Origin of the sequence: Streptomyces sp. AB3(2024), assembly GCF_041862025.1 — a bacterium.
In the GTDB taxonomy this organism is placed as follows: Bacteria; Actinomycetota; Actinomycetes; order Streptomycetales; family Streptomycetaceae; genus Streptomyces.
Genome location: NZ_JBGWAB010000029.1, coordinates 1 through 57,671 on the forward strand (window position 1 = coordinate 1; position 57,671 = coordinate 57,671).

Annotated in this window: 46 protein-coding genes (1 of these 46 running past the window's edge); 15 read left to right on the top strand and 31 right to left on the bottom strand. The window is 73.2% G+C overall.

Annotation, left to right across the window (positions count from 1 at the left end; all coding sequences use genetic code 11):
- Positions 1-255: 255 nt before the first annotated feature.
- From ACEPPI_RS14725 to ACEPPI_RS14750, 6 genes are all read right to left on the bottom strand, one after another.
- Entirely contained in the window at positions 256-1,191 is a 936-nt protein-coding gene (locus ACEPPI_RS14725) for a cation diffusion facilitator family transporter (RefSeq protein ID WP_373915669.1), read from the bottom strand.
- A 74-nt stretch (positions 1,192-1,265) separates the two neighbouring features.
- Positions 1,266-2,423 (bottom strand): mannose-6-phosphate isomerase, class I, encoded by a 1,158-nt coding sequence (gene manA, locus ACEPPI_RS14730; RefSeq protein ID WP_373915670.1) that lies wholly within the window; start codon positions 2,421-2,423, stop codon positions 1,266-1,268.
- 45 nt (positions 2,424-2,468) lie between these two features.
- Entirely contained in the window at positions 2,469-3,602 is a 1,134-nt protein-coding gene (locus tag ACEPPI_RS14735; protein WP_373915671.1) for an SIS domain-containing protein, read from the bottom strand.
- A gap of 70 nt (positions 3,603-3,672) precedes the next feature.
- A complete protein-coding gene (locus ACEPPI_RS14740; protein WP_266839393.1) occupies positions 3,673-3,858 on the bottom strand; it encodes a Trm112 family protein in 186 nt (61 codons plus the stop codon).
- A gap of 295 nt (positions 3,859-4,153) precedes the next feature.
- A complete protein-coding gene (locus tag ACEPPI_RS14745; protein ID WP_373915672.1) occupies positions 4,154-5,524 on the bottom strand; it encodes a phosphomannomutase/phosphoglucomutase in 1,371 nt (456 codons plus the stop codon).
- A 78-nt stretch (positions 5,525-5,602) separates the two neighbouring features.
- Positions 5,603-5,977 (bottom strand): DUF3499 domain-containing protein, encoded by a 375-nt coding sequence (locus ACEPPI_RS14750; RefSeq protein WP_030231678.1) that lies wholly within the window; start codon positions 5,975-5,977, stop codon positions 5,603-5,605.
- Between the two features lie 216 nt (positions 5,978-6,193).
- On the opposite strand from ACEPPI_RS14750, the gene ACEPPI_RS14755 reads away from it, so the two are divergent.
- Positions 6,194-6,670, top strand: coding sequence for a metallopeptidase family protein (locus tag ACEPPI_RS14755; protein WP_373915673.1), 477 nt, complete (start codon positions 6,194-6,196; stop codon positions 6,668-6,670).
- Positions 6,671-6,690: 20 nt separating this feature from the next.
- Here the strand turns inward: ACEPPI_RS14755 and ACEPPI_RS14760 are convergent, their stop codons facing one another.
- The 3 genes from ACEPPI_RS14760 to ACEPPI_RS14770 all read right to left on the bottom strand — a co-directional run bounded on the left by ACEPPI_RS14760 (position 6,691) and on the right by ACEPPI_RS14770 (position 12,437).
- Positions 6,691-8,172 carry a DUF5719 family protein gene (locus tag ACEPPI_RS14760; RefSeq protein WP_373915674.1) on the bottom strand — a complete coding sequence of 494 codons (1,482 nt, stop codon included), beginning with the start codon at positions 8,170-8,172 and terminating at the stop codon, positions 6,691-6,693.
- Entirely contained in the window at positions 8,169-11,831 is a 3,663-nt protein-coding gene (locus ACEPPI_RS14765; protein ID WP_373915675.1) for a glycosyltransferase family 2 protein, read from the bottom strand. Before ACEPPI_RS14765 ends, ACEPPI_RS14760 begins: the two co-directional genes overlap by 4 nt.
- Before the next feature lie 342 nt (positions 11,832-12,173).
- On the bottom strand, positions 12,174-12,437 hold the full coding sequence (locus ACEPPI_RS14770) for a WhiB family transcriptional regulator (RefSeq protein WP_003983763.1): 264 nt from the start codon (positions 12,435-12,437) through the stop codon (positions 12,174-12,176).
- A gap of 643 nt (positions 12,438-13,080) precedes the next feature.
- On the opposite strand from ACEPPI_RS14770, the gene ACEPPI_RS14775 reads away from it, so the two are divergent.
- The 3 genes from ACEPPI_RS14775 to ACEPPI_RS14785 all read left to right on the top strand — a co-directional run bounded on the left by ACEPPI_RS14775 (position 13,081) and on the right by ACEPPI_RS14785 (position 15,970).
- A complete protein-coding gene (locus tag ACEPPI_RS14775) occupies positions 13,081-13,644 on the top strand; it encodes a cysteine dioxygenase (RefSeq protein ID WP_373915676.1) in 564 nt (187 codons plus the stop codon).
- A gap of 68 nt (positions 13,645-13,712) precedes the next feature.
- Positions 13,713-14,672 (top strand): 2-phospho-L-lactate transferase, encoded by a 960-nt coding sequence (cofD, locus tag ACEPPI_RS14780; RefSeq protein ID WP_373915677.1) that lies wholly within the window; start codon positions 13,713-13,715, stop codon positions 14,670-14,672.
- Entirely contained in the window at positions 14,669-15,970 is a 1,302-nt protein-coding gene (locus ACEPPI_RS14785) for a coenzyme F420-0:L-glutamate ligase (protein ID WP_373915678.1), read from the top strand. Before cofD ends, ACEPPI_RS14785 begins: the two co-directional genes overlap by 4 nt.
- 28 nt (positions 15,971-15,998) lie before the next feature.
- Here the strand turns inward: ACEPPI_RS14785 and ACEPPI_RS14790 are convergent, their stop codons facing one another.
- Positions 15,999-16,988: a DNA-3-methyladenine glycosylase gene (locus ACEPPI_RS14790; protein ID WP_373915679.1), complete on the bottom strand. Its 990-nt coding sequence runs from the start codon at positions 16,986-16,988 to the stop codon at positions 15,999-16,001.
- Between the two features lie 187 nt (positions 16,989-17,175).
- On the bottom strand, positions 17,176-18,591 hold the full coding sequence (locus ACEPPI_RS14795) for a peptidoglycan recognition protein (protein ID WP_373915680.1): 1,416 nt from the start codon (positions 18,589-18,591) through the stop codon (positions 17,176-17,178).
- Between the two features lie 140 nt (positions 18,592-18,731).
- Here ACEPPI_RS14795 and ACEPPI_RS14800 point away from each other — a divergent pair, with 140 nt between their 5' ends.
- From ACEPPI_RS14800 to ACEPPI_RS14815, 4 genes are all read left to right on the top strand, one after another.
- Positions 18,732-19,481 (top strand): TIGR03089 family protein, encoded by a 750-nt coding sequence (locus tag ACEPPI_RS14800; RefSeq protein ID WP_373915681.1) that lies wholly within the window; start codon positions 18,732-18,734, stop codon positions 19,479-19,481.
- A gap of 145 nt (positions 19,482-19,626) precedes the next feature.
- On the top strand, positions 19,627-20,922 hold the full coding sequence (locus ACEPPI_RS14805) for an LCP family protein (RefSeq protein ID WP_373915682.1): 1,296 nt from the start codon (positions 19,627-19,629) through the stop codon (positions 20,920-20,922).
- 222 nt (positions 20,923-21,144) lie between these two features.
- Positions 21,145-22,875, top strand: coding sequence for an LCP family protein (locus tag ACEPPI_RS14810; protein ID WP_373915683.1), 1,731 nt, complete (start codon positions 21,145-21,147; stop codon positions 22,873-22,875).
- 109 nt (positions 22,876-22,984) lie between these two features.
- Complete coding sequence (locus ACEPPI_RS14815) at positions 22,985-24,697, top strand: LCP family protein (RefSeq protein WP_373915684.1); 1,713 nt, start codon at positions 22,985-22,987, stop codon at positions 24,695-24,697.
- Between the two features lie 92 nt (positions 24,698-24,789).
- On the opposite strand, the gene ACEPPI_RS14820 is transcribed toward ACEPPI_RS14815, so the two are convergent.
- Positions 24,790-25,815 (bottom strand): glycosyltransferase family 2 protein, encoded by a 1,026-nt coding sequence (locus ACEPPI_RS14820; protein ID WP_373915685.1) that lies wholly within the window; start codon positions 25,813-25,815, stop codon positions 24,790-24,792.
- A 283-nt stretch (positions 25,816-26,098) separates the two neighbouring features.
- On the opposite strand from ACEPPI_RS14820, the gene ACEPPI_RS14825 reads away from it, so the two are divergent.
- A complete protein-coding gene (locus ACEPPI_RS14825; protein ID WP_373915708.1) occupies positions 26,099-27,478 on the top strand; it encodes an LCP family protein in 1,380 nt (459 codons plus the stop codon).
- Positions 27,479-27,490: 12 nt separating this feature from the next.
- Here ACEPPI_RS14825 and ACEPPI_RS14830 read toward each other — a convergent pair whose 3' ends face one another.
- Entirely contained in the window at positions 27,491-28,984 is a 1,494-nt protein-coding gene (locus ACEPPI_RS14830) for a glycosyltransferase family 39 protein (protein ID WP_373915686.1), read from the bottom strand.
- Positions 28,985-29,184: 200 nt separating this feature from the next.
- Positions 29,185-29,721, bottom strand: a complete 537-nt coding sequence (locus ACEPPI_RS14835) for an acyl-CoA thioesterase (protein ID WP_373915687.1) — start codon at positions 29,719-29,721, stop codon at positions 29,185-29,187.
- 106 nt (positions 29,722-29,827) lie between these two features.
- On the opposite strand from ACEPPI_RS14835, the gene ACEPPI_RS14840 reads away from it, so the two are divergent.
- A complete protein-coding gene (locus ACEPPI_RS14840) occupies positions 29,828-31,195 on the top strand; it encodes an LCP family protein (protein ID WP_373915688.1) in 1,368 nt (455 codons plus the stop codon).
- Between the two features lie 177 nt (positions 31,196-31,372).
- Positions 31,373-32,542, top strand: a complete 1,170-nt coding sequence (locus ACEPPI_RS14845; protein WP_373915689.1) for an acyltransferase family protein — start codon at positions 31,373-31,375, stop codon at positions 32,540-32,542.
- 108 nt (positions 32,543-32,650) lie between these two features.
- Here the strand turns inward: ACEPPI_RS14845 and ACEPPI_RS14850 are convergent, their stop codons facing one another.
- The 3 genes from ACEPPI_RS14850 to ACEPPI_RS14860 form a co-directional block, all read right to left on the bottom strand.
- The gene (locus ACEPPI_RS14850; protein WP_373915709.1) at positions 32,651-33,457 is read right to left on the bottom strand and encodes a polyprenol monophosphomannose synthase; all 807 of its coding nucleotides are present in this window, start codon (positions 33,455-33,457) and stop codon (positions 32,651-32,653) included.
- 23 nt (positions 33,458-33,480) lie between these two features.
- Positions 33,481-34,563, bottom strand: a complete 1,083-nt coding sequence (locus ACEPPI_RS14855) for an NDP-sugar synthase (protein WP_266839409.1) — start codon at positions 34,561-34,563, stop codon at positions 33,481-33,483.
- Positions 34,564-35,012: 449 nt separating this feature from the next.
- Positions 35,013-36,185 carry an acyl-CoA dehydrogenase gene (locus ACEPPI_RS14860; RefSeq protein ID WP_030011045.1) on the bottom strand — a complete coding sequence of 391 codons (1,173 nt, stop codon included), beginning with the start codon at positions 36,183-36,185 and terminating at the stop codon, positions 35,013-35,015.
- Between the two features lie 193 nt (positions 36,186-36,378).
- On the opposite strand from ACEPPI_RS14860, the gene ACEPPI_RS14865 reads away from it, so the two are divergent.
- Both ACEPPI_RS14865 and ACEPPI_RS14870 read left to right on the top strand, forming a co-directional pair.
- A complete protein-coding gene (locus ACEPPI_RS14865) occupies positions 36,379-37,722 on the top strand; it encodes a UDP-glucose/GDP-mannose dehydrogenase family protein (RefSeq protein WP_373915690.1) in 1,344 nt (447 codons plus the stop codon).
- A gap of 275 nt (positions 37,723-37,997) precedes the next feature.
- Positions 37,998-39,299, top strand: coding sequence for a glycosyltransferase 87 family protein (locus ACEPPI_RS14870; protein ID WP_373915691.1), 1,302 nt, complete (start codon positions 37,998-38,000; stop codon positions 39,297-39,299).
- Here ACEPPI_RS14870 and ACEPPI_RS14875 read toward each other — a convergent pair.
- The 4 genes from ACEPPI_RS14875 to ACEPPI_RS14890 form a co-directional block, all read right to left on the bottom strand.
- A complete protein-coding gene (locus ACEPPI_RS14875) occupies positions 39,296-40,417 on the bottom strand; it encodes a membrane dipeptidase (RefSeq protein WP_373915692.1) in 1,122 nt (373 codons plus the stop codon). The two genes, ACEPPI_RS14870 and ACEPPI_RS14875, sit on opposite strands and share 4 nt — an antisense overlap.
- A 166-nt stretch (positions 40,418-40,583) precedes the next feature.
- Positions 40,584-41,762 carry a dipeptidase gene (locus ACEPPI_RS14880; protein WP_373915693.1) on the bottom strand — a complete coding sequence of 393 codons (1,179 nt, stop codon included), beginning with the start codon at positions 41,760-41,762 and terminating at the stop codon, positions 40,584-40,586.
- Positions 41,759-42,295 (bottom strand): 5-(carboxyamino)imidazole ribonucleotide mutase, encoded by a 537-nt coding sequence (purE, locus tag ACEPPI_RS14885; RefSeq protein ID WP_266839418.1) that lies wholly within the window; start codon positions 42,293-42,295, stop codon positions 41,759-41,761. Before purE ends, ACEPPI_RS14880 begins: the two co-directional genes overlap by 4 nt.
- A complete protein-coding gene (locus ACEPPI_RS14890; RefSeq protein WP_373915694.1) occupies positions 42,292-43,431 on the bottom strand; it encodes a 5-(carboxyamino)imidazole ribonucleotide synthase in 1,140 nt (379 codons plus the stop codon). Before ACEPPI_RS14890 ends, purE begins: the two co-directional genes overlap by 4 nt.
- Before the next feature lie 199 nt (positions 43,432-43,630).
- Between ACEPPI_RS14890 and ACEPPI_RS14895 the strand changes: the two genes are divergently transcribed.
- On the top strand, positions 43,631-44,167 hold the full coding sequence (locus tag ACEPPI_RS14895; RefSeq protein ID WP_373915695.1) for a GtrA family protein: 537 nt from the start codon (positions 43,631-43,633) through the stop codon (positions 44,165-44,167).
- A gap of 57 nt (positions 44,168-44,224) precedes the next feature.
- On the opposite strand, the gene ACEPPI_RS14900 is transcribed toward ACEPPI_RS14895, so the two are convergent.
- Together ACEPPI_RS14900 and ACEPPI_RS14905 are read right to left on the bottom strand one after the other, a co-directional pair.
- Positions 44,225-45,493 (bottom strand): ATP-binding protein, encoded by a 1,269-nt coding sequence (locus tag ACEPPI_RS14900; protein WP_373915696.1) that lies wholly within the window; start codon positions 45,491-45,493, stop codon positions 44,225-44,227.
- Positions 45,494-45,521: 28 nt separating this feature from the next.
- Positions 45,522-46,199 (bottom strand): response regulator transcription factor, encoded by a 678-nt coding sequence (locus tag ACEPPI_RS14905; protein WP_030231763.1) that lies wholly within the window; start codon positions 46,197-46,199, stop codon positions 45,522-45,524.
- Between the two features lie 469 nt (positions 46,200-46,668).
- Here ACEPPI_RS14905 and ACEPPI_RS14910 point away from each other — a divergent pair, with 469 nt between their 5' ends.
- Entirely contained in the window at positions 46,669-48,186 is a 1,518-nt protein-coding gene (locus tag ACEPPI_RS14910) for a peptide MFS transporter (protein WP_373915697.1), read from the top strand.
- An 82-nt stretch (positions 48,187-48,268) separates the two neighbouring features.
- Here ACEPPI_RS14910 and ACEPPI_RS14915 read toward each other — a convergent pair whose 3' ends face one another.
- The 8 genes from ACEPPI_RS14915 to hutU all read right to left on the bottom strand — a co-directional run.
- Positions 48,269-49,630 (bottom strand): hypothetical protein, encoded by a 1,362-nt coding sequence (locus tag ACEPPI_RS14915; RefSeq protein ID WP_373915698.1) that lies wholly within the window; start codon positions 49,628-49,630, stop codon positions 48,269-48,271.
- Positions 49,627-50,766, bottom strand: coding sequence for a hypothetical protein (locus ACEPPI_RS14920; RefSeq protein ID WP_373915710.1), 1,140 nt, complete (start codon positions 50,764-50,766; stop codon positions 49,627-49,629). The genes ACEPPI_RS14915 and ACEPPI_RS14920 overlap by 4 nt, the downstream gene beginning before the upstream one ends.
- Before the next feature lie 71 nt (positions 50,767-50,837).
- Positions 50,838-51,833, bottom strand: coding sequence for a hypothetical protein (locus ACEPPI_RS14925; protein ID WP_373915699.1), 996 nt, complete (start codon positions 51,831-51,833; stop codon positions 50,838-50,840).
- A gap of 17 nt (positions 51,834-51,850) precedes the next feature.
- A complete protein-coding gene (locus tag ACEPPI_RS14930) occupies positions 51,851-52,531 on the bottom strand; it encodes an LPXTG cell wall anchor domain-containing protein (protein WP_373915700.1) in 681 nt (226 codons plus the stop codon).
- Between the two features lie 178 nt (positions 52,532-52,709).
- On the bottom strand, positions 52,710-53,888 hold the full coding sequence (hutI, locus tag ACEPPI_RS14935) for an imidazolonepropionase (protein WP_373915701.1): 1,179 nt from the start codon (positions 53,886-53,888) through the stop codon (positions 52,710-52,712).
- A 246-nt stretch (positions 53,889-54,134) separates the two neighbouring features.
- Entirely contained in the window at positions 54,135-55,475 is a 1,341-nt protein-coding gene (locus ACEPPI_RS14940; protein WP_373915702.1) for a formimidoylglutamate deiminase, read from the bottom strand.
- Positions 55,466-56,740: an allantoate amidohydrolase gene (locus ACEPPI_RS14945; protein ID WP_373915711.1), complete on the bottom strand. Its 1,275-nt coding sequence runs from the start codon at positions 56,738-56,740 to the stop codon at positions 55,466-55,468. Before ACEPPI_RS14945 ends, ACEPPI_RS14940 begins: the two co-directional genes overlap by 10 nt.
- On the bottom strand, positions 56,740-57,671 hold the 3' portion of the coding sequence (gene hutU, locus ACEPPI_RS14950; protein ID WP_373915703.1) for a urocanate hydratase. It continues 730 nt past the right edge of the window; only the last 932 of its 1,662 coding nucleotides appear in the window; the start codon falls outside the window, past its right edge; the stop codon is at positions 56,740-56,742. The genes ACEPPI_RS14945 and hutU overlap by 1 nt, the downstream gene beginning before the upstream one ends.

The window sequence follows — 57,671 nt, forward strand, 5'->3', positions numbered from 1 at the left end:
GGGCAGCCGCGGTGCCCGCCGCGATCCCCCCTCCGGCGGCGGCGCAGCCGGGACCGGGCGGGGGCGGCGGTGAGGGGGCCGGCAAGCAGGCGCCCGTCGTCGCGCAGCCGGGTCCGGAGGACGCGCAGGCGCCGGTCGGGCCCGGTGGGCGCGCGGACGTGCCCTCGTAGGACCGCAGGACGACCCCCCGCAAGGACATGCGGAGGCCCCCGCGGCTCGGTGAGCTGCGGGGGCCTCCCTGTGTCCGGACCCGGGTCAGTTCCCGTCGGCCTTGGCGGCCTCGGGCTGGTAGATGTCCGGCTCCAGGTAGATCACGCGGGCGATCGGGACGGCCGCGCGGATGCGGGCCTCGGCGGCGTTGATGGCGTTGGCCACCTCGGCCGCGGTGTCGTCGTGCTGGACGGCGATCTTGGCGGCGACGAGGAGTTCCTCGGGGCCGAGGTGCAGGGTCCGCATGTGGATCACGCGGGTGACGGTGTCCCCGTCGACGAGGGCGGCCTTGATCTTCTCGACCTCTTCGGTGCCCGCGGCCTCGCCGAGGAGCAGGGACTTGGTCTCCAGGGCGAGCACGATGGCGATGACGATCAGCAGTACGCCGATGCACACGGTGCCGACGCCGTCCCAGACGCCGTTGCCGGTGAGCAGGGCGAGGCCCACGCCGACGAGGGCGAGGACGAGGCCGATGAGCGCGCCGAAGTCCTCCAGGAGCACCACCGGCAGTTCGGGGGCCTTGGCGCGCTTGATGAACTGGGCCCAGGTCTGGTTGCCGCGGATCTCGTTGGACTCCTTGATCGCGGTGCGGAAGGAGAAGCTCTCGGCGACGATCGCGAAGACGAGGACGCCGACGGGCCAGTACCAGGCCTTGATCGGGTGCGGGTCGTGGATCTTCTCGTAGCCCTCGTAGAGGGCGAACATGCCACCGACGGTGAACAGGACGATGGAGACGAGGAAGGCGTAGATGTAGCGTTCCCGCCCGTACCCGAAGGGGTGCTGGGGGGTCGCCTCGCGCTTGGCCTTCTTCCCGCCGAGGAGCAGCAGGGCCTGGTTCCCGGAGTCGGCCAGCGAGTGGACGCTTTCGGCGAGCATCGACGAGGACGTGCTGATGAGGAATGCCACGAACTTGGCTACAGCGATGGCGAGGTTGGCGGCGAGTGCCGCCACGATCGCCCTGGTACCGCCCGACGCGCTCATGGGTGCCGATGTCCCTTCCTAGCCACTGACTACGGCCGCACATTGTTGCAGCTGCCTGTGCGGCCGACGCTACGTCAGAGGACCAGAGTGGCGCGGAAGACCGTACCAGAACCGGACAGTTCGACCTTTTCGCCTGCGGGGACGAAGACCGATTCACCGGGGGCGAGGGTCAGTTCGCCGGCCGCCGGGGCCCCGGCGGTGCAGAGCAGGACCTGGGGGGCGGCGTCCGGGAGGGTGTGGGGGGCGCCGCCGGGGGCCAGGACGAAGCGGGAGAGGCGGAACTCGTCGACGGGGGTCTCGTAGACCTCCTCGGCGCCGCCTTCGGGACGCAGGACGCCCGGGGCGCTGGGCTCGAAGACGACGACCTTGAGCAGCTCGGGGACGTCGACGTGCTTGGGGGTGAGGCCGCAGCGCAGCACGTTGTCCGAGTTGGCCATGAGCTCGACGCCGAGGCCGTCGAGGTAGGCGTGCGGGATTCCGGCGCCGAGGAACATGGCCTCGCCGGGCTGGAGCCGGACGTGGTTGAGGAGCATGGCCGCGATCACGCCGGGGTCGCCGGGGTAGTCGTGGACGAGGCCGGCGTACGGCGCGTAGGGGCCGCCGAGGCGCTCGGCGGCGGCCGCGGTCTCGGCGACGGTGCGGGCCGTCTCCTCGCGGTCGGCGGCGAGGACGGCGGTGAGGACCTCGCGCAGGGCCGCCTCTTCGGGGTGGGCGCGCAGGAGGTCGACGTACGGCTTCAGGGAGTCGACGCCGAGGCCTTCGAGGAGGTCGGCGGCCTCCCGCGGCGGCCGGAAGCCGCACAGGCCGTCGAAGGGGGTGAGGGCGCAGATCAGCTCGGGCTTGTGGTTCGCGTCCTTGTAGTTGCGGTGGCCCGCGTCGATCGGGACGCCCCGGCGCTCCTCGTCCTCGAAGCCGGCCCGTGCCTGGGCGAGGTCGGGGTGGACCTGGAGGGAGAGGGGGGCCCCGGCGGCGAGGATCTTCAGGAGGAACGGCAGGGCGGGGCCGAACTTCGCGACGGCGGCGGAGCCGAGTTCGCCCTCGGGGTCGGCGGCGATGACGGCCGACAGGGTGGTCCAGCCCGCTCCGCGGTCGAGGCGGGAGGGGGCGCCGGGGTGGGCGCCCATCCACATCTCGGCCTGGGGCTCACCGGTGGGCTCGACCCCGAGGAGGGCCGGGATCGCGGTGGTGGATCCCCACGCGTAGGGGCGGATCGTGTTCGTCAGGCGGTCCATCGTCGTCTTCCTGGATCTGGTGCGGTGCGGGCACGGGTGTGTGCCTCAGCTGTGTCCCCGGGACGCCAGCGCCAGGTAGGCGGTGGCGAAGTCGGTGACGGCGAGGAGCTCGGCGAGCCGTTCCAGCTCGGTGCCCTCCTCGGGTTCGAGCTCGCTGATGGCCGTGTCGTGGCTGAGGGCGAGCTCGCGGGCGGCGGGAGCGGCGGAGAGGCCTCCGGTGGGCCGGTCGCGCAGCAGGACGACGCGGGCGCGCAGGGTCTGGGGCTCCTCCACGCGGTCGCGGAAGAAGTCCTCGGGGTCGGCTCCGGCGGCGAAGGCCCCGGCGAGCAGGACCCCGTGGGCGGGCAGGGCCTCGGGGAGGTCGGCCGCGAGCGCGGGGCGGCCGGCCAGTTCGGCGAGGGTGGCGGCGAAGCGGCGGCCGGCGGGACCGGCTCCGGCGCCCTCGCTCCAGATGAGCGGCAGGGAGTCGGCGAGCTCTGCGGCTAGGGTCTTGGCCGGGTTGGAGTAGGTGGCGATGGCGGGGCCGCAGCGCTCGGCGGTGCGGTCGAGCCGGTCGGCGACGAGCTGGAGGGTGTCCGGGGCGGCGGAGACCAGCCCGACCTTGTCCAGGAGGACCAGCAGCGGGGTCAGCAGGGCCCACAGGGCGCCGGGGCCGGCCGCGGCGGACTCGTCGTACTCCTGGTACGGGGCCTTGGCCATCGGTACGAGGACCCCGTGCGCGCCGTCCACCGCCTCGCTCAGCGGGGAGCGCTCGGGGGCGACGGCGACCACGGAGCTGCCGCGCCGGTAGGCCTGCTCGGCGAGGACGGCGAGGCTGGGTTCGGTGCCGTCGGTGGTGACGATGAGGAGCAGGTCCACCGGTCCCGCCCAGCCGGGCAGCGCCCAGCGCAGGGCCCCGGCGGCGTGCGCGACGCCGGTCGGGTGCAGCCGGATCACCGGGGCGGAGGCTCCGGCGAGGGCGCCGAGGAGGTCGGCGACGCCGGTGGCCGCGGTGCCGGGGCCGGCGATGAGGACGCACCGGGGGCGCCCGTCGGGGCGCAGGTCCGCCAGGCCCGCCTCGGTCGCGTGCCGGGCGGCGGTGCGGACCCTCGCCCCGGCGTCGGCGGCGCCGCGGAGGAGGCCGCGGCGGTCGGCACGGGCGAGATCGTCCGGTGCGTCGAGGAGTGGCTCGTCGAGCATGGCGGCCTCCGGCGGTGTTGACGGCGTGTGCGGTCTGCGCTGCGCGGGTCGGGCGGTGCGGCGGAAGGGGCTACGCGGGGCGGCGGGCCTCGTCCACGAGGAGGACCGGGATGCCGTCGCGGACCGGGTACGCGAGGCCGCAGTCCTGGCCGGTGCAGATCAGCTCGGGTGCCGTCTCGTCCGCCGAGTTGTCCCGGAGGGGGGCGTGGCAGGCGGGGCAGGCGAGGATCTCCAGCAGGCCGGCTTCGAGCGGCATGGGGCGGTTCCCTTCGGGGATGCGGGTCGCGGATCGCGGATCGGGCGTGGTCAGCGTACCGCCGAGTCACCTGCGGTGCGGCTTGAGGTGGGGGGTGGGGCCTGTCGGCCCCGGGGGCCGGGCCGCCCCCGGGAGGGCGGCCCGGGAACCGCGGCGGGTGCGGGTCCGTTTCCGGGGGCTCTGCCCCCGGACCCCCGCGCCTCAAACTCCCCCAGCTACCGCTGGGAGGTGCCCCTGGCGGGGCTGTGCTTCGCCGTGCCCGGCACCGGCTTCGGCCGGCGCCGGGAGGGGAACCTCAGGCGCGGACGAGGGCGAGGACCTCGTCGCGGACCTTGGCCAGGGTGGCCTCGTCGCGGGCCTCGACGTTGAGGCGCAGGAGCGGCTCGGTGTTCGAGGGGCGCAGGTTGAACCACCAGTCGGCGGCCGAGACGGTCAGGCCGTCGAGCTCGTCGAAGGTCACGCCCTCCTGGGAGGCGTACGCGGCCTTGACGGCGGCCGTGCGGCCGGCCTGGTCGGCGACGGTGGAGTTGATCTCGCCGGAGCCGACGTAGCGGTCGTACTCGGCGACCAGCGCGGACAGGGTGCCCTCCTGGCCGCCCAGGGCCGCGAGGACGTGGAGCGCGGCGAGCATGCCCGTGTCCGCGTTCCAGAAGTCCTTGAAGTAGTAGTGCGCCGAGTGCTCGCCGCCGAAGATGGCGCCCGAGGAGGCCATCTCCGCCTTGATGAAGGAGTGGCCGACGCGGGTGCGGACCGGGGTGCCGCCCTTCTCGCGGACGACCTCCGGGACGGACCACGAGGTGATCAGGTTGTGGATGACGGTGCCGGTGCCGCCGTTGCGGGCCAGCTCGCGGGCCGCGACCAGGGCGGTGATGGCCGACGGAGAGACGCCCTCGCCGCGTTCGTCGACGACGAAGCAGCGGTCGGCGTCACCGTCGAAGGCGAGGCCGAGGTCGGCGCCCTCGGCGATCACGCGGGCCTGGAGGTCCACGATGTTCTTCGGGTCGAGGGGGTTGGCCTCGTGGTTCGGGAAGGTCCCGTCCAGCTCGAAGTACATGGGGACGAGGTCCAGCGGGAGGCCCTCGAAGACCGTGGGGACGGTGTGGCCGCCCATGCCGTTGCCCGCGTCGACGACGACCTTGAGGGGGCGGATCGAGGTGAGGTCGACCAGGCCCTTGAGGTGCTCGGCGTAGCCGGGGAGGCTGTCCAGCTCGGTGACGGTGCCCGCGGCGGTGCCGGCGGGGATCGCCGGGGCGCCCTCGTCGGTCCACTTCTCGGCGAGCTCGCGGATGGTGGCGAGGCCGGTGTCCTGGCCCACGGGGGCGGCGCCGGCCCGGCAGAGCTTGATGCCGTTGTACTGGGCCGGGTTGTGGGAGGCCGTGAACATCGCACCGGGCAGGTCCAGCTTGCCGGAGGCGTAGTACAGCTGGTCGGTGGAGCACAGCCCGATCAGGGTGACGTCCACGCCGCGGGCGCTGGCGCCCCGGGCGAAGGCGGCCGACAGGCCGGGGGAGGAGGGCCGCATGTCGTGACCGACGACGATCGCCGTGGCGCCGGTGACCTCGACGAACGCAGCACCGAACAGCTCGGCCAGGGGCTCGTCCCACTCGTCCGGTACGACGCCGCGTACGTCGTATGCCTTGACGATGTTCGAAAGATCTGCGGCCACTGCCTGCCCTCCTGAAGGTTCTGTGCGGTGGAGCAAACCTACCCTGTGCACAGAGCGGCTTTTCAGACGAACCCGGTGTCAGGAGTCGGGCGAACGCAGGACGCGCAGGTGTCCGCGGCGCGTCTCGCCGGTCACCTGCGGACCTTGACCGGAACCACCCGCTTCGGCCGCGCGCTCCGGCGGACGGGCCGCCTCGCGCACGGCGTTCGCGAGGGCTTCCAGGTCGTCACCGCTGGGGCGGGACGGGCCGGAGCCGTCCGACAGGCGGACGACGTCCCAGCCGCGCGGGGCGGTCAGGCGCTCGGAATGCTCGGCGCACAGGTCGTAGCAGTGGGGTTCGGCATAGGTGGCGAGCGGGCCGAGAACTGCGGTCGAGTCGGCGTAGACGTACGTCAGTGTGGCGACGGCAGGGCGGCCGCACGCGGTGCGCGAACAGCGACGTACAAGGCTCACGACGTTGGACGGTACCGCACTCTTGACCGGGCCGCGACGACTCGCCCCCCGGCCGGTCCCCCGTGTCGCCTCCTGCGACGGGTGCGGCGGGGGCTCTCGGGTCCGCGCCGGTACCCGGTCCCGGCCGGGTCGTTCGGGATGTGACACCGCCGCGACACCGGGCCGTGACCGGATCGGGGCCCTTCCGGGAGGTGGGGTGAGGGCTACCCTGCGGGGGTGACGGACAGCTCCCTTCCTCCCCGCCCCGTTCCTTCCGCCGAGACCCCCCACGAGCCGCGGCCGCGGCGGCGCGACCGGCACGGCCGGGGGATGCGGGGGCCGCTCGCGCCGCCGCAGGTACCGCTGTCGGCGAGCCGGGCGGAGCTGTTCGGTGATCTCGTACGGGATTCCGTGGAGCGGCTGGAGCGGCGCTGGGCGCAGCTCGCCGAGGTGGAGTTCGTGATCGCGGACGTACCGGGGCCGCCGGGCGGGCCCGACGCCGGGTGGAACGACGAGGCGGTGCCGCTGGGCGGGCTGGTGGAGGCCCGGGACGGGCGGCCGGCCCGGATCGTGGTGTTCCGGCGGCCGGTGGAGATCCGGGCGAAGACGCGGGACGAGCGGGCGCTGCTGGTGCACGAGATCGTGGTCGAGCAGGTGGCGGAGCTGCTGGGGCTGTCCCCGGAGACCGTGGACCCCCGGTACGGGCAGGACTGAGGCCCGTACCGGGACGGTGGTCAGCGGACGAGGATCGAGGGGTCCTCGACGGCGCGGGGCACCGAGACGGTGGAGTGGTCGTCGCCGAAGGTCTGGATGGTGAACATCGGGATGCCCTCGTGCGGGAGGGTCAGGGTGCGGGCCGCGTGGACGGGGCCGCCGGAGAGGGTCTCCAGGGTCAGGGCGTAGGCGCCCTTGCCGCCCGCGGGGGCCGGCGGCGGTGACAGCGCGAGGGTGGTGCCCGCCTTGACGGTGACCTCCTTGACGGCGCTCTCGCCGCCTTCGGTCCCGGCGGAGGCGGTGACGCGGACCTTCGCGTCGGCGCCGCCCGAGGCGGTGAGGGCCAGGGCGGTGGCCTTGTCGTCGACGCGGTCGTCGGCGACGGTGGCCCGCGCGCCCACGGGGGCGGCGGCGGGGATGAAGCCCAGTTCCTGCTTGGTCCCGGTACCGCGCACCACGCGCAGGGCGGCGACGACGGGTACGGCCTTCTTCGGGTCGGCGGGGGCCAGCAGCAGGGAGCCCGCCTCGCCGCGGGTCACGTCCTTGAGGTCCACGCTCGCGGTCATGCCCGCCTTGAGGTGCAGCTGCTCGGCGCCCGCCGGGCTGATGGAGCCGGTGGGGCCGGCCAGCTTCAGGCGCAGGTCGGCGTCGTCCTCGCCGGGGGCGAAGGCGATCAGGCGTACGGAGGTGGCGTCGGCGGGGATGCCGGGCAGGACGGCGGAGCCCGCCGGTCCGGCCGAGGCGGGCAGCCAGTCGGCGCCCACCCCGTCCTCGCCGATCTGCGCGGAGGCGCCGACCCGGCCCGAGCCGGTCGTCACGTGCGCGGTGACGTCGGTGAGCGGGGCATCGGGGGCGAGGGAGGACAGCAGCACCTTGATGGTGGAGCGGGGGTCGACCGCGATGACGGTGTCGGCGGTGCCGGGCTTGCCCTTGACGAGCCCGTCGGGGCCGTACAGCTTGACGTCCACCTCGGCGACGGTGTCGTCCGGGTTGGTGAGGTGGATGTAGTCCTGGCGGCCCTTGGCGGTGCTGACACCGGGGAACCAGAAGTCGGTGCCGGGCGCGGTGCAGGCCACGCCGAGCAGGCCGCGGGCCTGGCCGACCGCGACCTTGGTGGTCTGCTGGGCGGTCCAGCCGGGGGCGAGGACCCCGTCGGCGGTGCCGGTCAGTGCGGGCGCCTCGGCTCCGGAGGCGGTGGCGCCGACGGGCCTGCCGGGCTCCTTGGGCTGCAGGACCGTCTTGCCGTCCTTGGTCAGCAGCCGGGCCGTGCCCTTGCCGGCGCCCTTGCCGGGGGTGAGGGAGGTGTACGTGGTCTCGGCGATGTCGGAGGAGCTGGGCGCCGGGCACACCAGCACGGACCGCTCCACGGGCATGCGGGCGGCGGGCGGGCCGCCGGTGCCCCCGGCCGGGGCGGCGGCGGGGGCGGTGAGGACGGCCAGGCCGCAGGCGGCGGCCAGGGCCGCGGTCACGGCCGCGAACGTGAGGGGGGCGCGCTGCTTCACTGCTGGGGGCTCCCGTCCGGACGCGGGTCGTGCTGTCCGTAGGTGTCGTACGGCTGCTGGTCGTACTCGTACGGGTGGGGCTGCTGCTGCGGCGGGAAGCCGAACTGCTGCCGCTGGTCGTACGGCTGCCGCGCGTCCGGGTGCGGCGGGGCGGCGTAGGGCTGGGTGTAGGGCTGGGCGTACTGCTGGGTGTACGGGTCGCCGCGCTCCGCCGGCTGCTGCTGCCCGTCCCCGTACGGGGACGGGGACGGGGACGGGGACGGGGACCAGGGCTCCTGGTAGGCGTACGACTCCTCCCCGTACACCTGCTGCGCCGGGATCTGCGCGTACGGGTCGACGACGGCCTCGGCGGGGGCCGGCTCGGGCGCGGGCTCCGCGGGGGCGGCCCGGCGGGCGCGGCGGCCCTGTCCGGGCACGCTCGCGCCGCCGCGGTCCCCGGCGGGGGCGGCGGCGTCCTCCTCGGGCAGGTCGTCGTCGAGGCGGGCGCGGCGGCCGGGCAGGGCCATCACCAGCAGCACCAGTGCGAGGACCCCCTGGGTCCAGTGCCAGGCGTCGCGGGCCAGGGAGTCGGTGTGGACGAGGGCGAGGCGGCCGCCCTCCCTGGGGAGGGCGAAGCCCTGTGCCCATCCGTCGCGGCCTTCGAGGGCCTTGGGCTTGAGGGGCTTGCCGTCGAGGGTGGCGTGCCAGCCCGGATCGGCGCGGTCGGCGACGCGCAGGGTGCGGCCCTCCTCGCCGGCCGGGATCTTGGCGTGGGCCTCGACGGGTCCGGCGTCGACGGCGACGGTGGCCTGGCCCTGCTTGCCGGGGAGGATCGCGACGCGGGCGGGTAGCCGCTGGACCTCCCAGATGGCGGTGCCGTCGTCCTGGTGGCGCTGGCGCAGGCCGGGGGTCCCGTCGAGGGTGCGGCGCATCGCGGGGGAGCCGCCGGGCGGGATCATCACGTAGCGGACGGCGAACGCGCCGAGCTGCTCGGACTGGTCGGCTCCGGAGCCGGAGACCAGGCTGGAGACGGCCTGGGCGAGGCGGGGTTCGGAGCCCGCCTCGGCGAGGAGTTCGGCGTCGCCGAGGCGGACGCCGGAGCCGCGGACCAGGGTGTAGGAGACCGTGGCGGGCGAGTCGCCGCCGAGGACGAGGGTGCGGGTGCGGTTGCTGTCGTCGGACTGGGCGGCGACGAAGGCCGGGACCTGGACGGGGTCGCGGCGTCCCAGCGGTCCGTCGGCCCCGGCGACGGTCCAGACGGCGGCGAGGAGCAGCGGGCCGAGGGCCGCGCCGAGGGCGACGAGGGCGGCGAGCGGCTGGCGCCAGCCGAAGCTGCGGGCGGCGACCCGCTCCCGGGCGCCGTCGGCGCCGAGCAGGGCGGCCGCGATCAGCGCGAGTCCCTGGACGAGGGTCGCGGGGCCCGCCCAGCCGTCGCGGTTGAGGAGGACGGCGAGGAACAGGGCGGCCAGGGCGGTGGTCCAGGCGACGGCCACGGCGAAGCGCCGGTCGGCGCGCAGCAGTGCGGCCAGGGCGGCGAGGACGGTCCCGGCGAAGAGCAGTCCGCCGGTGGTGCCGGGGCCGCCGGGGCTGGCGCCGAGCAGGCCGAGGGCGGTGGCGGAGCCGCTGCCGTAGGGCAGTCCGGCCTCGCGCAGGAAGCGGGCGGGGTGGGTGAGCAGGCCCAGGGACCAGGGCGCGAGTACGGCCAGGGGGACGGCGAGGGTGGCGAGCAGCCGGGGGGCGTACGCCTTCCAGCGAGCGCGGCGCACGAGGAGCGCGCCCGTGCCCAGGACGGCGGCGAGCGGCCACACGACGGGGGTGAAGGCGATGGTCAGGGTCAGCAGCAGGGTGTACGTCCACACGGCCCGCCAGGATCCGGTGCTCTCGCGGTCGGCGAGGCCGAAGGCGGCGACGGCGGAGCGGGCGAGGAGCGGCAGCAGGACGGCGAGGACGGCGGTGCCCAGGCGGCCCCCGGCGAGGGCTCCGGTGACGGCGGGCAGGAAGGCGTAGGCGACGGCGGCCCAGGCGCGCAGCAGGCGGGAGGTGACGAGGGGGCGGGAGGCGAAGTAGGCGGTGAGCCCGCAGAGGGGGACGGAGCAGACGAGCAGCAGGGTCAGGGCGGCCTTGGTGGAGCCGAGCAGCGGCGCGGCGAAGGCGGCGAGGACCGCGAGGTAGGGGGGTGCCCCGGCGGTGGTGCCGACGCCGACGGGCTGCCAGTCGCCGGTGTAGGCGTGCCACAGGTCGAGGGCGCCGGGCGGGGCGGGGAGGAGGGCGCCGCCCATCAGGGCGCCGCCGCCGATCAGGGCGCGGCAGGCGGCGAGGGAGACCAGCAGGAGGAGGGCGAAGAGGACGGGGGCGGGCCGGCGGGCGATCCGCTTGAGCCGGCCGAACTGTTCGATCTCCAGGTAGTCGGCGTCGTCGCCGCCGGGTCCGGATTCGACGGCTCCGCCGTGCCGTCCGGCGGGGGCGGTGTCGGCGCCCTGGCCGGAGCCGAAGTGGCCGGCGAGCTGTTCGGCCCCCGCCCGCAGGGTGGCTCCGGGCGGGGGGAAGAGGGGACGCAGGTCGGCGGCGGGGACGGCGGGCCGGCGGCGGGCCCTGCGGGCGGCGAGGATCCGGCCGGGGCGCAGCAGGGTGGCGAGGAGGCCGGTGAACTCGTCGACGGCCTGGCCGGGGGCCTTGCCGACGAGGTAGCCGAGGGTGCGCAGGAGGGTGGCGAGGACCAGGCGCAGCAGGACGTAGGGCAGGGCGCGGCCGGAGCAGTTGGCCAGCAGGGTGTAGACGGCGCCGGCCTTGTCTACGCGGTGGGGGTCGACGGCGGAGCGGCCGGCGCAGTCGACGGTGCGGCGTTCGCGGGCGGCGGCCTCGGCGTGGCGCAGGACGGCGTCGGGGGCGACGAGGACGGTGTGGCCGGCGCTGTGGGCGCGCCAGCACAGGTCGACGTCGTCGCGCATGAGGGGCAGGCGGCGGTCGAAGCCGCCGAGGGCGTCGTAGACGTCGCGGCGCACGAGCATGCCGGCGGTGGAGACGGACAGGACGGGGCGGACCTGGTCGTGCTGGCCCTGGTCCTGTTCGCGGCGGTCGAGGCCGGTCCAGCGGCGGCCGCTGCGGGCGATGGTGACGCCGGCTTCGAGGAGCTGCTTCTTGTCGTACCAGCCGCGCAGTTTGGGGCCGATGACGGCGGCGTCGGGGTTCTCGTCGGCGACGCGCAGGAGCTCGGCGAGGGCGTCGGGTTCGGGGGCGCTGTCGTCGTGGAGCAGCCAGAGCCACTGGACGGGTTCGCCGTGGGGGAGGTCGGGGAGGTCGTAGGCGTCGTCGCGCCAGGTGCGGCTGACGGGGTCCCAGCCGCTGGGCCGATTGAGGTACGGGAGCTCCTCGGCGGTCAGGACGGGCGCGCTGCGGACGGCTTCGTCGACGGCGGCGCCGAAGCCGGTGCGCCGGGCGAGGTGCAGGACGCGGTCGTCGCCGAAGGCCTGGTCGAGCAGGCGCGCGGAGTCGTCGGCACTGCCGGTGTCGGCGGCGACGTGGCTCTGCGCGGGGCGTTCCTGGGCGAGGAGGCCGGTGAGGGTCTGGGGCAGCCAGCGGGCTCCGTCGTGGGCGACGAGGACCGCGGTGACGACGTGCCGGGGGAACTCGGGGGTGGCGGCTGCCTGGTGGGAGGCCGTCGAGTTGCTGTGCAGGGACATCGCGGTACGGGCCCTCCGGCCGGGGATCCGGGGGTGGTGTGCCCTCGGAGGCTGCTGGACAGCGCCCCACCCTAACGGCTGGGAAGGGGACGGTCCGCCTCGTGTGCGCGGGGCCGGGAACGCGACGGTCCGCCCCGCCCGCGCAGGGCCCGGAACGCGACGGTCCGCCTCCTGCGGGGAAGGTGCGGGAGGCGGACCGTTTGCTCTGTGGACCGGTGGTGCGCGTCGTGCGGTGTGCGGTGGTGCGCGGTGGGCCTGGCTCCGTGGGGGCCGGGCCCTCGGGTATGGGGTGGGCGGCGGGACGGGTGTCCCGGCGGGGGCGGTGCGGCCGGTGCGGCCGGATCAGACCGCCGCCTTCTTCAGCCTGCGGCGCTCGCGCTCGGAGAGGCCGCCCCAGATGCCGAATCGCTCGTCGTTGGCGAGGGCGTACTCCAGGCATTCGGACCGGACTTCACAGGCCAGGCAGACCTTCTTGGCCTCGCGGGTGGAGCCGCCCTTCTCCGGAAAGAAGGACTCGGGGTCGGTCTGGGCGCACAGCGCGCGCTCCTGCCATCCGAGCTCCTCGTCCGCCTCCTCGACCAGCAGTTCCTGAAACAGCTCGGTCATGTGCGCCCCTCGCTCTTCTGTGCGTCCCCGTGGTGTTGCCGTTACTGATCGCCAGGTAACGACACGAGTGAAATTACAAGTGCGTGGCTCCGGCGCAGTCAAGCCGAGATCTGCTATTGGGCGCCTTATTCACTCTGCGGAACCAAGCCTATGCAGAAAGTGTTCATATCGCCAAAAATCGTGACACATGGCTCAGGTGTCGCGCGAGCGCCACCCCCTCTCGTTGCCGACGAATCGCTCCGGGGCAGGGTTGCGATTCGGCCGAAGATGCGGCGCGGATCACATTCCGGTTACGAGTGCGGGCAACGGGTTTGAAGGCGGCTCGGGCGGGACTGAACGGCACATCCCCTGGACCCGACTGCACAAACCTTTCTCCGCGCACGGTAACCGGATGAGGTGAAACTTTTCCCTCAAACCGGACATTGGGTTGACAGTCCACCCCTTTCCCCGTTCTCCTTGTACGCATGTCAGCGCCCGCAGCCGCCACCCGGACCCCCATTCGTGGGTTCCTGTGCGCTGCCCAGGTTCGCTGTTGCTGTTGCAGCTGTTGATGCCTCCGGAGCCCCGGCTCCGTCCGATGCACCGGCTACTCCCCCACAGCAACCGCCCCGCACGACTGACATCCGTCGAGGACACCCCCACGATGAACAGCGCCCCCGCCGCCACCGCTCCCACCACCCCCGCCGCCGCCGCCACGGCCGCTGCCACGGCCCCCGTGATCGAGAGCGACCTCCAGATCGCCGGCGACATCCTCTCCGTCCAGCACCTCCTGCAGCCCGCCCGCGAACACCCGGCCACCGTCGCCGAGTTCGTGGGCCTCGCCCGGTCCATCGCGCAGGACCGCGGGAGCTGGGAGCACCTGGTCCGCTACGACGCCACCACCCGCTGGTACCACCGCCTGCGCACCGGCCCCGGCTACGAGGTCTGGCTGCTCAGCTGGGTCCCCGGCCAGGGCAGCGGCCGCCACGGCCACGGCGGCTCCTCCGGCGTGCTGACCGTCCTGGACGGCGAGCTCACCGAGCACAGCGCCCGCGGCCCGCTCGCCCTCGGCCCCGGCTCCCAGCGCGTCTTCGCCCCCGGCTACTCCCACGAGGTCGTCAACGACACCCTCGACGGAGCCGTCAGCCTCCACGTGTACTTCCCCGGTCTGACCGAGATGCCCATGCACAGCTGCTCCCCGGCCCGCGGGGAACACGTACCGGCCTGACGCCCCGCCCGTCACCCGGCGCCACCACCCCCCGTCGGAGGACGGCCCGCGGCTGACAGACTGTCCGCATGCGCATTGTTGTTCTGGCCGGCGGCATCGGCGGCGCCCGTTTCCTGCGCGGACTCCTGTCCGCGGTCCCCGACGCGGACATCACGGTCATCGGCAACACCGGTGACGACATTCACCTGTTCGGGCTGAAGGTCTGCCCCGACCTGGACACCGTGATGTACACCCTCGGCGGTGGCATCAACGAGGACCAGGGCTGGGGCCGCACCGACGAGTCCTTCACCGTCAAGGAGGAACTCGCGGCGTACGGGGTCGGACCCACCTGGTTCGGCCTCGGCGACCGCGACTTCGCCACCCACATCGTCCGTACGCAGATGCTCGGCGCCGGCTACCCGCTCAGCGCCGTCACCGAAGCCCTCTGCGACCGCTGGCAGCCCGGCGTCCGGCTGCTGCCCATGTCCGACGACCGCGTCGAGACCCACGTCGCCATCACCGACCCGGAGTCCGGCGAGCGGCGGGTCGTCCACTTCCAGGAGTACTGGGTCCGGATGCGCGCCGCGGTGGACGCCGAGGCCGTCGTGCCCGTCGGAGCCGAGCAGGCCAAGCCCGCACCGGGCGTACTGGAGGCCATCGCCGCCGCCGACGTGATCCTCTTCCCGCCGTCGAACCCCGTCGTGTCGATCGGCACCATCCTCGCCGTGCCCGGCATCCGGGAGGCCGTCGCGGCCGCCGACGCCCCCGTCGTCGGCCTCTCCCCCATCGTCGGCGGCGCCCCCGTGCGCGGCATGGCCGACAAGGTGCTGGCCGCCGTCGGCGTCGAGGCCACCGCGGCCTCCGTCGCCCTGCACTACGGGACCGGGCTGCTCGACGGCTGGCTCGTGGACACCGCCGACGCGGACGCGGTCGCCGAGGTGGAGGCCGCCGGCATCACCTGCCGGGCGGTACCGCTGATGATGACCGACACCGGGGCCACCGCCGCGATGGCGCGGGCCGCCCTGGAGCTCGCCGAGGCGTCCCGGTGACCGTGCCCGCCCCCTCGTACGAGGTGCGGGCCCTGGCCGGGATCCCCGAGGTCCGGCCCGGCGACGACCTGGCGGCCCTGATCGCCGGGACCTCGCCCGGCCTGCGCGACGGGGACGTCCTGCTGGTCACCTCGAAGATCGTCTCCAAGGCGGAGGGCCGGATCGTCACGGCGGCCTCCCGCGAGGAGGCCATAGACGCCGAGACCGTACGGGTCGTCGCGCGCCGGGGCACGCTGCGGATCGTGGAGGACCGGCGGGGCCTGGTGATGGCCGCCGCCGGCGTCGACGCCTCCAACACCGCGCCCGGCACCGTCCTCCTGCTGCCCGAGGACCCGGACGCCTCCGCGGCCCGGATCCGGGCGGGGCTGCGCGCACTGCTCTCCGTGGACGTCGGCGTGATCGTCACCGACACCTTCGGGCGGCCCTGGCGCACCGGGCTCACGGACGTCGCCATCGGCGCGGCCGGGGTACGGGTCCTGGACGACCTGCGCGGCGGCACCGACGCGCACGGCAACCCGCTGAGCGCGACGGTCGTGGCCACCGCCGACGAACTGGCCGCCGCCGGCGACCTGGTCAAGGGCAAGGCGGCGGGACTGCCCGTGGCCGTCGTCCGCGGACTGGGACACATCGGCGGCGAAGGGTCCTCGGCGCGGGACCTGGTGCGCGCACCGGCCGACGACATGTTCCGCCTCGGCACCTCGGAGGCCGTACGGGAAGCCGTCACACAGCGGCGCACCGTACGGGACTTCACCGACGAGCCGGTGGACCCGGGCGCGGTACGGCGGGCCGTCGCCGCGGCCGTGACGGCCCCGGCACCCCACCACACGACGCCGTGGCGCTTCGTCCTGCTGGAATCGGCGGCCGCACGCCGGGAACTGCTGGACGCGATGCGGGACGCGTGGATCGCCGACCTGCGCGCCGACGGCAAGTCCGAGGAGTCCGTCGCCAAGCGGGTGCGGCGCGGGGACGTGCTGCGCCGGGCCCCGTACCTGGTGGTGCCCTGCCTGGTGACGGACGGCGCGCACGACTACGGGCACGCGCGGCGGGACGCGGCCGAACGCGAGATGTTCGTCGTCGCGATGGGCGCCGGCGTGCAGAACTTCCTGGTGGCGCTGGCCGGTGAGCGGCTGGGCTCCGCGTGGGTGTCCTCGACGATGTTCTGCCGGGACGTGGTGCGCAAGGTGCTCGCGCTGCCCGAGGACTGGGACCCGATGGGCGCGGTGGCGGTCGGCCACCCGGCCACGGCCCCGGCGGCGCGGGCGGAACGGGCCGCGGACGCGTTCGTCGAGGTCCGCTAGAGCGGTGGCCGCCTTTCCGGCCACGGCGCTAGAGGCGGCCGATGTCGCCGCGCGGCATGCGCGGCGCGCGCCGGGGCGGGGTCCGGCCCGCGAGGAGGATGAGCCGGGCGGCGCGGTGGCGCTGGCCCTCGTACGGGGCGAGCAGCTCCAGCATCCGCTCGTCGTCGGCGTCCCGGTCGCCCGTGAGGGCGTAGCCGACGATGCCGGGCAGGTGGAGGTCGCCCGTGGTGAGCGCGTCGGCGGCGCCGTTGCTGCGCTGGAGGGTCTCCGCGGAGGTCCACGGACCGATGCCGGGCACGGCCTCCAGCCGGGCGGCCGCCCTCGGCAGGTCCATCGCGGCGGCCTCCTCCAGCCGGTCCGCCACCCGGGCGGCGCGCACGATGGTCGCCGAACGCTTCGCGTCCACCCCCGCCCGGTGCCAGTCCCAGGACGGGATCAGCGCCCAGGTGCGGGCGTCGGGCATCACGTACAGCTCCTGCGGCCCGGGGGCGGGCTCCCCGTACCCGCGGACCAGGCGGCGCCAGGACCGGTAGGCCTCGTCGCTGGTCACCTTCTGCTCCAGCACCACCGGAACCAGCGACTCCAGCACCAGCCCGGTACGGGTCAGGCGCAGCCCGGGGCGGCGGCGGTGGCTGGCGTGCACGAGGCGGTGCCGGGGGACGAAGGCGGCCGGATCGTCGTCGGCGCCGAGCAGCCGGGGCAGCTCGGCGAGCGCCCACTCGGCGCCGGGGCCCCAGGCCTCCGCCTCGATCTCCTCGCCGGCGCGGCCGATCCGGAGCGTGGCGGGTCCCTGCGGGGTGCGGGTGGCCCGCCAGACGGAGCCGTCGGCGGTGACGCGGAAGGTCGGGTCGGCGGGGCCGCGGCGCAGCGGGCCGAGGGTGAGCCCCAGGTCGACGGGCCCGCCGGGACTCCAGCGGCGGCGCGACCCGCCTCCGGCGGTCGTTCCGGCGCCGGGTGGTACGTCGGTGCGGCCGCCGCGGACGGCGGTACGGGTCAGGGGGTCGAAACGGCCGGCCATCCCTTGAGCGTAGCCCGCCGGGGCCGTCCCCACGGGGCTCGGCGCCTCAATCGCCGGCGGGGCTGAAACCCCCTGGGGCTCCGCCCCAGACCCCGCGCCTCAAACGCCGGCGGGGCTGAGTCTGGCTGCGGAGGCTCGATTTGCCGAGCGCGGCCACCCCCGACCCCGCCCGGCCAGGGCAACGGCCTCAGCGGCCCTGGAGCCTCGCCGACGTCGTGCGGGTCGGCGGGAGCTGGTTGTACAGCAGTCTGCCGGGGCATTCCGTGGCGAAGCCGTCGCGGTGGCCCGAGATCACGTTCATCCTCACGCTGCTCCCCTTCGGGAACCGGTTCCCGCCGCCCGACCTCAGGGTGGTCTTCGCCCTCGGGTCCGCGCCGAACAGCCCGAGCTTCCAGGCCGTGAGCCGGGCCACCGCGTCCACCGCCGCCCGCGGCGGAGCGGCGCCGCCGAAGGAACCGATCACCGCGATGCCCATGCTGTCCGCGTTGAACCCCATGGTGTGCGCGCCGAGCACCGGCTTGGCGACCCCGCCCGCCCGGCCCTCGTAGACCGTCCCGCAGCGGTCGACGGCGAAGTTGTAGCCGATGTCCCGCCAGCCCTCGCTGACCACGTGGTAGCGGTAGAGGCTGCGCAGCACCGCCGGGGCGTCCTTGCAGGCGTAGTTGTTGCCGGAGGCGGTGTGGTGGACGAAGGCCGCCTTGACGGTGTTCGTGTAGACGAAGCCCGGTTCGCGCAGGCTCTCGTCGGCGCCCCAGCCGCGCCGGGTGACGATCCGCGGGCGCGGGCCGATGTACGGGCGGGCGGCCGCGCCGAGGGATCCGTCGGCGGCGAGGACGGCGTCGGCGGTGGAGTCGGCCTTGTTCAGCGCGCCGATCTCCAGCGCGCCGAGCGTGCCGTGCGGGACGTTCGCGGCGGAGGACTCGGCCCCCTCCATGGTCATCTCGGGCACGGGCGCCGCGTCGCCCTTGTCGTCGCCGCCCGGTGACGAGGGGCGGCCGGCGTTCTTGCCGTCGAGCACGGCGGCAGGCTCCGCCGCGCCCGGGTCGACGAGTTCGATGCGCAGGCCCGAGGGGAGCCGGGAGGTGGCCCGCGAGTCCTCGCCGTCGGTCTCGGCGTGAACCCGGACCTCGATCCCGTCGGAGGCGCCGACCCACAGCGGGGCGGTGCTGCCGCGGACGCGGCGCGAGCCGCGCTCCACCGCGTCGGGGTCGGCGGCGTGTTCGCCGTTGTGGGTCTCGACGTCCTGCCAGCCGGACCAGGCGGCCGTGCCCGCGGCGCGGGTGCGTACCTGGACCCGGCCGACGAGCCGGGTGGCGGCGTCGTCCCATACGACGCCGACCAGCGAGAAGGTCTTCACGTCCCGGGCGGCGAGCCCCCGCGTCTCGGCGCGGCCGGGTGAGGCGCTCATGCCCGGCACGCCGGGGATCCGCCCGTCGGAGGGGGCTAGGGGGGCGAGCGGCAGGGACTGGGTGGACCCCGCGGGGGTCACGGGGGCCGCCGCGCCCTCGGAGGCGGCGGCCAGGGCCGGAGTGGAGAGCGCGAGCGGAAGGGCCAGTGCGGCCGCGGTCGCGACACCGATCGAGGAAGCAAGGAATCCACGCATGGAAGCGATGCTGGGCACAGCCATCACGAAGCGCCATCGGAGAACTGACGCTCCGTCCGACGATGCCGGGGCCGCGCCTCCCCTGGACGGCGCAGCCGCCGCCCCCCGTACGAGGGAAGGGCCCGCGTAGGCTGGGGCGGGTGAACGCCACTGACCGCACCCCTGCCGACCTGCTGCGATCCGCGCTCGCCGCCGATCCGGGCCGCCCCCTCGTCACCTTCTACGACGACGCCACGGGCGAGCGCGTCGAATTGTCCGTCGCCACCTTCGCCAATTGGGTGGCCAAGACCGCCAATCTGCTCCAGGGCGACCTGGCCGCCGAGCCGGGCGACCGGCTCGCGCTGCTGCTCCCCGCGCACTGGCAGAGCGCCGTGTGGCTGCTCGCCTGCGCCTCGGTCGGCGTGGTCGCCGAGGTCGGCGGGGACCCGGCGGGCGCGGACCTGGTGGTGAGCGGGCCCGACACCCTGGAGGAGGCCCGCGCCTGTTCCGGGGAGCGGGTCGCGCTCGCGCTGCGTCCCCTGGGCGGGCGGTTCCCGCAGCCGCCGGCCGGGTTCGCGGACTACGCGGTGGAGGTGCCGGGGCAGGGCGACCGCTTCGCCCCGTTCGCGCCGGTCGACGCCGACGCCCCGGGGCTGCTGGTGGGCGGCGAGGAACTCTCGTACGCGGCCGTGGTCGAGCGGGCCCGCGCGGACGCGGCGGCGCGCGGCTTCGGCGAGGGCGCCCGGGTGCTGTCGGGGCTGGGCTACGACAGCTGGGAGGGGCTCTCCTCGGGGCTGTACGGGGCGCTGGCCACCGGTGGCTCCGTGGTGCTGTGCCGCCACCTGGACCGGCTGTCGCCGCAGGCGCTGGAGCAGCGGACCGAGAGCGAGCGCGTCACTCACACCGTCTGACGGCGACTTCGCGCGATCTGTCACCCGCATGGCCCTTTACAGGGCCGTGCCCCCGGGCCGTCCGGGACCCCCGGGGGCAGGATCGGCTCCAGGCCGTACTCACCCGTACGGCTGGCAGCCGGTTCGGCGAAGGGACGGAACGCGAGTGACGGACAGCGCGGGCATACCGGGCGGCACCGGGGCGGCCGGAGGCGGGCCGAGGCCTCCGGCCGGCCGTCGGCGCCGCCGGCTGCTGCGCTGGATCGGGCTCGGGGCCGTCCTGCTGGTCCTGGCGGGCGCGGCCACCGGCTGGTGGCTGTACGCCAAGCTCGACGGGAACATCACCTCGGACACCTCCGCCGAGGCGGAACTGCGCCGCTACGAGCGCGAGCGCCCGGCGCACTTCGCCGACGGCGCACAGAACCTCCTGCTGATCGGCTCGGACTCGCGGTCCGGCCGGGAGAACGCGGGCTACGGGCAGGACGGCGGCACGCAGCGTTCCGACACGACGATCCTGCTGCACCTGGCGGCGGACCGCGGGAGCGTGACGGCCGTCTCGATACCCCGGGACCTGATGACGGACGTGCCGAGCTGCCGGGCCGCCGACGGGACCCGTACCGCCGAGCGCTTCGCCCAGTTCAACTGGGCCTTCCAGTGGGGCGCGGCCGCCTGCACGATCCGTACGGTCGAGCGGCTCACGGGGGTGCGGATCGACCACCACATGGTGCTGGACTTCGGCGGTTTCAAGCAGATGGTCGACGCCGTCGGCGGGGTGGAGGTGTGCCTGCGGCAGCCGGTGGACGACGCCGAGGCTCACCTGCGGCTCCCGGCGGGCCGCCACCTCCTCCAGGGGGAGCAGGCACTCGGTTTCGTCCGGGCCCGGTACGGCCTGGGGAACGGCAGCGACACCGAACGGATGGAGCGCCAGCAGCAGTTCCTCGGCTCGCTCGTCAAGAAGGTGCAGAGCAACGGCGTCCTGCTGAACCCGGCGCGGCTCTACCCGCTGCTGGACGCGGCCACCTCCGCGCTGACCACCGACCCGGGGCTGGCCTCGCTGCGCGGGCTGTACGAACTGGTACGGAGCGTGCGGGACATACCGTCCGACCAGATCAGGTTCCTGACGGTGCCGCGGCGGCCCTACGCGCCGAACCCCAACCGGGACGAGCTGCTGGAGCCCGAGGCGGGGCAGCTGTTCCAGCGGCTGCGGCTGGACCGGCCCGTGACGGTCACCCCGCCCGTGCCCACCCCGACGGCCACGCCGGCGCCCGCCTCCGCGCCCAGGTCCGCGATCACCTCCACGGTCACCTCCGCGCCCGCGTCCGCGGCCGCCGCGGAGCCCGCCCCGCTCTCCCCCGCCGAGGTGTTCCGCGACCCTGTGCGAGCGAAAAGCGGAACTGCGTCCGCACCCCTTCCGGACCCGACTTTCACAGGAACCACGGCGGACACGGCCGACTGCCGGTAAAGCAATCCAAAAGCCGGTGGTCCAACCGCACTGGATGGGCGTTTTGGGCAGTTATCGGGGGAGTGGATTTCGTCACCGGCATGGTTTGCAGCTGACCTGGGCGGATAAGGTGAGCGATCCGGTGCACCGGAAGCGAAGACACCGTGCACCAGCAGCCGGATCGTTGACCGCGCGCCTGGGGGGAGGCGCGTCGTGAGGCACCGACGGAGGATTCGAGCAACCGTGGATGCGCAAAGCCGTGGGCGGGCGGACGAGATCGACCCCGCAGACCAGTGGGTCCTCAATCCCCGCACTGGCAACTACGAACTGCGACTGGGCAATTCCCCTGCGCAGCAGCACTCCGTCACCACCCCCCGCAGGACCCGCAGAAAGCCCGCGGCTCCCTCCGCGCCGTCGGCCCCCTCCCCCGCGGTCCCCAAACCCCGGCGCGGCGAAGGCCCGCCCGGCGGCAAACGCGGCGGCAAGCCCCGCGCGGCCGGCGGCGGGGCAGCCGCGCGGCGGCGCAGGGCGCTGGCCGTCACCGGGGGGACCCTGGCGTTCCTGCTGGTCGGCGGCGGCCTGGCGTCGTACCTGTACTACCAGCACCTCAACGGCAACCTGAAGGTCATCGACACCAACGGTGCGGGCGGCAGCTTCAAGAAGGACCAGCCGATCAACATCCTGGTGATCGGCACCGACAAGCGCAGCGGCGCGGGCAACCAGGGCTACGGGGACGCCGACAGCGTCGGCCACGCGGACACCACGATCCTCTTCCACGTGTCGAAGGACCGCAGCAACGCCACCGCCCTGTCGATCCCGCGCGACCTGATCACCGACATCCCGGTCTGCCCGACGAAGCAGTCGAACGGCTCGGTGAAGCAGATCCCCGCCACCAAGGGCAGCCGCTTCAACAACAGCCTGGGCCAGGAGGGCCGCGACCCGGGCTGCACGATGCGCACGGTCAACCAGCTCACGGGCATCAACGTCGACAACTTCATGATGGTCGACTTCAACGCGGTCAAGAACCTGAGCACGGCGGTCGGCGGTGTGCCCGTGTGCCTGGCCAAGGACGTCAACGACCGTGATTCCAAGCTGAACCTGAAGGCCGGCGAGCACCGGCTGCAGGGCGAGCAGGCGCTGGCCTTCGTACGGACCCGGCACTCCTTCGGCAACGAGAGCGATCTCGACCGGATCAAGACCCAGCAGCAGTTCCTGAGTTCGATGATGCGCGAGATGAAGTCCAAGGAGACGCTGACCAGTCCGAAGAAGTTCTTCTCGCTCGCGGAGGCGGCCACCAAGTCGCTGACGGTGGACCAGGGACTGGGGTCCATCGGCAAACTCACCGATCTCGCCGGTGAGCTGAAGGACATGAACCTGAAGAACGTCACCTTCACGACGCTGCCGGTGGTCGACAACCCGAACGAGCCGTCGAACCGCAAGGCGACCGTCGTCGTCAACTCCTCGCAGGCCGACCCCCTCCTCCAGATGATCCGCGAGGACGTCTCCCTCACCGAGGTGGAGAAGAAGGAGCACGCCGCGAAGGAGGCCGCCGACGCCAAGCAGGACGCGCTGCTCCAGGGGAACAGGGCGCCCGCCGGGGACGTACGGGTGGACGTGTACAACGGCGGCGGCCCCCCGGGGTCGGCCTCCACCACCCTGACCTGGCTGCAGAACGCGAAGGGCGTCTACAAGGCGAGCAACCACGGCAACGCCGCGGAGCGGCTCGCGGGCACACAGCTGGAGTACGCCCCCAACCAGGCCGACCAGGCACGGGCGCTGGCGGACATGATGGGGCTGTCCGCCGCGGCCCTGAAGGTCGGCACGGTGGACGCGGGGCCGAGGACCCCGATGAAGCTGACCCTCGGCTCCGACTTCAAGGAGCCGGGTACGCCGCTCGGTGCGCCGGCCGCCCCGCAGCAGGCCCCCGAGGGGCTGCAGCGGGTCGAGGCGGACAAGGCGGTCTGCGCCAAGTGACGGGAGCGCGGTGACGCCGCCGCCACCCACCCACCGCCGCACGACCGGGCGGTAGCCGGTAGGCCCGGCACGACACGACACGACATCAATGATCTTGAGGGGGGTACGCGTGAGGCACAGCAGCGTGCGGGGGGAGGGGGCGCCCGACCAGGCCACCGACGGCATATCCGGCGGGGGGGCGGACGCTTCCGGCGCGGTGCCTCCACCGCGGTCGGGCCAGGGCGGCGCCCGGCCCGCGGGCGGCGGTGGGACGCCCGTGCGGCGCAAGCGCCGGCGGGTGCTGTTCTGGGTGGCGTCCGTATTGGCGTTCCTGATCCTGGGGACGTCGGCGGCCGGGTACCTCTACTACCGTCATCTCGACGGGAACATCCGCAGCGGGCAGCGCCTCAGCGGTGAGAGCGGCGTGGAGAAGACCCACGCCAACGCCAAGGGCCAGCGCCCGCTGAACATCCTGCTGATCGGCTCCGACAGCCGCAACAAGCCGGAGAACGTGGAACTCGGCGGCAGCCGCGACACCGTGGGGAACCCCCCGCTCGCGGACGTGCAGATGCTGCTGCACGTCTCGGCGGACCGGGAGAACGCCTCGGTCGTGAGCATCCCGCGCGACACCCGGGTCGACATACCCGAGTGCACGGATCCCAAGACCGCCGAGAAGTTCAAGAAGACCAACGCGATGATCAACGAGTCGCTCGGCCGCGGCGGCCCCGGCTGCACGCTGGCCACCTGGGAGAAGCTGACCAACGTCTACATCGACCACTGGATGATGATCGACTTCTCCGGTGTCGTGAAGATGGCCGACGCCATCGGCGGCGTCCCGGTCTGCGTCAAGGACAACGTCTGGGACCGCCCGCTGCCCACCTCGGGCGGCGGCTCCGGACTCAAGCTCCAGAAGGGCACGACCCGGGTCAAGGGCGAGCAGGCGCTCCAGTGGCTGCGCACCCGGCACGCGTTCAGCAGCGACCTGGGCCGCGCGCAGGCCCAGCACATGTACATGAACTCGATGATGCGCGAGCTCAAGAGCCAGAACGCCTTCACCGACGTCGGCCGGATCACGGACCTGGCGGAGGCGGGCACCAAGGCGCTGGAGGTCTCCGAGGAGATCGGCTCGGTCAAGAAGCTCTACAACCTGGCCATGCAGCTCAAGGACGTCCCCACCAACCGCATCACGATGACGACGATGCCGACCTTCCAGGACCCCCGGGACGAGGACCGGCTCGTGGTGAACCCGGCGGACGCCGACAAGCTGTGGACGATGCTCCGCAAGGACGTCGCGTTCGACAAGAACGGCGAGCCGCAGACCCCTCAGAGCCCCTCGGCCTCCCAGCCCGCGCCGGGCGCCTCGCAGCCGGCCCCGGCAGGCTCGCAGCAGCCGTCCCAGCCCACCCAGGAGGCCTCGAAGGCCCCGGTCACCACCCCGGACAAGATCCCCGTCAACGTGGTCAACGGCACCGCGGCCGGCCAGCCGCTGGCGCCCCACCGGGCGAACGCGATCGCGGAGGTCCTGGTCTCCAAGGGCTTCACCGGGGCCCGGGCGGACACCGTGCTGACCCCGGAGAAGACCACCGTGGTGCGCTACCCGACGCCCGAACTGGCGGACGAGGCGCAGAGCGTGGCGGCGTCCCTGGGCATCCCGGGCACGGCGGTGCAGCAGTCCGCCGAGGTCTCGACGATCACACTGGTCGTGGGCGCGGACTGGCGCGAGGGCAACGCCTTCCCGGCGCAGACCCCGCCGGCGGCCGGTGCGATCCCGGACACGGCGGACGCGATCAACGGCTCCGACACCGGTGCCTGCATGGACGTCTACAAGCCGTACCGCTGGTGACGCGGGGCCGGTGAGCCGGCCGCGCGGAGCGTGAGGACGTGAGAAGGGGTGACCCGGTCCGTACGGACCGGGTCACCCCTTCTCGTGGTGCCTCAGACCTGGGACGGGTCGTGGCGCACCGACGGGCGGCGGCTGGCGATGACCTTGCGGGCGAGCGAGCGCGGGCTGGTGAGGAAGCCGTAGCCCCAGCACATGTGCATCGTGGCGAGGGCCACGGGGATCTGCGCCCGGGCCTTCAGCGGCAGCCCCTTGCCCGCCGGGACGGACCCGGCGGTGATCGCGGCGAGGTAGCCGGCCGGGACGGCGAACGCCCACGGGCTGACGGCGACACCCGCGACCACCCCGGCCGCGATCGCGCAGACGGCGGTCGGCGGGGCCAGGTAGCGCAGGTTGATGGAGCCGGCGTGGTAGCGGGCCACCACGTGCCGCCAGCGGCCGTAGTTCTTGTACTGCTTGGCCAGCGCCCGTACGGAGGGCCGCGGGCGGTACTGGACCTTCAGCTCCGGCGAGAACCAGATGAGACCGCCGGCCTCGCGGATGCGGAAGTTCAGCTCCCAGTCCTGGGCGCGGATGAACTCCTCGTTGTACCCGCCCTGCTGTTCGAGGGCCTCGCGGCGGAAGACGCCGAGGTAGACGGTCTCGGCCGGGCCGGCCTGTCCACCGGTGTGGAAGGCCGCGTTGCCGACGCCGATCTTCGAGGTCATCGCGGCGGCGACGGCGTCCTCCCAGGCGTTCTCGCCCTCGGCGTGCATGATGCCGCCGACGTTCTGCGCACCGGTCTCCTCCAGGAGACGGACGGCGGTGGCGATGTAGTTCGGGGAGAGCATGCCGTGGCCGTCGACGCGCACCACGATCGGATGGCGCGAGGCCTTGATCGCGGCGTTCAGGGCGGCGGGGGTGCGGCCGGTGGGGTTCGGGACGGTGTGGACGCGCGGGTCCTCCCGGACGAGTTCGGCGGCGATCTCGTCGGTGCGGTCCGTGGACGGCCCGAGCGCGATCACCACCTCGATCTCGCCTGCGTACTCCTGTCCGAGGATGTGCCGGACGGAGTCACGCAGGTGACGCTCTTCGTCGAGCACCGGCATGATCACCGAAACTGCGGGCTGCTGGGCGGGCATGTGGTCCTTCACGGTCGGGTATCGGTGTCACGTTACCGCGTACGGGGGAAACGGGTGCGCGGCGGACGAGCGGTACGGACAGAGGCTGATCGTATGGGCCTATTGTTCAGACGAATCAGACGAATATGAATAATCCGCCCGCACTGCCCCCGCGGAGGTGTCCCCCGTGCCCCAACCGCACCGTCCCACCCGACGCGCCCCCGGCTCCCGGCCGCCCCGGCCGCGGTCCGCGCGCGGCGGCGGTCGCCGGACCGGGCACCGGGACGACCGGCCGCGCTGGGGGGTGCGGATCGCGGCCGTGTTCTCGCTGGTGGTGCTGGGCTCCGGGGCGGTCGGGCACGCGGTGATGACCGGCCTGGACACCGGCATCGAACGGGTCGACCCGTTCAAGGACATGAAGAACCGCCCGCAGGCCGGTCACGGGGTGAACTTCCTGCTGGTCGGCACCGACGGACGCGAGAAGATCACCCCCGAGGAGAAGCGCGAGTACCGGCTCGGCGGCGCGCCCTGCCACTGCACCGACACCGTGATGCTCGTCCACCTCTCCGCCGACAGGGAACGGGCCAGCGTCATCAGCCTGCCCCGGGACAGCTACGCCGAGGTCCCCGCGCACCAGGACCTGGTCACCGGCAAACCGCACAACGCCCACCCGGTGAAGCTGAACGCCGCCTACGCCGAGGGCGGTCCCAACCTGACCGTACGGACCGTCGAGAACATGACCCGCGTGAAGATCGACCACTACCTGGAGGTCGACTTCACCAGCTTCATGAAGACCGTCGACGCGATGGGCGGCGTCGAGATCTGCACGGCCAAGGCCATGCACGACACCTACACCGGCCTCGACCTGCTCCCCGGCACCCACCGGCTCACCGGCGGCCAGGCCCTGCAGTACGTGCGCTCCCGCCACGTCGACGGGGCCTCCGACCTGGGCCGGATGCAGCGTCAGCAGCGGTTCATCGCCGCACTGATCAAACAGGCCACCGGCGGCGGCGTCCTGCTGAACCCGGTGAAGTTCAAGGAGGTCAGCTCCACCCTGCTGGGGTCGGTGCGCGCCGACAGGGGCTTCGGGTCGGAGCAGATGCTGGCGCTGGGACAGGCCATGCGGGGATTCACCCCCTCCTCCTCGGAGTTCGCCTCCGTGCCCGTCGGAGACCCCTCGTTCCAGGTCAAGGGCATCGGCTCGACGGTGAAATGGGACGAGCCGAAGGCCGCCAAGCTCTTCGAGGCGGTGCGCCAGGACCGGCCGCTGTCCCCCGCCCGCCCCGGGCAGGCCCCGCGCGGGCCGGCGCCCGTCCCGGTCGACGTGCCGCCGAAGCAGATCCGCGTCCAGGTGGAGAACGGGACCCGGATCGACGGGCTCGGCGGGCGCGTGGACGCGGCCCTGCGCGCCACCGGCTTCGACACCACCCAGGCTCCGGCGGCCGGCGCCAGCCGCGAGGTCCGGCGCACGGTGATCGCTTACGACCCGCGCTGGGACCGCACGGCGCGGACGGTGTCCGTGGCGCTGCCCGGCAGCGAGCTGCGCGCGGTCGCCGGACAGGGCCGCACGGTGCTGGTGATCGCGGGCGCCGACTTCAAGAAGGTCGTGCCGGTGCGGGCCGAGGACCCGTACCAGGGCGAGTTCGGCGTGGTCACCGGGGACCAGGTGGTCTGCGGGAGCTGAACCCCGGCGGGCTCAGCCGGTCCGCTCCAGCAGGGACACGTGCAGTCCGCGCACCTCGGTCGTCGAGGCGACCCGATAATGGCCCTTCAGCGCCCGGACCTGCTCGGCCGGCAGCCGGTTGTACGGGTCGTCCTTGCCGGTGTCGCGGGTGACGAGCCAGATCCGCCGGGTGTCGCCGAGGCACTGCTCGGGCCGCTCGCACTCCTGCGGGAAGAGGTCGTCCGCCTCCAGCGCCGAACGGGCCGCGAAGACGTCGCGGAGGTGGACCCGGCCGGGCAGGTAGTACTCGATCTGGAAGTCGACCATGTACACCCGGTCGGCGCCGCGGACGGGCACGAAGCCGTCGCCGGGCCGGTAGCCCTGCGCGATGACCCGCGCCGCCGCCCGGCCGTCGGAGGTCTCCTTGGCCTGCTCGGTACGCAGGTGGCGCTGGTCGGGCACGCCGAGCAGGACCAGCGCGGCCAGCCCGGCCGCCCCGGCCGCGCGGGGCTTCAGGGCGGCCAGTCCGGCGGCCGCCAGCACCGCCCACGCGGGCACGGTGAACAGGACGTAGCGGTCGATGAAGTACGAGGTGCTGCCCTGCGAGACCACGTAGACGGCGACGATCGGCACCGCGCCCAGCAGCAGCAGCTCCACGGCGGGGCGCCGGCCCCGGCTCCAGGCCAGCGGCAGCAGGGCCAGCGCGGCGATGCCGAGCCCGACGAGCGGGGAGGCGAAGAGGTTGTCCCACAGACCCGCGATGTCCCGCAGCCGCGGGGTCTTGATCCAGCTGATCTGCCGGCCGACCTGCTGACGCCCCAGCAGCACCAGCGGAATCACCGGCAGCAGCCCGGCGACGGCCGCCAGGGCGAAGGAGAGCGCCGTGCGCCCGCGCCGGTCCCGCCACCAGCGCAGCGCCACGACCATGGCGTGCGGCAGCAGGAACAGCAGGGCCACCATGTGCAGCAGCCCGGCCACGGCGACCGCCGCCGCGTACCCGGCCCAGCGCGCCGGGCCCGGCCGCTCCAGCGCCCGCAGCAGCAGCCAGGTCGCGGCGGAGACGGCGAGGACGACGAAGGCGTACGAGCGGGCCTCGGTGCCGTACCGGGTGACGACGGGCAGCAGGGCGAACAGCAGCCCGGCGAAGACGGCGGTGCGCCGGTCGAACAGGGCCCGCGCGGTCAGCACCACCAGGGCGGCGGAGCCGGCCATCGCCAGGGCGGAGGGCAGCCGGAGCATCGCCGCGGAATCCCCGAACACCGAGACCCAGCCGTGCAGCAGCAGGTAGTAGAGGCCGGAGACGGCGTCGACGTGACCCAGCATCGCGAGCAGCTCGCCGGTGGAGCGGGAGGCGGCGTTCCAGCTGGCCAGCTCGTCGCGCCAGAGCTGCGGGGTGCCGCCCCGGAAGGCGGTGACCGCGAGGGTCAGCAGCGCCGCCCACAGCCAGTCGGGCCCGGTCAGCCACCGCGCACGCGGGCGGGCGGGGGCGGACGGGGCCGCGGTGGTGGTCTGGGTGGCAGTCGGCATCAGGGGTTCTCCGCGGCAGGGCCGGTCGAGGGGCAGGCCGTCGCTCGGGCGGAGCAGCCGGACGTCGACGGACCAGTCTACGGGGCCCCCGTAAGGCACGGATATGCCCCGGAGCCCGTACGCGCGACGGGCCGGCGGCGGACGACGGGCGACGGGGTTGCAGTCGGCGAGCGGCCGGCGGCGCAGCGGGCGACGGCCGGTCAGTCGTCGAGGCCCTCGGCGGCGCGGCGTGCGCGCAGCTCGGTGATCGCCTGGCGGCGGGCGAGCCGGTGGGTGCGGCGGATCTGCGCCTCCTGGTAGCGGCGCTCGTCCTGCTCGGTCTCCGGGATCACGGGCGGGACCTGGCGGGGCTTGCCGTCGGAGTCGACCGCGGTGAAGACGAGGTAGGCGCTGCCGACCTGGGTGGCGGGGGTGGACTCGTTCCACCGCTCCGCGAGGACCCGTACGCCGATCTCCATCGAGGAGCGGCCGGTCCAGTTGCACTGCGCGCGGACGTGGACCAGGTCGCCGACCCGGACCGGGGCGAGGAAGGCCATCTCGTCCATCGATGCCGTCACGGCGGGCCCGCCCGAGTGCCGCCCGGCCACCGCGCCGGCCGCGTCGTCCACCAGCTTCATGATCACGCCGCCGTGCACGGTACCGAGGAGGTTGGTGTCGTTGGCGGTCATGATGTGGCTGAGCGTGGTCCGGGAGGCCGAGATCGGCTTGCCCGCGGGCACCGACGGTATTTCTGTCATGGAGCCACCATAAGTGGGCACCGCAGGCATCAGCTCTGCAACAGCCGCGGTACGAAGCGTCCACCTGGGTGTCGGGCGACACGCCGCGGCAGGCATCCTTGTGCGCATGAGTGACTGGGACGGGTGGAACGGTGAGCGCGACGCGCGCGGCCGCCGCGATGACGGGTACGGGCGCGGCAGCGGGCAGCAGCAGCCCGAGGGCGCGCAGCGGATGCGCCACGTCCAGCGGCAGCCGCAGCCGCAGCGTCCGGCCCAGCCGCCGCAGCGCCCCGGCCGCCCGCCGGTCCCCCCGCAGGGTCCGCCGCAGGGCCGCCCCGGCCACGGAGTGCCGCCGCAGCAGACGCAGGGACCGGACGCGTCGTACGACAGCGGGTACAACACCGGCCATGTCTACGGCCGGCCCGCGGGCCCCGGCGGTCCGGCGGGACCGGGCCGCCCCGGGCGGCCCGGCGGTCCCTCCCGGCCCGGCGGCCCCGGCGGCCCGGCCGGCCCGGCTCCGGACTGGCGCAGGCGGATCAAGATCGGCTCCATCGTGCTGGTCTCCGCGCTGCTGGTCACCTCCATCGGCACCTACTTCTGGGCCGACTCCAAGGTGCGCCGCGAGGTCGACCTCTCCAAGGTGATCGAGCGCCCCAAGGAAGGCGACTGCACCACGTACCTGATCGTCGGCTCCGACAGCCGCGAGGGCATGTCCGACGAGGAGAAGAAGAAGCTCCACACCGGCTCCGCCGAGGGCAAGCGCACCGACTCGATGATGGTCCTGGCGAAGTGCTCCAGCGGGAACACGATGATCTCGCTGCCGCGCGACTCGGACGTGGAGATCCCCTCCTTCGTCGGCTCCCAGTCGGGCAAGAAGTTCCCGTCCCAGGGCCGGCGGGTCAAGCTCAACGCGGCGTACGCGGAGGACGGGCCGGAACTGCTGGTGCGGACGATCGAGTTCAACACCGGGCTGCACATCGACCACTACGCCGAGATCGGTTTCGCCGGGTTCGCGAACATCGTGGACGCGCTGGGCGGCGTGGAGCTCGACATCGAACAGGGCTTCAAGGACGAGAAGTCGGGCGCCGACTTCAAGGCGGGCCGTCAGACCCTCAACGGCGAACAGTCGCTGGCCTTCGTGCGCACCCGGTACGCCTTCGCCGAGTCGGACCTCCAGCGGACCAAGAACCAGCAGAAGTTCCTGTCGGCGCTGGCGAGCCAGGCGGCCACGCCGGGCACGATCCTCAACCCCTTCGCCCTCTATCCGGTGATGGGCGCGGGCCTGGACACCCTCGTCGTCGACAAGGACATGGGGCTGTGGGACCTCGGTCAGATGTTCTTCGCGATGAAGGGCATCACCTCGGGTGACGGCGTGTCGATGAACATGCCCCTTTCCGGCCAGAAGGGCGGCAACCTCGTCTGGGACAAGGCGAAGGTGCAGCAGCTGGTCAAGGAGATCCAGAGCGACCAGAAGGTCACCGTCCGGGGGCAGTGAACCGGCCACGCGGCAGGCGCGGGACGGGGTGCGATGAACCACGTGCTGTGGACAGTGCGATGGTTTCTCGTAAGACTGAGGCGGCCCATGCCACGGGGGGGATGCCCGGCTGGGTCCCGCCGTCGGCGCGGCCCTCAGCACGTCCGGGCACGCGTCCGTCCTGCCCGTGGAGCGTTCATGTCCTTGCACCCGTCCCCCCGCGTCCTCGGCGACCGACGGGAAGACGGCAGACCCTCGGCCTGGCCCACCCTGCCCCGGCCCGCCCGGTCCGCCGGGCCCCCGGCGGACCGGCCCCGGCTGCGGATCCTGGACGGGCTGCGGATCCTGGCGGCGGTGCTGGTGCTCATGCACCACTACACCCGCCAAGAGGTCTGGGGGCGCGACGCGTTCGGGTGGCTGACGGTGGTCGGCCGCTACAGCTGGATGGGCGTGGAGCTGTTCTTCATGATCAGCGGCTTCGTCATCTGCATGTCGGCGTGGGGCCGGCCGCTGGGCTCCTACCTGCGCAGCCGGGTGATCCGCCTCGGCCCCGCGTACTGGTTCTGCGTACTGGCCACCATGGGAGTGCTGCTGGCGGTCGGCAAGCCCTTCGGGGGCACCGGGCCGGGGCTGAGCCAGGTCCTGACGAACCTGACGATGTTCCAGACCCCTCTGGGCAATACCGAGCTGGACCCGTCGTACTGGACCCTCTGGTCCGAGCTGCGGTTCTACCTGATCTTCGCGGCGGTCGCCTGGACCGGCCTGACGTACCGCAAGGTCCTGAACTTCTGCTGGATCTGGACGGTCGCCTCCCTGCTCGCCCCCGGTTCCGGGCTGCCGATCCTGAACGTCCTCGCGAACCCCACCTACTCGCCGCTGTTCATCTCCGGCATCTGCTTCTACCTGATCCGCCGTGAGGGGCCGCGCGCGGGCGAGCCGTGGCTGCTGCTCGCGTTCTCCTGGCTGCTGACGCAGCGCTGGCTGAACGACATCGTCCACTGGAACACCGTCAAGGGCGACCAGCTGTCCTGGGAGATGTGCCTGCTCGTCGTGACCCTGTGCTACGTGGTCATGGCCGCCGTGGCCCTGGGATGGCTGGACCGGATCGACTGGCGCTGGCTGTCGGTCGCGGGCGCGATGTCCTACCCGCTCTACCTGCTGCACCAGCAGATCGGCGTGACGCTGCTGCGGATGTGGCGGCAGGACGTGGAGCCGTGGACGCTCCTGCTGTCGGCGACGGCCGTGATGCTGCTGGCCTCGTGGCTGATCCAGCGGTTCGTGGAGCGGCCGGCGGCCCGGCGGCTCAAGCGGTTCCTGGAGAGCCGGCCGGGCGGCGGACGGACCGGGTCCCCGCGCGAGACTCCGTAGAAGGCCCGCGGACGTCGGGCTCCGGGTACGAAGGAAGGGGCACCCCTCTCGGGGGTGCCCCTTCCTTCGTGTCCGTGCGGGCGCGTGCCCACGCGTCCGCGTGTGCCGCTACTTGCCGGCGCGGGCGCGCAGCTTCCACGGCATGGCGATGGACTCCAGCTGGACGGCCAGGTTCATCTTGGACTCGCCGACGGTGCGGTCCTCGAAGTGGATCGGGACCTCCATCACCGGGAAGCCGCGGCGCAGGGCCTTGAACTTCATCTCCACCTGGAAGCTGTAGCCGGCGCTGCCGATCGACGCGAGGTCGATCGCCTTCAGCGCGTCGGCGCTCCACAGGTTGAAGCCGCCCGTGATGTCGCGGACGCGGGTGCCCAGGATGGTGCTCGCGTAGGCGTTGGCCCAGCGGGAGAGCAGCTTGCGGTGCGCGCCCCAGGCGTCGGAGAGGGTGCCGCCCGGAACGTAGCGGGAGCCGACGACGAGACCGGCGCCGGTGGAGCGGGCGACGCCCAGCATCTCGGCGATCTTGCCGGCCGGGTGGGAGCCGTCCGCGTCCATCTGGAGCACGAACTCGGCGCCGTCCTCGACGGCCTTGGCCATGCCGGCGGCGTAGGCGCGGCCGAGGCCGTCCTTCGCGGTGCGGTGCAGGACCGACATGCGCGGCTTGCCGTCCTCGGTGAGGAAGCCCTCCGCCAGCTCGTCGGCGATCTTGCCGGTGCCGTCGGGCGAGGAGTCGTCGACGATCAGCAGGCGCAGGCCCGGCTGGTCGAGACCCATGAGCAGCTCCACCATGCCCGGCAGGTTGCCCGCCTCGTTGTAGGTCGGCATGACCACGGTGAGCGGGGTGTGTGCCCAGGTGTCGGGGAGCTTCGTGGTTGCGACGTCGGTCGCGCGGGGAGTCTGCTGCTCGCCTATCACAGGTTGTGCCTCACTGAAGTTGGTCACCGGTCGGAGGAGAAGCGGACGGCGGCGTCGGGCAGTTCAGCCTCGCACCACACCCGCACCCCTGCGCGAAGTTCGTTGTCGGCCCCTACGACGGCACCGTCTCCGACGACCGCGCCGTTCACCACCGTGCGCGAACCCACCGAGGCGCCGGCGCCGATGAGGCTGGCGCTCACCACCGTGTCCGGGCCGAGGGTCGCACCGTCCAGCACGATCGAGCCCTGGACGACCGCACCCGATTCGATCCGGGCGCCGGCACCCACCACCGTACCGCCCGACAGCTTGGCTCCGTCCGCCACCACCGCACCCGGGAGGACCAGGGCCTCACCGCGCGGGCCGGGAACGGCCGGGGAGCTCACGATGCCGCGCACGAGGTCGGCCGAGGCCTGCACGAAGGACTCGGGCTTGCCGAGGTCCAGCCAGTAGGTGTCCTCGGTGACGCCGTGCAGCCTGGCGCCCGAGTCCAGCAGACCGGGGAAGGTCTCGCGCTCGACGGATACCGGTCGGCCGGCCGGGATGGAGTCGATGACGCTGCGGCGGAAGACGTAGCAGCCGGCGTTGATCTGGTCGGTGATGATCTCTTCGGGGGTCTGCGGCTTCTCGGTGAAGGCCAGCACCCGCCCCTCGGAATCGGTGGGGACCAGGCCGAAGGCGCGCGGGTCCTCGACCCGCACCAGGTGCAGGGAGACGTCGGCGTCGGCCGCCTGGTGGGACTCGACCAGGCCGGCGATGTCCAGGCCGGTCAGGATGTCGCCGTTGAAGACGAGGACCGGCGAGTCCGGGCCGCCGGTCAGCCGCTGCGCGGCGTTGCGGATGGCACCGCCGGTGCCCAGCGGCTCGTCCTCGACGACGTATTCGAGGGTGATGCCGAAGTCGGAACCGTCGCCGAAGTAGGGCTCGAAGACCTCGGCGAGGTAGCAGGTCGCCATCACGATGTGGGTGACACCGGCGGCTGCGGCCCTGGCTATCTGGTGGGCGAGGAAGGGAACGCCGGCCGCGGGAACCATCGGCTTGGGAGTGTTCACCGTCACGGGGCGCAGTCGCGTCCCCTGCCCGCCGACCAGCAGGATCGCTTCCGTCATTGTTTTCTCCCCAACCGGTTCGGGCGTACGAAGGTTCAAATTTAGCCCATCCGGGGACATGCCAAGGCCGTGGGCGGGCCCCGCGGGGGCCGCCACGGCCACGTTCCGGTTACGGGCGGACGGCCGCGCGGAGACGGGCGGATTGCGGCACATCGGACACCCCTGCGCGCGGCTGTCCTCTATATATGAGGACACATCACACGCGCCCGCCCACCTGGTGGACCATCACCGCTGGTCAGAGAGGTGCACCGGGCGCGGCCCGGTCCCGTGGCACGGCGGGCGCCGGCGAACCCCTCCGTAACGGATCCGGTGCACAAGGGTGCTTCGCCCGCCCCGGTTGACGGCCGGTTGTTCCGAACCTGTCGGCAACCCGTTACGAACCCTTGCCCCTTCTTCACGCAGAAGGCCCCCGACGGGACGCCGGGGGCCTTGGTGCGCGTGCGGGACCGCTACGGAAGGTTCCTTGCCATGACGATCCGCTGGACCTGGTTCGTTCCTTCATAAATCTGCGTAATCTTCGCGTCGCGCATCATGCGCTCGACCGGGTAGTCGCGGGTGTAGCCGTAGCCGCCGAGGAGCTGGACGGCATCCGTGGTGACCTCCATCGCGACGTCGGAGGCGAAGCACTTGGCCGCGGCGCCGAAGAAGGTGAGGTCTTCCTTGTCGCCCCCGGCGGAGACGCGCTCCGACTTGGCGGCGGCCGAGTAGGTCAGCTGGCGGGCGGCCTCGATCTTCATGGCCATGTCCGCGAGCATGAACTGCACGCCCTGGAAGTCGCCGATCGGCTTGCCGAACTGCTTGCGCTCCTGGACGTAGCCCTTGGCGTAGTCCAGCGCGCCCTGGGCGATGCCGAGGGCCTGGGCGGCGATGGTGATGCGGGTGTGGTCGAGGGTCTTCATCGCCGTGGCGAAGCCGGTGCCCTCTGCGCCGATCATGCGGTCGGCGGGGATGCGGACGTTGTCGAGGTAGACCTCACGCGTCGGGGAGCCCTTGATGCCGAGCTTCTTCTCCGGGGCGCCGAAGGAGACCCCCTCGTCGCCCTTCTCGACGACGAAGGCGCTGATGCCCTTGGAGCGCTTCTCCGGGTCGGTGACGGCCATGACCGTGTAGTACTCGGAGACGCCCGCGTTGGTGATCCAGCGCTTGACGCCGTTGAGGACCCAGAAGTCCCCGTCGCGCACGGCGCGGGTCTTCATGCCTGCGGCGTCGGAGCCCGCGTCGGGCTCGGAGAGCGCGTAGGAGAACATCGCGTCGCCCTTGGCCAGCGGGCCGAGGTACTTGGCCTTGAGCTCCTCCGAGCCGGAGAGGATCACCGGGAGGGAGCCGAGCTTGTTCACGGCCGGGATCAGGGAGGAGGAGGCGCAGACGCGGGCCACCTCCTCGATCACGATCACGGTGGCGAGGGCGTCGGCCCCGGCGCCGCCGTAGGTCTCGGGGACGTGGACGGCGTGCAGGTCGCTGGCGACCAGGGCGTCGAGGGCCTCCTGCGGGAAGCGGGACTCCTCGTCGACCGCGGCGGCGAACGGCAGGATCTTCGCCTCGGCGAGCGAGCGGACGGACTCGCGGAGCATGTCGTGCTCCTCGGCCGGGCGGTACAGGTCGAAGTCGGCAGAACCCGCCAAGACTCTCACTCCCCATGTGTGATGCGTGATGCTAACTACCGTTAAGTAACCGAAATCTTAGTGTCCGGGGTCCCGTCGGCGATATGTACGGCGCACGTGAGCTGCGTGACAGAGGGATCCCGCCGGAAACGTCCCCACACGGGGCACGACTATGCTCGGTGGCCGCAAACGGCCCCGCACCTCTGGAGCACCCATGGCCCCCCTCAAGATCACTGTGATCGGCACCGGCTACCTCGGCGCGACACACGCCGCCGCGATGGCCGAGCTGGGCTTCGAGGTGCTCGGACTGGACGTGGTCCCGGAGAAGATCGAGATGCTGGCCGCCGGCCGGGTCCCCATGTACGAGCCGGGGCTGGAGGAGTTGCTCGCCTCGCACGTCGCCGGGCTGCCGGGCTCGACGGGCCGGCTGCGGTTCACCACGTCCTGGGAAGAGGTCGGGGAGTTCGGCGACGTCCACTTCGTCTGCGTGAACACCCCGCAGAAGCACGGCGAGTACGCCTGCGACATGTCCTACGTCGACTCCGCGATGGCCTCGCTGGCCCCGCACCTGACGCGGCCGGTGCTGGTCGTCGGCAAGTCCACCGTGCCGGTGGGCTCGGCGGAGCGGCTCGCGGCGAAGCTCGTGGAGCTGGCCCCGGCCGGCGCGGACGTGGAGCTGGCCTGGAACCCGGAGTTCCTGCGCGAGGGCTTCGCCGTCCAGGACACCCTGCACCCCGACCGGATCGTCATCGGCGTACGGGGAGAGCGCGGCGAGAAGGTGCTGCGGGAGGTGTACGGGACGCCGATGGCGGAGGGGACCCCGCTGGTGGTCACCGACTTCCCGACCGCCGAGCTGGTCAAGACGGCGGCCAACTCCTTCCTCGCCACCAAGATCTCGTTCATCAACGCGATGGCCGAGGTCTGCGAGGCCGCGGGCGGTGACGTGGTCAAGCTGGCGGAGGCCATCGGCCACGACGAGCGGATCGGCGCGAAGTTCCTGCGCGCGGGCATCGGCTTCGGCGGCGGCTGCCTGCCCAAGGACATCCGGGCCTTCATGGCCCGGGCCGGCGAACTGGGCGCCGACCAGGCCCTGACCTTCCTGCGGGAGGTCGACTCCATCAACATGCGCCGCCGCGGCCACATGGTGGAGCTGGCACGCGACGCGGTCGGCGGTTCCTTCCTCGGCAAGCGGGTCGCCGTCCTCGGCGCCACCTTCAAGCCCGACTCGGACGACGTCCGCGACTCGCCCGCGCTCAACGTCGCCGGGCAGATCCACCTCCAGGGCGGGCAGGTCACCGTCTACGACCCGAAGGGCATGGACAACGCCCGCCGCGTCTTCCCCACCCTCGGCTACGCCGACTCCGCGCTGGAGGCCGCCCGCGGCGCCGAGGTCGTCCTGCACCTCACCGAGTGGCGCGAGTTCCGCGACCTGGACCCCACGGCCCTCGGCGAGGCCGTCACCGACCGCCTGATCCTCGACGGGCGGAACGCGCTGGACGCGGAGCGGTGGCGGGCCGCCGGCTGGACGTACCGGGCCATGGGACGGCCGCACGCGTAACCCCGCCCCGACGGACGGAGTCCGGCGCAGCGCCACGAAGCCGCCGAGGCCCCCCGGGGCCGAGGCGCGCGAGCGGCGCGTGCGGAAAGGGACGGGCGGAACGCGCTGGACGCGGAGCGGTGGCGGGCCGCCGGCTGGACGTACCGGGCCATGGGACGGCCGCACGCGTAAGGGATTTGGGGGATACGGAGGCTGACCTGGGCGTATCCCCCTACCCCGTTTCGCCCGCTCGCACCCAAGTAAGTGGAATAAATGACTGGGTAGACTTCGGGCCGATGACCACGACCAGCAGCCCCCCGACCAACCCCACCGCATCTGCGACGGCGGCGCCCGCCACGCGTGACCGGCGGGGATCCTTCGAAGCAGCCATGCGAGGACGCAAAGCCCTTCTGGGCATCGCGGGCTTCTGGCTGGCCAGTCGGGCCGCGATGCTCTGGATGCTCGTCAACGACTTCTTCAGCTCGAACGTCGTACGGGTAGAGATCACCGCGACCTATCACAACTGGTACAACGTCCTCGTCACGTGGACGATGCCGCACAACGACATCATGTGGCAGTACCCCCCGGCAGCCGCGGCGATCTTCCTGTCGCCCGATCTCCTGCCGTTCCTGACCTACTTCCAGGCCTTCGTCGCCCTGACGGTGCTCTGCGACGCGGTGGTCCTCGTCGGCCTGATGCGCGCCGCCCGCCGCGACGACGGCAGCATGGCCGGCGCCGTCCTGTGGCTCGTCACGCTGCCGATGCTGATGGCCACCCCGTTCGCCCGCTACGACGTCCAGGTCACCCTGCTCGCCGTGGCCTCGCTGCTCTGCCTGCGCTACCGCCCGAAGCTCGGCGGGGTCATCGCCGGCATCGGCGCCATGGTCAAGGTGTGGCCGCTGCTCACCCTGCTCGGCACCCCGCGCGGCAAGTCGACGCGCGAGGCCTTCATCGCCGCCGCGCTCTCCTGCGTGGCGCTGCTCGCCGTCTTCGCCGCACTGTTCCGCGACACCCTCGGCTTCCTGGGCAACCAGGGTTCCCGCGGGGTCCAGGTCGAGTCCCTCGGCGGCAGCGCGCTGATGGCGGCCCGGCTCGTCCACCTGTGGCCCGGGAAGATCAACTTCCAGTACGGCGCCTTCGAGTACGTCGGCCCGTACGTCTCCAGCATCGCGCGGGCCTCCCTCGCGCTGACGGTGATCGGCTTCCTGCTGCTCCTGCTGTGGCGCGTGAAGGCGAACCGGTGGTCGACGGCGACCCCGTTCGACGCCGCACTCTGCGCGATCATGGTGTTCACGGTCACCAGCCGCGTCATCAGCCCGCAGTACATGATCTGGCTGCTCGGCCTCGCGGCCGTCTGCCTGACGTCCCGGCACACCACCCAGCGGCCGATCGCCTGGCTGCTCGTGGTCGCCACCGCGCTCACCACGCTGATCTTCCCGGTCTGGTACGGCTCGGACATCCTGACCAACTCCACGCTCGGCACGATCCTGCTGTGCACGCGCAACGGCCTGCTGCTGTACGCCACGGTGTGGTCCGGCCTGCGCCTGTGGAAGGCGACGGTGCTGCCCAAGAGCAGCCTGGCCGCCGAGTCCGCCTAAGGACTTCTGCGGTGCTGTGCGGCGCGGGCCGTGAACTCCGCGTCGCGCAGTACCCTCTGGGCGTTGCCCCAGGTCAGCAGGGCCAGGTCGGACTCCGGCCAGCCCCGCTCCAGTAGTTCCGCGAGGAGTCTGGGGTAGCCCGAGGGATCGGTGAGCCCCGCCGGACGGGGTGTCGCCCCCTCCGCGCCGAAGGCGGCTCCCAGTCCCACGCATTCCGCGCCGGCGACCGCCCGCAAGTGGTCGAAGTGGTCCGCCACCGCGTGCAGGGAGTCCCCCGTCCGCGCGGTGTCGAAGGTGACCATCGCCAGACCGCCGGCCGCCCTGAGTGCCAGCAGCACCTCGTCGGTGACGTTGTCCGGATGCGCGGTGAGCGCCGCCGCCCCCGTGTTCGAGACGATCACCGGGGCCTTCGAGGCCGCCGCGAGCTGACAGGCCGCCACCGGCGGGCAGCCCGTGAGGTCGAGCAGCATCGCGAGCCGGTTCACCTCCTTGACCACCTCGTGGCCGAAGGCCGTCAGCCCCTCCAGCGCCCAGGACGCCCCCGCCGGCGCGAGGATCCGTACGCCCAGCGCGTGGAAGGCCCGTAGCGCGCCGAGGGAATCGGTCAGCGTACGCCCGGACACCGGGCCGAGGAACGAGGCGATCCGGCCGCGGTTGCGGGCGTCGAGCATGTCGTCGGCGCTCAGCCCCAGGAGCAGGCCGTCGGGGTAGCGGCGGACCAGGGCGAGCGCCACGTCGATCAGTTCGAGGGTGTCGGAGACCACCTGGTCGGCCGGCCCGCCCTCGCGCGCCCCGCCCCCGGCCGCGCCGCCCCGGCCCGTCCGGTCCGGCGGCACCAGCAGCGACCAGAACTGGGCGCCCACTCCCCCGGCCCGCAGCCGCGGGATGTCGGTGTCGATCCCGGTGTCGGGGGTGCCGATGTCGTGGTACGGACTGTGGCGCAGGGTCCGGACGAGGCTGTTGCACCCGTCCGCCACGGGATGTACGGCGAGCAGCGCGCCGGCCCGCTCCAGGGCACCGGCCACCGCCGCGGGGGCGGACACGTCCTCGACCCCGGCGGAGCCGGGGCCCACCGGGAGGCTGGGGGCGGCGTGCGGGTCGTCCTGCAGGTCGGCCATGGCGTTCGCTCCGGTCTCGGCGGCAGCGGGGAGGGGAGGAGATGGTGGTGCCACCGTGACATGTGGGGCGGCCGGGACGCCCGGCGGATGTGGCGTTCGGGTGGAGGAGGGTGTGGAAAGGGGCGGGTCACGGGGTGGAACCCCGCGGCCCGCCCCCGGTGGAGCGTCAGAGGTGGGCGTTCGACGGCCCCCGGGACGCCGACAGGCCGCGGGCCACGGCCTCGGCGTCGCGCAGCGCCCGTACCGCGTTCGACCAGGTCAGCTTGGCCAGGTCGGCCCGCGACCAGCCGCGCGTGAGCAGCTCCGCGATCAGGTTGGGGTAGCCCGCCACGTCGTCCAGTCCGGACGGGGTGAAGGCGGTGCCGTCGTAGTCCCCGCCGATGCCGATGTGGTCGACGCCGGCCACCTCGCGCATATGGTCCAGGTGGTCGGCGACGGTGGCCGCGGTGGCCACCGGGCGCGGCCGGCCCGCTTCGAAGGCCCGGTGCAGTTCCATCGCCCCGGGTGAGGTGTCGAGGTGGTGGAAGCCGTGGGCGCGCAGGTTCTCGTCGGCCGCCGCGGTCCACTCCACGGCCGCGGGCAGGATGAACTTCGGCACGAAGGTGGCCATCGCCACACCGCCGTTGACGGGCAGCAGCTCCAGCACGTCGTCGGGGACGTTGCGCGGGTGGTCGCAGACGGCCCGCGCCGAGGAGTGCGAGAAGATCACCGGCGCCGAGGAGACGGCGATCGCGTCGCGCATGGTGGTCTCCGCCACGTGCGAGAGGTCCACGAGCATGCCGACGCGGTTCATCTCGCGGACGACCTCGCGGCCGAAGTCCGTGAGCCCGCCGTGGCGGGGCTCGTCGGTCGCCGAGTCCGCCCAGTCGATGGTGTCGTTGTGGGTGAGCGTCATGTACCGCACGCCGAGGCGGTGCAGCGCGCGCAGGGTGGCGAGCGAGTTGTTGATGGAGTGGCCGCCCTCGGCGCCCATCAGGGAGGCGATCCTGCCCCGTTCGCGGGCCGCCTCCATGTCGTCGGCCGTCAGCGCCCGCACCAGGGTGTCCGGGTAACGGTCGATCAGCTGGCCGACGGCGTCGATCTGCTCCAGGGTGGCGCTGACCGCCTCGTCACCCGCGAAGTCGGAGCGTACGTACACGGACCAGAACTGCGCGCCGACCCCGCCGGCGCGCAGCCGGGGGATGTCGGTGTGCAGGTACGCGGACTGGTCGGCGCCGATGTCGCGCCGGTCCAGGTCGTAGCGGACCTGGTTGCGCAGCGCCCAGGGCAGGTCGTTGTGCCCGTCGACGACCGGGTGCTCCGCGAGCAGGCCGCGCGCCTCCTCCAGGCGCTGCGCCGCGCTCACTTGCCGAATCCGAAGGAGTCCGCGCCGGCGACCTTCGTGCGCAGCCGCTTGCCCTTCTCGGTGGCCTGGTCGTTCAGCTCCTGCTGGAACTCGCGCATCCGGGCGAGCAGCTCCGGGTCGTGCGCGGCCAGCATCCGTACGGCCAGCAGGCCCGCGTTGCGCGCGCCGGCGACGGAGACGGTGGCGACGGGGACCCCGGCGGGCATCTGGACGATCGAGAGGAGCGAGTCCATGCCGTCGAGGTACTTCAGCGGGACCGGTACGCCGATGACGGGCAGCGGGGTGACCGAGGCGAGCATGCCGGGCAGGTGGGCGGCCCCGCCCGCGCCGGCGATGATCGCCTTCAGGCCGCGGCCGGCGGCCTGCTCGCCGTACGCCACCATCTCGCGGGGCATCCGGTGGGCGGAGACGACGTCGACCTCGTACGGGATCTCGAACTCGTCCAGTGCCTGGGCGGCGGCCTCCATGACCGGCCAGTCGGAGTCCGAACCCATGACGATGCCGATGACGGGACCTGCGGTAGCGGTGCTCATGCGGTGATGGTTCCTCTGAGGTAGCCGGCTGCGTGACGTGCGCGCTCCAGCACATCGTCCAGGTCGTCGCCGTAGGTGTTGACGTGGCCGACCTTGCGGCCGTGTTTCACGTCCTTGCCGTACATGTGGATCTTCAGCTGGGGGTCGTGGGCCATGCAGTGCAGGTACGCCGCGTACATGTCGGGGTAATCCCCGCCGAGCACGTTGGCCATGACCGTCCAGCGGGCCCGGGGGCGGGGGTCGCCCAGGGGGAGGTCCAGGACCGCGCGGACGTGGTTGGCGAACTGGGAGGTGACCGCACCGTCCTGGGTCCAGTGGCCGCTGTTGTGCGGGCGCATGGCCAGTTCGTTGACGAGGATGCGGCCGTCGGTGGTCTCGAACAGCTCCACGGCCAGGTGGCCGGTCACGTCGAGTTCCTTGGCGATGCGCAGGGCGAGGGCCTGGGCCTCGCCCGCGAGGGCCTCGGAGAGGTTGGGGGCGGGGGCGATCACCGTGTCGCACACGCCGTCCACCTGGATGGACTCGACGACGGGGTACGCGACGGCCTGGCCGTGCGGGGAGCGGACGATGTTGGCCGCGAGCTCGCGGACGAAGTCCACCTTCTCCTCCGCCAGGACGGGGACGCCCGCCTTGAACGGGGCCTCCGCGTCCTCGGGCGTGCGGACGAACCACACGCCCTTGCCGTCGTACCCGCCGCGCACCGTCTTGAGGATGACCGGGAAGCCGCCCACCTCTTGCGCGAAGGCCGCCGCGTCCGCCGGATCGCGCACGATCCGGTGGCGGGGGCTGGGCGCGCCGATCTCGTCGAGCTTGGCGCGCATCACCCCCTTGTCCTGGGCGTGCACCAACGCGTCGGGCCCCGGGCGGACGGGAATGCCGTCCGCTTCCAGGGCCCGGAGGTGTTCGGTGGGTACGTGCTCGTGATCGAAGGTGATCACGTCGCAGCCGCGCGCGAAGGCGCGCAGTGTCTCCAGATCGCGATAGTCGCCGATGACGACGTCGCTCACGACCTGGGCCGCCGAGTCCTGTGGGGTGTCACTGAGGAGCTTGAATCTGATGCCGAGGGGGATACCCGCCTCGTGGGTCATGCGGGCGAGCTGTCCGCCGCCGACCATGCCGACTACCGGGAACGTCACCACTCCAGGGTATCCGGCGGTATTCCGCCATCCGGACGTGGCCTGGCGCATACCCGCGTTTACGGGCGGTGTGCCGTGCGTCGCAGGGGCGCCAAGGCGCGTACGGGGGCCGGGGGCGACACTTAACATGTCGGGGTTGACGAAATCGAGTGACGCTCCAGCGTGGGGCGACGACGACGGACAGGGACTGAAGGATCACATGAGTACGCCGAAAGCAGCACCGCTGTCCGAGCGCTTCCGCGGTCTCGCCCGGGAGGCCGTCAAGTTCGGCGCGGTGGGCGGGCTGGGCGTCCTGGTCAACTTCGGTGTGTTCAACCTGCTCCGGAGCACGACCGACCTCCAGACGGTGCGCGCGAACGTCATAGCCATCGTGGTGGCCATCGTCACCAACTACATCGGCTTCCGCTACTTCACGTACCGCGACCGCGACCTCGGGGGCCGTCGTCGCGAGATGATCCTCTTCGTGCTGTTCAGCCTGATCGGCATGGTCATCGAGAGCGGCGTGCTCTACGCGGCGACGTACGGCTTCGGCTGGGACAGCTCGCTGCAGAACAACGTCTTCAAGTTCCTGGGCATGGCGATCGCCACCGTGTTCCGCTTCTGGTCCTACCGGACCTGGGTCTTCCAGGCCCTGCCCGCGCCCGTGGCGCCCTCGCTGGTCGTCGAGCAGCGGGACGGCCACGAGGCGCCGGCCGCGGCTCTCACCCCGGAGCCGGCCGCGCCGGCCGTGAAGTAGCCGCTCCCTCGAAGGCGGCGCCTGTCGCGGTGCGACGCCCGCCGCCGGACCGGCAGGTCAGCGGACGGTCGGTTGTTCCGGCTGGGTCCGCTGCGGCGCGGTACGGCTGAGGAACAGCGCGAACACCGGCGGCTGGCTCTGGAGCAGCTCCAGCCGGCCGCCGTCCGCCTCCGCGAGGTCCCGGGCGACCGCGAGGCCGATCCCGGTGGAGTTGCGGCCGCTGATCGCCCGCTCGAAGATCCGGTTGCCGAGGTCCGGGGGGACGCCGGGTCCCTCGTCCGTGACCTCCAGTACGGCCTGGTTGCCGGTCACCCGGGTGCGCAGCGCGACGGTGCCGCCCCCGTGCATCAGTGCGTTCTCCACGAGGGTCGCCAGGACCTGGGAGACCGCCCCGGGGGTGCCCACGGCCCGCATCCCCGTCTTCCCGGAGCGCACGATGGCCCGCCCGGCGCTGCGGTAGGCCGGCCGCCACTCCTCCACCTGCTGCTTGACGACCTCGTCCAGGTCGAAGGGGACCGCCGAGCCGGTGCGCGGGTCCCGCGAGTTCGTCAGCAGCCGCTCCACCACGTCCGTGAGCCGCTCCACCTGGGTGAGGGCGATGGTGGCCTCCTCCCGTACGGTCTCCAGGTCGTCGGTGACCGTGATCTCCTCCAGCCGCATCGACAGGGCCGTCAGCGGGGTCCGCAGCTGGTGGGAGGCGTCGGCCGCGAGCCGGCGTTCGGCCGTGAGCATCCGGCCGATCCGCTCCGCGCTGGAGTCGAGCACGTCGGCGACCCGGTCCAGCTCGGGGACGCCGTAGCGCTTGTGCCGGGGCCGCGGGTCGCCCGATCCGAGCCGCTCGGCCGTCTCGGCGAGGTCGGTGAGCGGGGAGGCGAGCCGGTTGGCCTGGCGTACGGCGAGCAGCACGGCCGCGACGACCGCGAGCAGTGCCACCGCCCCGACCACCGCCAGGGTCCGCCCGACCTCCTTGGTGACGGTGGCGCGGGACTCCTCGACGGTCACCACCTCGCCCTGCTCCCCGCGGGCGGTGCCCCGGATGACGCTGTCGGGGATCCGGTCGCCGACCTCGACGACGGGCCGGCCGGGGATGGAGATGCGGGCGTAGGTGCCCAGGTCCAGCTGCTCGGCGAGCGCGGTGGGGTCGACCGGCTTGTGCTCCAGCGCGTCCGCCTCGACGGTGCCCAGCAGGCGCAGCGCCTCGGATCCGATGCGGTCCTGGGCGCTGCTGGTGATGGTCCGGGTCTCCACGATGACGAGGGAGACCCCGAACACGGCGATCACGACGAGCACCACGGCGAGCGTGGAGTTGATCAGGCGGCGGCGCATGGCTTAGAGGATGCCCTAGGGAGAGGACTCAGCTCTTCTCGAAGCGGAAGCCGACGCCCCGGACGGTGGCGATGTAGCGGGGGTTCGCGGCGTCGTCGCCCAGCTTCTTGCGGAGCCAGGAGATGTGCATGTCGAGGGTCTTGGTGGAGGACCACCAGGTGGTGTCCCAGACCTCGCGCATCAGCTGGTCGCGGGTGACGACCCGGCCGGCGTCGCGGACCAGGACGCGCAGCAGGTCGAACTCCTTGGCCGTGAGCTGGAGCTCCTCCTCCCCCATCCAGGCGCGGTGGGACTCCACGTCGATGCGCACGCCGTGGGTGGCGGGGGCCTGGGCGGCCTCGTTGGCGCCGCGCCGCAGCAGGGCCCGGACGCGGGCCAGCAGCTCGGCGAGCCGGAAGGGCTTGGTCACGTAGTCATCGGCGCCGGCGTCGAGGCCGACCACCGTGTCCACCTCGTCGGCCCGGGCGGTGAGGACGAGGATGGGGAAGCCGTGGCCCTCGGCGCGCAGTCGCCGGGCCACCTCCAGGCCGTCCATGCCGGGCAGTCCGAGGTCCAGGACGACGAGGTCGACGCCGCCCTGCAGTCCGGCCTCAAGGGCGGTGGGGCCGTCCTCCCGTACCTCGACCTCGTAGCCCTCCCGGCGCAGGGCGCGGGCCAGGGGTTCCGAGATGGATGCGTCGTCCTCGGCGAGCAGTACACGCGTCATGTGGGTGATGGTAGTCCGCGGCGGCTGCGAGGAGGTGCTTGCCCGCACACCCCTCTCGAACTGGGCTTATGAACTACTAACGGCCTTCGAATATGACGAAACGGTTCCCTGGAAGCCTGTGATCCATCTCTCAAGTCCTTCCATATGCCGCAGTGTCCTGTCGTATGGTGGCGAGACGCCTGATGCACTACCCAGGGGATCTTTGTGCCGAAAAGCGAGCCAAGGACCTCAAATTCTGCTCTGGTCGGTTTCATCCGGCCCAGATGACAGTGAATGACCTGTGGGCCGGGCCCTGCGCGCGATGCAGCGCACAGGGCGTGGATCCCGGTGACTGCTGTTCCTTCGTCTCCCGACCGGAGCCGAGACCCCAGGGCGTGGGGTGGGACACCCGTCTGCCGGTGCCGGCCACCCCCCACCGGGCGCTGAACAGCTCACGAAGCCAAGCGTCCCGAGCAAGCAAGGATCGACCATGGCTTCCAGCCTGACGAAGGACTCGGCGACCCCGGCCGCCGAGAAGACCTTCTTCGGACACCCCCGTGGCCTGGCCACTCTCTTCATGACCGAGATGTGGGAGCGGTTCTCCTACTACGGCATGAGGGCCCTCCTCGTGTACTACCTGGTCTCGGGCGGTGCCGACGCCGCCACGGGCAGCCAGGGCGGCGGCCTGGCGATGACCGCGGCCACGACCACGGCCATCTACTCCGTGTACGTCTCGATGGTCTACCTCATGGCCATGCCCGGCGGCTGGTTCGGAGACCGCGTCTGGGGTGCCCGCAAGACGGTCGCCATCGCCGGCTTCGTGATCATGGGTGGTCACCTGTCGCTGGCCCTCCCCGGCCAGGCCATGTTCTTCGTCGGTCTGATCCTCGTCGCGGTGGGCTCCGGCCTGCTCAAGGCCAACATCTCCACGATGGTCGGCCACCTCTACGACGGTCCCGAGGACCCGCGTCGTGACGGCGGCTTCACGCTGTTCTACGTCGGCATCAACCTCGGCGCCTTCGTGGCCCCGCTCGTCGTCGGCACGGTCGGCAAGGAGCACAACTGGCACCTGGGCTTCGCCCTCGCCGCCGTCGGCATGGGCCTGGGTCTGACCCAGTTCCTGCTCGGCACCAAGCACCTGAGCCCGAAGAGCAGCGTGGTCCCGAACCCGCTGTCCCCGCAGGAGCGCACGGCCGTCCTCACCAAGGTCGCGATCGCGGTCGTGGGCATCGCCGTCTTCTACGGTGCCGTGGTCGCCCTCGGCGCCTACACCCTGAACTGGGCCCTGGTCCCGCTGACCCTGGCCGGCCTGTTCATCCCGATCGCCGTCCTGACGCGCATCAAGCGCGACAAGGACCTGTCGGGCGCCGAGCAGTCGAAGATGACCGCGTACATCTGGTTCTTCATCGCCGCCGCCGTCTTCTGGATGATCTACGACCAGGGTGGCTCCACGCTGTCCCTGTTCGCGGACGACAAGACCGCCGACACCGTCCTCGGCCTCGGCTTCTCGGCCACCTGGTACCAGTCGCTGAACCCGCTGTTCGTGATGGCCCTGGCCCCGGTCTTCGCCTGGCTGTGGGTCTGGCTGTCCCGCAAGAACCAGGAGCCGAACACCATCGTGAAGTTCGCGATGGGCCTGGTCCTGATCGGCGCCTCGTTCTTCGTCTTCATCGTTCCGATGGGCATGGCGGGCGACGGCACCAAGGTCTCCCCGATGTGGCTGGTCTCGATATACATGATCCAGACCATCGGTGAGCTGTGCGTCTCCCCGGTCGGCCTCTCCGTCACCACCAAGATGGCCCCGCAGAAGTACGCCTCCCAGATGATGGGCGTCTGGTTCCTCGCGGTCACCGCCGGTGACTGCATCACCAGCCTCCTGTCCATCGGTGGCGTGGACCTCAACGGCACCTGGGTGATCGCCTTCCAGGCGCTCGCCGCGGTCCTGGCCGGCTTCGCGGTCTACACGTACCGCAAGAAGGTCCAGGTCCTCATGGGCGACGTGCACTGACGCACCCCCGCCCCGTACGACGCAACGGCCCGGCACACCCTTCGGTGTGCCGGGCCGTTCCGCGTGTGCGGACGGGGTGGGGCTAGCGGGTGCCGCGCAGGCGGCGCCAGGGGGTGAGGGTGAAGACCGCGGCTCCGAGCAGGATCACCGTGCCGGCGACGAGGGCGAGGGCCTTGACCCCGCCGGTGTTCTCGGCGCCGGTCTCGGCGAGGCCGCCCGCGGCGCCGCCGGTGCCGGAGGTCCCGGAGGTGCCGGCCGTCGTGGCGCCGGTGGCGCCGCCCTGCTGGGCGGTGGTGTCCAGCTCCAGGGAGACCGCGCTGGTGGTGGCCTTGCAGGGCACGTTGATCGGGGTGGAACCGGGGGCCATCGTGACGTCGATCGTCAGCTGGTCGGGGCTGAGGGTGGTCTTGCCCGTCTTGCCCGGCTTGTAGGTGCCGGTCATGTCGCTCAGGCTGACCGGGGCCTTGTCCGGGATCGGCTCGGCGTTGGCCGGGCCGGTGACCTTGACGGAGCCGCTGTCGGCGCCGCCCAGCTTGATGTCCATCGAGGGCTTCAGGGCTCCGGCGGGCAGGGCCATGGGGGCCGCCATGGCCCCCTTGGCGGTCTTGACCGTCAGGTCGTAGCCGCCGCCGTTCTTCTTGGCGCTGATCGTGACCGGGGTCTTGATGCCGCCCGGAACCACCGCGCCGCAGTCGTAGGCGACCTCGACGGCCTTGCCCGGGAAGTCGGTCTGGCCGCCGCTGCCTCCGGTGGTGGAGCCCCCGGTCGTGGTGGAACCGCCGGTGGTGGTCGAGCCGCCCGTCGTGGTGGAACCGCCGGTCGTGGAACCGCCGGTCGTGGTGCCGCCGGTCGTCGCGCCGCCCGTCGTGGTGCCGCCCGTCGTGGTGCCGCCGGTGCCGCTGCCGGCCGCCACGTCGATGGTGGCCCCGCCGCTCACCTCACCCGTCGGCGCACACTTCGTGACGAAGGTGCCGAAGGAGAAGGTGATCGCGACCTCGTACCTGCCGGGGGTCAGGCTGATCTTCCCCGCCTTGGTCAGCTTCACCTTGCCCTTCATGACGGACATGACCATAGGCGCCTTCTTGGGGATCTCGGGGTTCTTCTTCTCCCCCACCACCTTCAGCTCGCCCATGCCCCCGCCGAGCGCGATCCAGCCGGTGGGCTGGACCGCGTCCTTCGGGATCACCATCAGGTCGGTGTTGTTCGAGGCGGGCTTGACGGTCTCCCAGGACACGTCGACCTCGTCCCCGACCTTCGCCGTGGCCGGCGCCGTGATCCTGGCGGTGGTCTCGCCCTCCACCGGATCACCGCCTCCGGCCGGCGGCACGCACCTGACCTTGAACGTGGCGTCGGCGGCCTGGGCGGGCGAAGCCGCCATGGCGATACCCGCGCCGCTGAGCAGCAGCGCAACCACGGCCGCGCTCACCCTCCGTTGGGTCTTCACGAGTGTCCCTTCGTCGTCGGACTGTGATCGGACGGTGCGGATGTCTGTGGGGCGCGCGGGCGTCCCGCGCCGGGCTCCGGCTCCGGCTGCGGCTCCGGCTGCGGCTGCGGCTGCGGCTCCGGGGTGAACCAGGGCAGGACCGGGGCGGGGCCGGCCGGGGGCGGCCCCGCCGGAGCCCGTTCCCGTACGCCGGGGATCCTCGGCAGCCGGGCCGTCACCGCGGAGGCCGCGTGCCGGCGGCCCGCGCCGGGGGCGGCGGTGCGCGGGCGGACCTTGTCCACGAGGGCCATGCCGAGCCGGAAGAGGGCCGTCGGGATCACCAGCAGGAGCAGGGCCCAGAACAGCAGCACCCCGTACGGGCGGTCGACGCCCCAGGGCTGGGTGGCCAGAACCGTGTCGCCGTACTTGAGGGAGACGGCGTAATCGCCGTGGGCGCCGGCCGGGAGCTCCACGTCCAGTGCGACCTCGGCCTTGCCGCCGGGCGCGATGGTGCCCTTCCAGCGGGCCTCCTCCCACGTCGGGGCGAACACCCCGTGGGCGGTGCCGAGCTGGAAGACCGGGTCCTTGACGGGGGCCGAGCCGAGGTTGCCGACGGTGACCCGGAACTTCCTGCCGGGCGGCGCGCCGAACCAGGTCAGCACCCCGTCGTCGCCGGTGAGGCGGACCCCGGTGAGCACCGCGAGGCGGGCGGTGCCGGATTCCGCGGGCAGGTCGGCCACCGGATGGTCGGTGATCTTCAGCGGTACGGCGACGGTGGACTGGTCCCCGTTGACGGAGGTCACGTTCACCACGCAGGGGCACGGCTTGGGCGGGGCCACGACCGGCAGCCGGGCCGCGAAATGGCCGTCGTCGCCGACCGCGACGGCCACCCCGTCGGCGTTGGCGCAGCTGTTGGTGCCGCCGATCATGTTCTGGCCGCAGACCAGCAGCATCACCATGGTCCTGGCCCGCCAGCCGGTCCCGTCGACGGCGATCTCGGTGCCCTTGGCGGCCTCCTGGAGGGAGAGCGCCACGGCGGGCTTGCCGGTGTCGGCGGCGGCCGGGGCCGCGGCCGGGAGCAGCGCGAGGGCGGCGAGGCCGGCGAGCGCGGCCAGGAGGGACGCGATGCGGGCGCGGCGGCGGGCGGCGCGGGGCACGGGACCGCGGGTGCCGCCGGCGGTGGGGAGGGGGCCGGGGGTGCGGCGGGGGGTGCGGCGGGGGCTGGGGCTCACCTGGACGCTCCCGTCAGCTCGGGTTCCGGTGCGGGCGCCGCCGCGGTCGCGGGCGGCTCGGGGGGACGTGCCCGGCCGGTGCGCCGGGTCCGTACGAGGAGCAGCGCGGCCGTAGCGAGCGTGCCGAGGGCGAGCAGCCCGGCGCCGAGCCGCGCGGCGGTCCCCCCGGGCAGGAGCCACACCGACGCGCGGGCGGTGGCCGGTGCGGCGCCGGGGGCGGTGACCGTGAGGGTGAGGGCGACCCGGTCGAGGGCGGGAGCGCCGGGCCAGGGCTCGCTCAGCTCGACCCGCCGGCCGGGCAGCAGCTCGACGGGCACTGCGTGGGCGCCCCGGCCGGGGACCTCGCCGAAGCGGCCCTCGGCGCGGACCGCGAGCTCCGGGGCGAGGGCCACGTTGCCGCGGTTGACCAGCGCGTACCGGATGACGGCGGAGGCCCCGGAGCCGTGCACGGCGACGTCCTCGACGGTCAGGGCGGCCAGTGCCGGGCCGCCGACGCGCAGGTGGACCCGTACCGCCGACTCGTGGCCGGCCTCGGTGGCGACGACGGCGGCGGGGTGGTCCCCGGGCGCGGCGGCGGGCGGCACGGTGACGGTGAAGGGGACCACCGCGCGGGTGCGCGGCGGGACCTTCACGGTGGTGGCCGCGCCGAAGCTGATCCAGGAGCCGGCCCCGGCGCCGACGCCGGCCGCCGCCGGTGCGCCCTGTCCGGCCGGGCGGACCGCGAGGGCGCCGTCGGGGGTGTTGTAGGCGTCGGCGCCGCGCAGGGTGAGCGTCCGTTCGCGGTCGCCGGCGTTGGCGAGGGTGAGGTGGTCCTCCAGGACGGCGCCGGCCGCGCCCGCGAGGTAGAAGTACGGGCGCGGGGGGCCGGGCCGCCCGGTGGCCGGTTCGGCGGTCCAGCCGGGTTCGTCGGCGGCCGCGGCCGGGGCGCCGTGGAGGGCGGCGGCGGCGAGCAGCGCGACGCCGAGCCGGGTGAGGGTGTGGAGCACGCGCATGGCCGGGGCCGCTCCGTTCAGGGCCGGGTCTCGCCGGCCCGGCGGCCGCGCCGGGTCAGCCAGAGCGTTCCGGCGGCGCCGGTGAGGAGCACGGTGGCGCCGAGGGTGCCGAGGGCGAGGGCGGAGTCGGCGGGTCCGGTCTGCGGGAGGGTGTCGCCGGTGGGCGGGGCGGGGTCCTGGGCACCGCCCGCGCCCGTGACCTGGAGTTCCAGGGAGGGCTTGGGGCTGTTCCCGGGGGTGCAGGTGGTGGTGGTGCCCACGGCCTTGATGGTGAGGACCCCGGCGGTGAAGGTGACCTTGCCGCTCTGCTTGGGGGTGTAGGTGCCCGAGAGGTCGCTGATCTTGATGGGGGTGTTGGCGGGCACGGCCTCGGAGTTGGGCGGGCCGGAGACCTGGACGGTGGCCTTCTCGGCGCCGTCGGTCTGGATGACGGCGCTGGGGGTCATGGCGCCCTTGCCCAGTTCGATGGGGCTGGAGGAGACGCCCTTCTGGAAGGACATCGTCAGCTTGTAGCCGTCGCCCTCCTTGACGGCCTTGATGTCGATGGGCGACACCGCGGACTTGTCCCCGATGGGGGTCTTGCAGTCGTACTGGACGTCGACGACATCGGCGTGGGCCGCGGGGGCGGCGAGCAGCACCGCCGATCCGGCCAGCGCGGCGGCCAGCGCGAGCGCGGTGGAACGTTTCCGGTCGGACACCTTCGTCTTCCCCTCGGGCCACAAGTTACTGACGACACATCAGATTGGTGGCTCAAGGTACGCCCGGGACCCTGCGGAGGGAAGACAAAGGACGGCCCGGTTCAACGGCTCCCCTGACGTGCCGTTTCCGGCCGTTCCCGGGGCGCGCGGGACGTCGGGCGGGGCGTCGGGCGGGGCGTCAGGCTGCGCGTACCCCCCGCTGCCAGACGGCGGAGACGAGCGGGACGCCCGGCCGGTAGGCGAGGTGGACGTGGCTGGGCGCGTCGAGGAGCGCGAGGTCGGCGCGGGCCCCGGGGCGGATCCGGCCGATGTCGGTGCGGCGCAGCGCGGCGGCGCCGCCGGCGGTGGCCGACCACAGGGCCTCGTCGGGGGTCATGCCCATGTCGCGGACGGCGAGCGCGATGCAGAACGGCATGGAACTGGTGTAGGAGGAGCCGGGGTTGCAGTCCGTGGACAGGGCGACGGTGGCGCCCGCGCCGATGAGCCGGCGGGCGTCGGGCCACTGGGCGCGGGTGGAGAACTCGGCGCCGGGCAGGAGGGTCGCGACGGTGGTTGCGGCCGCCTGGGCGAGGGCGTCCACGTCGGCGTCGGTGAGGTGGGTGCAGTGGTCGGCGGAGGCGGCTTCCAGCTCCACGGCGAGCTGCACGCCGGGGCCGTGGGAGAGCTGGTTGGCGTGGACGCGCGGGATCAGCCCGGCGGCGGCGCCGGCGGTGAGGATGGCGCGGGCCTGGTCGCCGTCGAAGGCGCCCTTCTCGCAGAAGACGTCCACCCAGCGGGCGTACGGGGCGCAGGCGGCCAGCATCTCGCCGGTGACGAGGTCGACGTAGCCCGCCGGGTCGTCGGCGTAGTCGGGGGAGACGATGTGCGCACCGAGGTAGGTGACCTCCTCGGTGTGCGCGGCGGCGATGCGCAGGGCGCGGGCCTCGTCGGCGACGGTGAGGCCGTAGCCGGACTTGGTCTCGAAGGTGGTGGTGCCCTGGCGGCGGGCCTCGTCGAGGTGGCGCAGCAGGTTGGCCTCCAGCGCCTCGTCGCTGGCGGCGCGGGTGGCGGCGACGGTGGTGCGGATGCCTCCGGCGGAGTAGCCGCGGCCGGACATGCGGGCGTTGAACTCGGCGGTGCGGTCGCCGGCGAAGACGAGGTGGGAGTGCGAGTCGACGAAGCCGGGGATGACGGCGCGGCCGGTCGCGTCGAACGCGGCGTCGGCGGCGGGGGCCTTGTCGGCGTGGCCGACCCAGGCGACGGCCTCGCCGTCGATGACGACGGCGGCGTTCTCGATCAGGCCGAGGGGTGATCCGTCACCGAGGGCGGGATCGTTGGTGACGAGGCTGCCGATGTTGGTGATGAGGGTGGTGGTCATGGGTTCCTCTCGGGAGGTTCGTTTCCCCCACCCCGCCCCTTCCCGGAACCGGGGCTCCGCCCCGGACCCGATACCGGGCGCTCCGCGCCCGGTGCGCTCAAACGCCGCGCGGGCTGGAATTTCGCTGCGCGAAATCCAGCCCCGCCGGCGTTTGAGGCGCGGGGGCCCGGGGGCGGAGCCCCGGAAGCGGGGTCCGGGGCCGCTGCCCCGGTTTCGGGAAGGGGCGGGGTGGGGGAGTTCCAGGCGTCAGCCGCGGACGGCGGCGATGGCTTCGCCCAGGGCGCCGGCCACGTCCCCGACCAGGGTATGGACCCCGTCGCGGACCACGTGCCGGCCGCCCACCACCGTATGGCGGACGTCGGCGGCCGAGGCGGCGAAGACGGCCGTCTCGGCGCCGAGGCGGGGAGGCGGCCCGGCGGTGCGGACGGTGTCCAGGGCGATGGTCGTGAAGTCCGCGAGGGCCCCGGTCTCCAGGCGTCCCGCGTCCGGGCGGCCCAGGGACGCGTGGCCGTCGGCGGTCGCGGCCGTCAGGAGGGCGTTGGCCGTCCAGTGCCCCCGGGTCCGGCTGCGCAGGCGCTCGTTCAGCTCCATCGCCCGCGCCTCCTCCAGCAGGTCGATCACCGCGTGGCTGTCGCTGCCCAGGGACAGCGGGCTGCCCGCGCGCTGGAGCCGGCCGGCCGGGCCGATGCCGTCGGCGAGGTCGCGTTCGGTGGTCGGGCACATGCAGGTGCCGGTGGTGGTGCCGCCGAGCAGGGCGATGTCCTCGTCCGTCAGGTGCGTGTTGTGGACGCCGGTGGTGCGCGGGCCCAGGACTCCGTGGTCGGCGAGGAGCTGCGTCGGGGTGCGGCCGTGGGCGGCCAGGCAGGCGTCGTTCTCCGCCGTCTGCTCGGACAGGTGGACGTGCAGCGGGGCCTGCCGCTCCTGCGCCCAGGCCGCGACGGTGGCCAGCTGGTCGGCCGGGACGGCGCGTACGGAGTGGATCGCCGCGCCGATCAGCGCGTGCTCGCGGGGCTTGAGGGCCGAGACCCGCTCGGCCCAGGCCTCGGCGGTGCCGTCGGAGAAGCGCAGCTGGTGCGGGTCGGGTGCCTCGCCGAAGCCGGCGGAGAGGTACGCGGTGTCGAGGAGGGTGATGCGGATGCCGGCCGCCGCGGCCGCCTCGATCAGCGCCTCGCCCATCGCGTTGGGGTCGGCGTACGGGGTGCCGCCGGGGGCGTGGTGGACGTAGTGGAACTCGCCGACGTCGGTGATGCCGGCCAGCGCCATCTCCGCGTACACGGCGCGGGCGAGGGCGAAGTAGTTCTCGGGGGTGAGGTTCTGGGCGACGCCGTACATGACCTCGCGCCAGGTCCAGAAGGTGCCCGAGCCGACCTGGACGACGGAGCGCAGCGCCCGGTGGAAGGCGTGGGAGTGCGCGTTGGCCAGGCCGGGGACGGTGAGCCCGCGCAGCACCTCCGCCCCGGGGGGCGGGGCGTCCACCCCGGTGCGCAGCCCGGCGATGCGGCCGTCGGCGCCCACGTCGAGGGCCACGCCCGGCTCGACGTGGGTGCCGAGCCAGGCGTGCTCCAGCCAGTACGTCTTCAGCGGCATGCCAGGCCTTCCAGTACGTCGGCGAGGGCGAGGACGCCGGCCACGCAGTCGTCCTCGGCGGCGAACTCCCGCGGGGAGTGGGAGACCCCGGTGGGGTTGCGCACGAACAGCATCGCGGTCGGGACGGCGGCGGAGAGGATTCCGGCGTCGTGTCCCGCCCCGGTGCCGAGGACGGGGACGCTCCCGCCGAGGATCCGGTTCAGCTCGTCGCGCAGGGCGTGCTCGAACTCGACGACCGGGGTGAAGGACTCCCGGACGACGGCGAGGTCGATGCCGTCCCGGTCGGCGTGCTCGCGGGCGGCCTTCTCGACGGCGGTGACGACCGTGTCGAGGGTGGCCTGGTCGGCTGCCCGGGAGTCGAGCCAGCCGCGTACGAGGGAGGGGATGGCGTTGACCCCGTTGGGTTCGACGGAGATCTTCCCGAAGGTGGCGACGGCCCCGGCGAGGGCCGCCTCGCGGCGGGCGGCGAGCACGGTCTGCGCGTACGTCAGCATCGGGTCGCGGCGGTCCACGAGGCGGGTGGTGCCCGCGTGGTTGGCCTCGCCGTGGAAGTCGAACCGCCAGCGGCCGTGCGGCCAGATCGCGGAGGCGATGCCGACGCGGTCCCCGGACAGGTCGAGGGCGCGGCCCTGTTCGACGTGCAGTTCGACGAAGGCGCCGATGCGGGCGAGGCGTTCGGGGTCGGCCCCGATGGCCTCGGGGTCGTAACCGGCCCGCTCCATGGCGTCGGGCAGGCTGACGCCGTCGCCGTCGCGGAGCTCGTACGCCTTCTCCTTGGTCAGCTGTCCGGCGGCGAGCCGGGAGCCGACGCAGGCCAGGCCGAAGCGGGCGCCTTCCTCGTCACCGAAGTTGGTGATGGCCAGCGGCCGGGAGAAGGAGGCGCCGCGGGAGCGGAGTTCGTCCAGGGCCGCGAAGGAGGACACCACCCCGAGGGGGCCGTCGAAGGCGCCGCCGTCCGGGACGGAGTCCAGGTGGGAGCCGGTGACGACGGCGTCGCCCGCGAGGGGGTCGCCGAGCCAGGCCCACTGGTTGCCGTTGCGGTCCACCTCGTAGGTGAGGCCGCGGGACTCGGCCTGCGCCCGGAACCAGGCACGGCAGTCGGCGTCGGCGCCGGTCCAGGCGTAGCGGCGGTACCCGCCGCTGTCCGCGTGGCGGCCGATGGGCGCGAGCTCGTTCCACAGGGTGTGGAAGGAGCCGGCGCCGCCCCCGGCCCCCGCCGCGGGTGCGGCGGCGGCGCGGGGGGCGGATGCCTCGGGGGTGGGGATCACGCGTCGCCCTCGCGCATCGGGACGCGCACGCCCCGCTCGTCGGCGACCGACTCGGCGATGTCGTAGCCGGCATCGACGTGGCGGATGACGCCCATGCCGGGGTCGTTGGTCAGGACGCGGCGGATCTTCTCGCCCGCGAGCTTGGTGCCGTCGGCGACGGTGACCTGGCCGGCGTGGATGGAGCGGCCCATGCCGACGCCGCCGCCGTGGTGGATGGAGACCCAGGAGGCGCCGGAGGCGACGTTGACCATGGCGTTGAGCAGCGGCCAGTCGGCGATCGCGTCGGAGCCGTCGAGCATGGCCTCGGTCTCGCGGTACGGGGAGGCGACCGAGCCGCAGTCGAGGTGGTCGCGGCCGATGGCCAGCGGGGCTGCGAGGGTGCCGTCGGCCACCATCTCGTTGAAGCGCTCGCCGGCCTTGTCGCGCTCGCCGTAGCCGAGCCAGCAGATGCGCGCGGGCAGGCCCTGGAAGTGGACGCGCTCGCCGGCCATCTTGATCCAGCGGTGCAGGGACTCGTTCTCCGGGAAGAGCTCCAGCATCGCCTTGTCGGTCTTGTGGATGTCCGAGGCCTCGCCGGACAGCGCCGCCCAGCGGAAGGGGCCCTTGCCCTCGCAGAACAGCGGCCGGATGTAGGCGGGGACGAAGCCGGGGAAGGCGAACGCGCGGTCGTAGCCGGCCAGCTGGGCCTCGCCGCGGATGGAGTTGCCGTAGTCGAAGACCTCGGAGCCGGCGTCCATGAAGCCGACCATGGCCTCGACGTGGCGGGCCATGGACTCGCGGGCGCGGGTGGTGAAGCCCGCCGGGTCCTTGGCGGCGTAGGCGGCCATGTCGTCGAAGTCGACGCCGACGGGGAGGTAGGCGAGCGGGTCGTGGGCGGAGGTCTGGTCCGTCACGATGTCGATCGGGGCGCCCTCGGCCAGCATCTGCG

What these genes read in the sequence shown, in the direction of transcription:
- ACEPPI_RS14725 (WP_373915669.1), bottom strand. Translation starts at nt 1,191, where the DNA reads ATGAGCGCGTCGGGCGGTACCAGGGCGATCGTGGCGGCACTCGCCGCC.
- manA (WP_373915670.1), bottom strand. Translation starts at nt 2,423, where the DNA reads ATGGACCGCCTGACGAACACGATCCGCCCCTACGCGTGGGGATCCACC.
- ACEPPI_RS14735 (WP_373915671.1), bottom strand. Translation starts at nt 3,602, where the DNA reads ATGCTCGACGAGCCACTCCTCGACGCACCGGACGATCTCGCCCGTGCC.
- ACEPPI_RS14740 (WP_266839393.1), bottom strand. Translation starts at nt 3,858, where the DNA reads ATGCCGCTCGAAGCCGGCCTGCTGGAGATCCTCGCCTGCCCCGCCTGC.
- ACEPPI_RS14765 (WP_373915675.1), bottom strand. Translation starts at nt 11,831, where the DNA reads ATGTCCCTGCACAGCAACTCGACGGCCTCCCACCAGGCAGCCGCCACC.
- ACEPPI_RS14770 (WP_003983763.1), bottom strand. Translation starts at nt 12,437, where the DNA reads ATGACCGAGCTGTTTCAGGAACTGCTGGTCGAGGAGGCGGACGAGGAG.
- ACEPPI_RS14775 (WP_373915676.1), top strand. Translation starts at nt 13,081, where the DNA reads ATGAACAGCGCCCCCGCCGCCACCGCTCCCACCACCCCCGCCGCCGCC.
- cofD (WP_373915677.1), top strand. Translation starts at nt 13,713, where the DNA reads ATGCGCATTGTTGTTCTGGCCGGCGGCATCGGCGGCGCCCGTTTCCTG.
- ACEPPI_RS14790 (WP_373915679.1), bottom strand. Translation starts at nt 16,988, where the DNA reads ATGGCCGGCCGTTTCGACCCCCTGACCCGTACCGCCGTCCGCGGCGGC.
- ACEPPI_RS14795 (WP_373915680.1), bottom strand. Translation starts at nt 18,591, where the DNA reads ATGCGTGGATTCCTTGCTTCCTCGATCGGTGTCGCGACCGCGGCCGCA.
- ACEPPI_RS14820 (WP_373915685.1), bottom strand. Translation starts at nt 25,815, where the DNA reads ATGCCCGCCCAGCAGCCCGCAGTTTCGGTGATCATGCCGGTGCTCGAC.
- ACEPPI_RS14830 (WP_373915686.1), bottom strand. Translation starts at nt 28,984, where the DNA reads ATGCCGACTGCCACCCAGACCACCACCGCGGCCCCGTCCGCCCCCGCC.
- ACEPPI_RS14835 (WP_373915687.1), bottom strand. Translation starts at nt 29,721, where the DNA reads ATGACAGAAATACCGTCGGTGCCCGCGGGCAAGCCGATCTCGGCCTCC.
- ACEPPI_RS14840 (WP_373915688.1), top strand. Translation starts at nt 29,828, where the DNA reads ATGAGTGACTGGGACGGGTGGAACGGTGAGCGCGACGCGCGCGGCCGC.
- ACEPPI_RS14845 (WP_373915689.1), top strand. Translation starts at nt 31,373, where the DNA reads ATGTCCTTGCACCCGTCCCCCCGCGTCCTCGGCGACCGACGGGAAGAC.
- ACEPPI_RS14855 (WP_266839409.1), bottom strand. Translation starts at nt 34,563, where the DNA reads ATGACGGAAGCGATCCTGCTGGTCGGCGGGCAGGGGACGCGACTGCGC.
- ACEPPI_RS14865 (WP_373915690.1), top strand. Translation starts at nt 36,379, where the DNA reads ATGGCCCCCCTCAAGATCACTGTGATCGGCACCGGCTACCTCGGCGCG.
- ACEPPI_RS14870 (WP_373915691.1), top strand. Translation starts at nt 37,998, where the DNA reads ATGACCACGACCAGCAGCCCCCCGACCAACCCCACCGCATCTGCGACG.
- ACEPPI_RS14875 (WP_373915692.1), bottom strand. Translation starts at nt 40,417, where the DNA reads ATGGCCGACCTGCAGGACGACCCGCACGCCGCCCCCAGCCTCCCGGTG.
- purE (WP_266839418.1), bottom strand. Translation starts at nt 42,295, where the DNA reads ATGAGCACCGCTACCGCAGGTCCCGTCATCGGCATCGTCATGGGTTCG.
- ACEPPI_RS14895 (WP_373915695.1), top strand. Translation starts at nt 43,631, where the DNA reads ATGAGTACGCCGAAAGCAGCACCGCTGTCCGAGCGCTTCCGCGGTCTC.
- ACEPPI_RS14900 (WP_373915696.1), bottom strand. Translation starts at nt 45,493, where the DNA reads ATGCGCCGCCGCCTGATCAACTCCACGCTCGCCGTGGTGCTCGTCGTG.
- ACEPPI_RS14905 (WP_030231763.1), bottom strand. Translation starts at nt 46,199, where the DNA reads ATGACGCGTGTACTGCTCGCCGAGGACGACGCATCCATCTCGGAACCC.
- ACEPPI_RS14910 (WP_373915697.1), top strand. Translation starts at nt 46,669, where the DNA reads ATGGCTTCCAGCCTGACGAAGGACTCGGCGACCCCGGCCGCCGAGAAG.
- ACEPPI_RS14925 (WP_373915699.1), bottom strand. Translation starts at nt 51,833, where the DNA reads ATGCGCGTGCTCCACACCCTCACCCGGCTCGGCGTCGCGCTGCTCGCC.
- hutI (WP_373915701.1), bottom strand. Translation starts at nt 53,888, where the DNA reads ATGACCACCACCCTCATCACCAACATCGGCAGCCTCGTCACCAACGAT.
- ACEPPI_RS14940 (WP_373915702.1), bottom strand. Translation starts at nt 55,475, where the DNA reads ATGCCGCTGAAGACGTACTGGCTGGAGCACGCCTGGCTCGGCACCCAC.